Source organism: candidate division KSB1 bacterium, assembly GCA_022566355.1.
GTDB lineage: Bacteria > Zhuqueibacterota > JdFR-76 > JdFR-76 > DREG01 > JADFJB01.
Window position 1 is genome coordinate 1 of record JADFJB010000008.1, and the last position, 57,671, is coordinate 57,671.

Genomic DNA, 57,671 nt, shown 5'->3' on the forward strand with positions numbered 1-57,671 from the left:
TGCACCGCCTAAAGTGGTTGTGAAAAATAAAACCTATATAGACCTTTATGTAAGACCCGAAACACCGATAGCCAAACGGCATGAAATAATGAAAGAGTGGTATCGTGAGGAACTCAAAAGAATAATTCCTGAACTTATTGAAAAATGGGAAAAGCGAATGAATTTAAAGGTCAACGACTGGCAAGTAAAACTCATGAAAACCAAATGGGGTTCATGCAACATTGAAAAGAAAAGAATTTGGCTAAATCTTGAACTGGCAAAGAAACCCATTCATTGCCTGGAATATATCATTGTGCATGAAATGGTGCACTTATTGGAGAGACATCACAACGACAAATTTCTTTACTACATGGCCACCTATTTACCCAATTGGAAACAACTAAAAAAAGAATTGAATAAATTACCGGTAAGTCATGCAGATTGGAGTTATTGAAAACACACATAACAAATCCGATGTAAGAACAACCCAAAAATTGGGGTTGAGCTTCGTATTACAAACCAGCGTAATCAATCGCTTGAGATAATACCTGCAATATCTTGTTTTGTGGTGCCCAAAGCCAGCAGTGATTTTATGAGCAAGTCTATCGAGACAGAGGGGTCGCCGGATTCCATTTTTGCGATGCGGGACTGGTTAGATCTCAGAAGTTTAGCCAGTTCAATTTGAGTCAATTTCTTTTTCAGCCTGCGCTTTTTAAGGTTTTCACCGAGTGTCAACTTCAATTCAATGTAGACATCCTCCAGTTCGCTAAGCCCAAGAAATTCTTTGGCTGAACCGATGCGCCAGCCCTTAGCTTCAAGCCGTTTTCTCTTGGTGGTGTTCATATCAAGTATTCCTTATATTATAATTTAAGCTGAATCGTAAAGTTTAATTCTTTGCTTGCAAATTTCAATGACCTGTTTTGGAGTTTTTATTGGTTTTTTTATCGAATACTAGTAAAATTATGATTGCATCAGAATCTAATCGATAAATAATTCGCCACGTTAAGTTGTTATCGTTGATTCGCAACTCGTGACATCTTGTACCGACAATCGGCATGGGTCGTGAATGTGGCATCGATAGTATTTCTTCAAGTTGAAGTTTTCGCAGTAAAAATCCAGCTTCAAGACGCGCAGATTTCGAAAACGGCGGTGTTTTAATTTCACCGTGTAGCCAAACAACTGGCTTTTCAGGTACATGCATAGTCTATTATATGTCAGATATGGCCTAAAATCAACAGTAAAGTTATCGGCAAATATGGCTAAACGCTTACCTGAAAATTATCGCTTAATACCCTCCAACACTTCCACAATCCTTCAGACATAAATCTTTTCAGCCAGTAATCCCATAGAGTGAACCATTACTGAAATACAACCCGTTCAGCTTGCTTACAAGTCGCTTACTCAACCAATCCTTTTGAAACCAGGTTTGATTTATTCAGTTAAAAACTCTGCTACTTAAAACTGGAATTAATCCAATATATTTTCCAATATTAGGGTTTAATTGCTTATAAAGCACTTCCAGCTTCATGTTTTTAATTCATTTTCGTGAAAACATAATGAAAATCATTCGTAATTATATGAGAAGTTATTTTTTTCTGAGATTTAATGATCCTAGGTAAATTGAAATTCAGTTTAAGATTAAAACTCATCCTTTTAAGCACGATCCTTGTCACAGTTATTATGGCAAGTGTGACTTTTTTCTTCACGATTCGCGAAATAGAATCCAGGCGTGTTGATGTTGAGAACCAGGTGGAACGTATTGCGCGTAATATTGCAACCATGCAGCTTGTAGATCGCCTGGATTGGAGTATTTATCAAAATTATATTACGAAGCTCATCACCGTGGATGAAGACATCATCTATATCGCAATTTATGACGACCGCCTGGATTTACGCGCGCATTCATTAAATTTGAATTTAGTGGAGGTTGATAATAACGGAACCATCTCCAGAAGACGTCAAGAGGAAATTGTCCAACGCCTGGATGAGGGAGCTGTGGCAATCGAAAGTCAAGACGATATGCGAACCCAGACTGTTAATATACAATCTGGCGATCATGTTTTAGGAAGCGTCCATGTAGGGTTCTCGCTGATCGAAATTAATAATCATTTACGTGATGACATCATTCGAAATGTGTCCATGGCTTTGTTCTTCCTGGTGATTTTTGGCACGCTATCGGTTATTTTTAGCAGGCGTTTATCTAAACCTCTTGAACACTTGAGCGCTGCCATGGATGGAGTTAAGGCAGGCGATCTGGACCACAAAGTAAAAATAGTCAATCGTGACGAAATCGGTAAGCTGGCTGCGAATTTCAACGATATGGTGGATGGCTTACGGGAAAGACGAATCATTGAAAAACTTGGACAAGAACTTGGAGCGACATTTCAATTGGATCGCTTAGCCCTTTTGATTCGTGAAAGGTTGAAAGGAGTAATAGGGGCTAAGGGTGCAATTTTATTCTTGCGTGATAGGCAAAATAAAAATCTTTTTTACGAAATTAATCCGGAGCAAAATTCGGATGAGCCCCGCGCTTTAAAACTTGATGATCCGGTTCAAACGATCTTTTTAGAAAATTCCGATGGATTCTTTCTGAAAATGGCGCCAGAGATTGTTCAAAACGCTTTTTCAAATCCATTTCGGGATAACAATGACCTGGTTATTCCAATGAATATTAAGGGTGAACTATTTGGCTTGCTGGTGTTTGAAGGACAAACTGAAGAGAACCAAGTCGATAGAAAGCGACAGCATTTTGCCTCTATCCTCGCCAACCAGGCTGCGCTTGCTTTGGAAAACTCACTTCTTTACGATGACTTACGGGACCAAGAAAGACTGAAGCACGAACTGGAAATAGCTCGTGATGTTCAGAAAAAACTTTTGCCAAGTGAAATGCCGGTACTTCCCGGATTTGAAGTGGACAGCACATGTATACCTGCAAATGAAGTTGGCGGCGATTATTATGACCTCTTCCGTATGGATGAAGACCGCATGGGTATTGTTATTGCTGATGTAAGCGGGAAAGGGGCCTCTGCTGCTTTTTACATGGCAGAAATTAAAGGAATGATGATGTCTCTCGTCCCCATTCATCGATCCCCGAAAAGCTTGCTAGTAGACCTTAATCATAAACTATATCAAACTTTCGAGCGTAACATCTTTACCAGCATGATTTATGGAATCTTAGATTTTAAAAAAAACCAATTTAATTTTGCCAGGGCTGGTCATAATTCACTGCTTCACATCCGGGCTGATGGATTTTGTGATTTAATTACTCCTCCCGGCATCGGGTTAGGGTTAGATTCGGGCAGGCTATTCGAACAACAACTAAAGGAGGTTGAATTAATCTTAAATCCCGGCGATTCATTTTTATTGTTTACAGATGGACTGACAGATGCAATGAATTCTAAAATGGAAGCATACGGCGAAGAGCGCCTCATTGAAACAATATGTAAGAAGCAACATTTGGACGCATCCCATATTTGCAGTTATATTTTGCGGAGTGTGCAAGATCATGTAAATGGCCACGACCAGCACGATGATCTGACTATGGTTCTGGTTAAATGTTTGGCAGAATCCAATAATTGAATTTTCACATAAAATTCAGGCTAAAGTTCTGAAACATAGCAAATGCAAAAACGTAAACATCAAAGATTGTTTAAACCTGACACATTGAAATATTCTCATTTATTTTACCAGGAGATTTAATGTTTAGAAATACTTTATTATCCAGCATAACTGCTCTCATTCTTTTGATCCTTTTAGGATGCAGCAGTAACGAATCTCGTAAAATTAAACTTGCCGACTCAGCTGACGATGAAGCAACGAACGTTCTTACCGCTTCCAGTGTTTTGCAAGTCGAGCCTGAAGATCAGCGAAGTATTGCCATTTTATTCTTCGACAATCAAACCGGTGATGCGAATCTTGATTGGCTGCGACGAGGAATCTCCGAAATGTTAGTCACCGATCTCACTCAATCACCTTATTTAAATGTATTTAATACCCAGAAAATACAAGAGCTTCTGGTACAATCGGGCGAAGAAGTTCCAGAAAATATTGACTTAACCTTAGCAGCGAAAGTTGCACGTAATGCAAAAATAGAAACTTTACTGACAGGAAGAATTTATAATGAATCCGGTGAACTTGTTATTGAAGTTGAACTGCGAGATGCTGAAACAAATAAACTCATCCGCAAGGAAGTAACAAGAAGCCCGGGCATGGAACAGATATTCAGCATGGTTAACGAACTTTCGCAAAAGGTAAGAACGAACCTGCGCGGAGATTTAATTGCCCAGGCTGATCCGGAATATGACCTGTCCGATATGACGAACTCCATTGAAGCCTTCCGCTGCTACACCGAAGCGATAGAAAATCAAGAGAAGTTTCTATATAAAGATGCGGAAAAGTGCCTACTGCTAGCGATTAAAGCCGACACTTCATTTGCGGCTGCTTACCTACGATTGGCGCAAATTAATTTTTCTCAACGAAAGACAGATGAAGGAATTCAAGCTTTGAAAAAAGCTCGACAATTCGCTGATAAACTTTCAAAAACAGATAAGCTCCACTTAGAATTGTATGAATACGAATTTGATGGTGATATAGAAAACCTGATGAAAACCATGGAGAAATTTGTTGCTCACGCGCCCCAGGATGTCGATACCAGGATGCAGTTAGCAACGATGTACAAATATATTGGCTCTAAAAAAGCTCTGAAAGAATTCAAGAAAATTCTGGATATAGACCCTGCGCGAAAACTTGCTTACAATGAAATTGCTTATCTTTACGCTGACCGAGGCGACTTAGTTACTGCCTTAAAATTTTTGGATAAGTATGAAGAACTAGCGGTAAACGAACCAAACCCCCATGATAGTCGCGGCGAAATTCTCATGCGCGCCGGCCAATTAAGTGAAGGTGTGCCCCATTTAAAAAAGGCATTAGAAATCAGGCCCGATTTTGTTTCTTCCGCCGAAAATTTAACTCTTATATTTAGTGAATTGGGAAATCTTGACGAAGCTCTCATTTATTCAAACGAATCGATAAAACATGCAAGAAGCGATCTTACCAAAGCAAATTCTTACGCAAACCAGGCAAGGATTCTATGGCGCTCAGGCAAGATTAAGAAAGCTGAAAAAGCGATTGAAAAAGCGTTTGATACATGGCCAAAGAGTATTTATCCAATCATAATCGCCGGTGAGATGTACCAATCTATTGGTGACACTATGACCGCCAGAAAAATATACCAATCATTTTTTACAAAAAATAAAAGCGCTGTCACGAATAGAGAATGGAATCTTCAAGATATTGCGCAATATTTAACCCTGAGTATGGAAATCGACCTGCCCCAAAAAGAAGTTGTTACAGTCCTTGAAGATCTCATTGAAAGTGAGCCCAGTCCCTTCTTACGAGATCAATTTAAACGAGTACTTGCGACAGCTTACCTGCGAATGGGAGAGACTCAAAAAGCCACTGAAACGATTGCGGAGATTGATACTAAATTTCTCACATACCTGACTAAATTTAAAAATCGAGGCTGGAATTCTGGAGGATGGAAGTATATGAGTGAATGGATTGATCTGGCGCCAGTGACTGACTCAACCGATTATTCCGATTGTGGATATCTGTACGATATCGCAAAAGAAGCCGGCAGGAAAGATATTGAGGTTATGGCAAGATATATCTATGCTCAGTACCTGGGGAAATTTGGCAGAAAGGACGAGTTAGCCAAAGAGTATAAAGCGTTGGGAACACCCCTGGAAGAAAATTGGTCTGTTATCGGGCCTTATCCGAACGATTCCGGATTTAACACAGTTTTTCCACCCGAAGAAAAAATAGGCCAAAAAGAGAGTTATCCAGATTCTGAAGATGAATTGAAATGGCGACCGGCGGTCGATGGCTCGTATGATGGCTATATCAATTTGAAAAAAATATTTGGCAAATCATCCTGGTCTGTGGCTTATGCAGCTCTTTCAATTCATTCACCGGATAAAAGGGTCGTACAAATACGTTTAGGCACGGATGAGGCAGGTAAGTTGTGGTTCAATAATGAATTGGTCTGGCAAGCATACCGCTTGCATGATGAAGCGTTAGACCACGATATCGTCAAGGTGGTTTTGTGGCCAGGTGATAATAATTTGCTGCTCAAAGTAACCAACAGTATTCAAGAATGGGGATTTTATTTACGAATAACAGATAAATACGGAGATGGATTCAGCGATATCCAGCTTCATCCTCCCGGTGAAGAATCAGAGCAAGATATTGCTTTAGAGCATTTCGGTAAGTAATCTAAAATCCGGGGTCGTTGCACTTATCGATTGTCCTCTGTATCTCTCCATTCTACTTTCTTAACTTGCATTTTCATTCCATTTGGTTTATTAAGCTTGATTGATAACTATTTAGTTCTTTATCTTAATAATCCGCCAACTTTTTCATAAAGGAAATAAATTAAGGCTCATCATGAAAATGATTTTGTCGCATTTGAAACTTGAATCCAAGTCTTGTTCATGATGTTAATCCTGTCTTAATACTTTTAAGAAAAAGTACACATTATTATTTTATTATGATGATCCATAATTAATTATGAACTTGATTGATTAAATCCATGAGGATTAGAAATGCTTCTGCCATTTAAAAAAACCAAAGAATTAGAAATGCAGATTGATGAATATTTGGATTGTGTTGTAAAAGGCGGTTTATTGTTTAAGCAGGGACTAAAATTCTACCTTCAGGAAAAATTTGAGGATTTTGAGGACCGGTTAAAATCCCTCGATCAGTGCGAAAGCCAGGCGGATGGTTTGCGTCGTTCAATCGAAAGTCAATTGTACATTCAAACTTTAATACCAGAATCTCGTGGAGATGTATTAGGACTGCTCGAAAGCTCGGATCGAGTTCTAAATTTGACTGCCGAGACTTTGTTGGAATTTTCAGTTGAGACACCGAATATTCTTACAGCCATACGTGGGATGTTATTAGATCTGGCTGAAGCCTCTATCAATTCATTAGATGGAATGGTGCTGGCTATTCGAGCCTATTTTAGAGATTTAACTGCGGTTCGAGATCATATTAGTAAAGCACAATTTTATGAACATGAATCAGATAAGCTAGCTGAAAAAATTAAAAGAACTGTCTTCAAAATGGATATTGAATTGAGTCATAAAAGCCATATTCGCTATTTTGTGCTCAAAATGGAAAACATCGCTGATCGAGCGGAGGACGTTTGTGATCGCATTTCAATTGCGGCAATTAAACGATACATGTGATACCGGAAAGCATTGATAATGATCTGGTTCTTTTTATTAAGTGGATTGTTTTTAGGGTGGTCTTTAGGTGCGAATGATGCGGCCAATGTTTTCGGAACAGCCGTTGGCACACGCATGGTCAGGTTTAAGGTTGCAGCATGTGTTGCCAGTATCTTTGTAGTGATTGGAGCGGTGGTCAGCGGTGGAGGAACTGCTAATACTCTTGGAAAGCTAGGTGCGGTGAATGCCATGGCTGGTTCTTTCACGGTTGCTTTGGCTGCAGCTGCTACAGTCACCTGGATGACTAAATTGAAGCTGCCAGTCTCAACTTCTCAGTCGATCGTTGGAGCAATTATCGGATGGAATCTTTTTACGGGCTCGGCGACAGATTTACAATCACTAACAAAAATAGTTTCGGCCTGGATTATATGTCCGTTATTAGCAGCACTGTTTGCAGTTGTCTTATATAAAATATTTTATCAATTCTTTCGAAAATTTAAGATACATTTATTAGAACAAGACCTCTATAACCGGCTCGGATTACTGCTTATTGGGGCTTTTGGCGCTTACAGCCTCGGCGCTAACAATATTGCTAATGTAGTGGGAGTATTCATCTCCGCATCTCCATTCAAAGATATTGAAATATTGGGATGGGTTATTCCAGGAACTCAGCAGCTTTTCTTGATAGGAGGATTAGCCATCTCTGTAGGTATTATTACTTATTCTCGACGAGTCATGGAAACGGTAGGAAATGAATTGTTTAAACTTACACCTTTAACAGCCCTTATTGTAGTACTCTCACAATCATTGGTTTTATTTATTTTTGCCTCACAAAGTATCGAAAATTTTCTCTTGAGTAATGGATTACCGACAATTCCTTTAGTGCCGGTATCCAGCTCGCAAGCCGTTATTGGCGCAATTCTCGGTGTTGGATTAGCTAAAGGCATATCGAGGATAAAATACGGTGTCCTGGGAAAGATTGCCCTCGGTTGGATAACCACTCCAGTTGTAGCTTGCATCCTTACTTTTATTTTGTTGTTTTTCGTAAAAAATGTATTTGAGTTAAAAGTAGTTCATGGTATCCAATAACAGTTCGCAGTTTTTTTTACATTTCAAATACAAAAAGACTTAGAAAGACTTCATGATGATCCTGCATCCAGATTTCGACCGATTGCAAAAGAGAATAGAAACTTATGGTGATACGGCAATCGAATATCAAACCAGGTTGACAGCTATTCCAGCGATTGGACCCGAGAACGGCGGCGAAGGAGAAGTGAAAAAAGCCGCTGAAATTAGAACGATATTACAAGAATTAAAAGCCGATAAAATTGAAGAAATTCAATGTACTGATAATCGAGTTGCAGATGGTTACCGGCCAAACCTGCTCGGCTATTTTAATGGTAAGAATTCTTCCCGGAAAATTTGGATCATCTCACACATGGATGTAGTTCCTGAAGGTGATCGAAACTTGTGGGATCAGGATCCTTTTACCGTTCGGGTTGATGGAGATAAGATCATCGGCAGAGGCGTAGAAGATGATCAGCAGGGTATCGTATCTAGTTTATTAGCTGCAAAAGCGTTGCGAGAAGAACAGGTTTTACCCAATTACGATGTTGTCCTGGTAATGGTAGCCGACGAAGAAACCGGCAGCAAATATGGCCTCAGCTGCGTTTTGAAACGTAAGTTGGAAGAATTTGGCGAACAGGATTTGATCATCATACCTGACGCCGGGAATGCTGATGGTACCATGATTGAAGTTGCAGAAAAAACAATCCTGTGGCTGAAATTTACGATTACCGGCAAGCAATGTCACGCTTCTCAACCAGAACTGGGCATTAATGCACATCGTGCTGGGGCGCATCTCATCGTGAAATTAAATCGGTTATATGAACAATTCCCCGAGCACGATGAGCTTTTCGATCCGCCGATCTCTACATTCGAGCCAACGAAGAAAGAGGCAAACGTCGATAATGTCAATACGATACCCGGAACGGATATTTTTTATCTGGATTGTCGAATTCTACCAAGCGTCTATTTCAACAAGGTCATTTCTGAAATAAAGCGACAAATCGAAGAAACTGAAACAGAATTTGGCGTTAAGATTTCAGTAGACTTACCCCATAGCGAACCATCGAATCCAGCAACCCCCCATGATGCACCGGTTGTTAAAGCTTTGCAAATTGCTGTTAAGGCAGTTCATGGCCGAAAAGCAAAACCGATGGGAATTGGCGGAGGCACTGTTGCGGCATGTGTTCGGGGGAAAGGATTCAATGCGGCAGTTTGGTGCACCAATAAAGAAACTGCCCATCAACCCAATGAACACTCCCTAATTCCAAACATAATCGGAGACGCCAAAGTGTTTGCCCATGTTTTTTTGCAGGACTTTTAGGTGGTTATGAAAAACCGATTTTTACTTGCAATTAAAGAAAAAAATAGCAAATAAATTTTTAAGAAAAGAACTATGCCTCTCTGTTAGTTTGTCTCTTTGTCTCTTTGTCTCTTTGTCTCTTTGTCCCTTTGTCTCTTTGTCTCTCATATATTTATTCTTGCTGAGGAGGCGGCTGTGGCCGTCGAATTCGTCGTTCGGTGATCCCCTGGTTGGTTAAAACCAACTTACTAACGATTTCCGCCGCTGTACCTAATTTTCCAATCGAATCCGAATTGACCCAAAGAAATAATCCATCTGCTCGCCCTATTCTTAGCTCAATTTTCTCATTCGCTTCAAAAGTTCGGTCTCTTCCCGGTGGGAAAATATATTCAGTTGTATCATATTCATCTCTTACCATCCGGAACCAGGTTGATTCTGCAGCAACAACACGCAATTTTACTTTTTCAGGGATCCTGATGAGTTCAATCTCCGGTTTTTCAGTTTCTGCTTTTTCGAGATTTTGCCGCCTGGCTTCAAAAACAGTGATTTTTTCCACCGGTTCATTTGATGAATTGACATTCTCTTTGCTGATATATTGGATATAGACATAAATGATTCCGGCAAGAATAAGTAAAACCAAAGTTCCAAGTATTAGCTCTCCCTTATGTTCAGAAAACCACGTTAAAGACTTCTTATCTTTAGACTTTGGCGGTTTAGCAACAAGTTTAGAGCTCTTTTCTATTCCTGGCTTTTGACCTTCTTTTTCTTGAACTGTTATTTTGCTTTTGGCAGTTTTTTTCTTAGGCTTTTTTATCTCTTTTGAAACGATTGTTTCATTTGGAACTTTTGACTCTTCTAATTCTTTTATAGCTTCTTTTATTATTTTTGCATTATTTTGCTTATTAATTACAGATTGATCTTTATTCTGATTAGCATTATCAACTACTGTTGGTTTTTCAAATTCAGCGTAGTAAAGCGCTATTAATCCCGACTCATCCACTTCTACAATCAGGGCAATCGATTTAATAAAACCAATAATGACAGGCTTGGGAAAGAAATCAAATTCACCATTTTCCATCTTCTTCAGAAATTCTAGTTGAATTTTGGTTTTATCATTTAATTCAGACAACTTCAAATTTTTATCTAATCTAGCTTTGCGTAATTTCCGGCTTAATGCTTCGAAGCTCAACGAGTTCTCCTTATTACAAGTGGTTTTTTTGCTAAAACGATTACCTATTATATCGGGTTACTTATATAGTTCATTACTAAACTCTAAGCAGAAAGAAATTTCTGTAAATTTAAATAAAAGCAGGTCAATGGGAAACCCATTACATTATAATAACACCCTTCAATCCTATCCACAAATAAAGCGCTGCGATCCTGGATTCCATAGGCACCTGCCTTATCTAAAGGATTATCATTCTCTACATAAATTTCAATTTCATTATTCGTTAATTCTCTGAAAGAAACAACCGTGCTTTCACAATCCGATATTATCTTGTTGTTATCCGAGTCTACTATGGCAATTCCAGAATAAACCACATGCTCTCTGCCACTCAGATTTTGCAGCATTTGGCGTGCAGCAATTTTGTCAATTGGTTTGCCAAGAATTTCCTGATCCAAAACAACAACTGTGTCAGCTCCTATTACAATTCGATTTTCTGTTTTAGCCGCGACATTTTTTGCTTTTTTAATTGCCAGATCCGTTGTAAATTTCTTAGGAGAAGTTGTCTTTGAATTTTCTTCTATATCGCTGGGAATAACTTCAACAGTAAAACCAACCTGGTGCAACAATTGCAATCGTCTTGGGGATTGAGAAGCCAACACCAATGGTTTTGGTAATTTTAAAAATGAATTCATAGAATGTTTAGTTAACCAGTTAAATTTTATATGTTATGTTGTTTTGGTGAACAGATGCTCGATTTTTGATGCTAGTTTACTAGATTCTAGATGCTGGATACTTGACAAAAAAAGTTCAAATAACAAAATATAAATTACGAATTATAATTTAATTTTCAAACGTGGAATACTGCTTTTTGTTAATTGATTTCCGGAATTTAGAAACCAGGATCAAGCATCGCATCAATACTTATTGTTTAAAGCAAAGCTTCCTCAATTTTTACTATCCAAAATAATCGTAACCGGGCCATCATTGGTGAGGCTCACTTTCATATGAGCGCCAAATTCACCTACCAGCACTTTCAAACCGGATTCTTTCAACAGTTTTACAAATTGATTAAACATTGGCAATGCTTGATGAGGTGGTGCAGCCTGGATAAAACTTGGCCGGCGTCCTTTGCGAGTATCTGCATGCAAAGTAAATTGAGAAACAACCAAAATTTCGGCTCTTAAATCATTAACGGAAACATTCATCTTTCCTGCATCATCCTCAAATATTCGCAGGTTTACACACTTTTCTGCCATGTATTTCATATCGGTTTCGCTATCATCATGGGTTATACCAACGAAAAGCAATAACCCTTTCCTGATTTCAGCAATGATTTTGCCATCGATTGAAACATTCGCAGACTGAACTCGCTGTAAAACAACTCGCATTTAGTTGATCATGACTCCACACAAAATGGCAGCCAATCCGACAACCATGTCAGCTTTTAGCATATCACTTAAACGATGTAAATTTTGTGTCGAAGAATCTCTCCACAATGAAAAAATAACAAAAAGTAAAAATAAGTCAACCCCAAAAACTACTACTATTAAATAAACCTTACCAAAAATTCCAAGAATAAAAGGTATAAAAGTGACTGGAATTAGCAACAGAAAAATGGCAGAAATTAGCCATCTAGAAGGATTTATTCCATAGGTTATCGGAAATGTTTTTATTTGATTCTTCCTATCTCCAGGGACGTCTTCAATGTCTTTCAAAATCTCGCGACCAAGATGAAAGAAAAACGCAAAAACAGCAGGAATAAATGCCATCCCTATTTGTTCTACAGCAACACCACCATAAATAAAAGCCAAAGCCGATACCAAACCAACCACCAGGTTACCCGAAAGAATGGTTCGTTTTAACCGGTAACTATAATAGAAAAGCAACAGTGAGGTTGCGCTTGCAATCAAAACCGCAAGTGGATTAATCAATAAACTTAACCCAATCCCCAGCCCAAAAAGTAAGAATGACCAAATCCGAGCATTCTGAGGTGAAACCAATCCTGCAGGCAAAGGCCGGTCTGGTTTGTTAATACGATCTATATCGCCATCAAAAAAATCATTGATTGTATTGGCTGCCCCGGTGATGAAACCACCCGAAAAACATGCTAAAAATAATTTTGAATAGAGGGGGATACTGCCTGCAACCAATGCGCCTATCGCGATACTGCACATCCCGATAAGCACATTGGTCGGCCGAAGTAGGATTAAATATGGTTTAAATGTAAAGGGTATGTTCTTTTGTGATTTTTCTATTGTATTCAGGTTTGAACTCGAATTGGTTTAAATCCCGTAGATTAAATTTAAAATCATGTAAACGATCTTGTAAATGATCCAGTTTTTCTTCTAGCTTATGATGGATTCCCTCTTGAATCAAATGATCCAAATCATAATGAAAGTTAAAATTATCATTAATTTCAAAATTGATTCGATCATGGATTCTATCATTCATTCTTTGTATAATTTTATTTCTGATGATAATACGTGGCTCTCCATCACGAAGCCTGATTATTATATTATTATCCGGGGAGTGCATCCTACTCCTAAAATTAAAAATATGGGGGGCTACATTAAATCCCCCAAAACTATGATTCGATTCACCTAACTCAACAGTAATTTTTTGTTCCTTACCGGATCTAACCACGGTTATTTCGACTTCCTCACCGGAATCGTAATCACCCAAAATTTCCAAAATATCATCCGTAACCTCAACTGATTCACCATCGATTTTTGAAAGAATATCGCCGGGTTTCATTCCTGCTTCTTCCGCCGGGCTATCTTCTTCCACATCCGTGATTAATACGCCGTCCTCAACATCCACATTAAAATATTTCGCTAAATCCTCATTCATGTCTTGCATATGAATACCAAGATATGGGCGATTTAACCCACCGAAAAATACACTAAATGGTGGTTTGCTATACTTGTCTCCAGATTCATCATCATCAAAATTGTAGGAATAGAAAAATTGGTGTTCATCTTCCTTATCTTTGTAGCTTGCCAGTTCAACCTTAATAGTTTTATTCTTGCCATCATGAATCACTTTAAGTGATAATTTATCTCCCGGTTTTTTCTTACGGATTAATCTTGTAAAATGCCGGGGACCTTTCAAGTCCGAACCATCCACAGATAGGATTAAATCTCCTCTTTCAAGATCGACAAAATCTGCCGGTGAATCATCAACTACATAACTGATTTGGATTCCCTCATTCCGCCCTAAGTCATACTCTTTCTTATTTTTCTTTGAAACATCTATTACCGAGACCCCTAACCAGGGCCGGTCTTTGTCCTTGGAATCGATTCGCTTAAATGCAAATCCAAGACTACCAATCGCAAAAACTACAATCACGATCCACATTGGATGGATATATCGTCCTTTCATCTTACCTCCGTAATTATTTTTCATATTTAAGCATATTAATAAGACGATACATCCTCACAAGTTGTTTTAAACTAATTGAAGTTAATTAAAATATTTGAGAATGCCTGACTTTTTTTGCTGTTCTAAAATATGGAATATTACGGTTCCAAAAGCTACCCCGACATTTAAGGAATGCTTAATGCCAAACATCGGAATTTCAATTGCGTAATCTGCTAGTTTTACTACATCCTCACTGATACCTTCAACTTCGTTGCCAATAACAAGGCACAAAGGGGAAGGATAATTTAGGGCGGTATATTCGACACAAGAATCCGTATGCTCCAAAATGATGATGGGAATATTATTTTGCTTTAGTTTATGGACAACCTTAACTGCTTCTTTATGGTATTCCCAGGGTACGGTTTTATCCGCTCCTAATGCTGTCTTGCTAATCTCGTTTCTTGGCGGTTGGCCGCTAAAACCACAAAGGTATAGCTTTGATATTCTTACGGCATCTGAAGTTCGAAAAATGGAACCCACATTGTGCAGGCTACGGATGTTTTCCGCAATCACATAAATAGGGAATCTTCCTTCCCTATCTATCTTTTCTTTATCAAAGCGTTGATCAAATATTTCTTCATATGTTAATTTTCGCATTTCAAAATTCCGGATTTAAATCAATTCACTAGGTTTCAAATGATCTCTTCCCATCGCCAATGGATATCGCGACGCACCCAAAATTCCGGCATTCGCTACCGAAAAGAATGAAAGAAAAGCTGCAGCGGTCATTACCATCCCGCCCAAATTGCCCCCGAAAATTCGAGCGGCATCAGAAACGGGCGTTAAGCTGCCAGCCAGTTGTTCGGCAGGCAGAACTCCGACCATGACAACAGTACCAATACCGTAGATAATTATAGAACTTCCCAACGCCAGGAACATACCTAACGGCAAATTCCTTTCCAGGATTTTTGACTTCTTCCGGCACACTAGTGTTCATTTTAATCTGTTTCAAAAGGCCAACTCAGAAAATTCGATGGATTTAAATTAACTTATCAATCCATAACCAAATTTGTAACTTGTATTTACCATTCAATCTTGTTAAGTTTCAAGTGAAAATTACACAATTTTATTGATAGGCTAAAATTATGATAACAGATCCGATGGCTATTTTTGCAGTTTGTGCAGGAATTTGTGCACTGGTATTTTGGTCAACCGAACAATCCTGGGCCAAAAAATTTTACAAAATCATTCCGTCCATTGCTCTAATCTATTATATCCCAACTTTTGCCACAACATTTGGAATATTGCCATCCTCGTCTCCGGTGTATGTCTGGATGAAAGATTACTTATTGCCATTCAGTTTGTTTATTTTGATGATCACTACCGATTTGCCTACCATTTTAAAAATTGGTCCAAAAGCCCTGGCCATGATGGCAATTGGGACACTAGGCGTAGTAGTCGGGGGACCGGTTGCCCTTTTGATATTCAAACAATGGGTACCTCCGGATACCTGGAAAGGATTGGCGGCATTGTCGGGAAGCTGGATTGGCGGAGGAGCTAATTTCGCTGCAATTAAAGAATCGGTAGGAGCCCCGGATAGCATAATCGGTCCTATTATCATTGTTGATACTGCCGTTGGCTACACCTGGATGGGAGTGTTATTGTTTTTAGCCAACCACCAAAAAGGTATAGATCGTTGGAACAAGGCAGATACCCGAGTATTAGAAGATTTAAACCGCCGGCTAAAAGATTTCCAGAAAAACCAAATGAAACCGATCTCTCTGCCGGATGCTTCCGCAATTATTGCCATTGGCATTCTTGGTGCGGTGGTGTGCCAGTTCCTGGCTGGAATCGTTTATGGTATAACAGACCCGTTCTTAAAAGAATATTTGCCAACTGTTGCAACGATTTTCTCCAAATTTACCTGGACAGTAATCCTGATCTCCACAATTGGCATCCTATTATCATTCACTCCTCTAAAAAAAATTGAAGGTTCCGGCGCTTCCAAATTAGGGTATGCAGCTTTGTATTTGTTCCTCACTTCCATCGGCGCAAAAGCGGACCTGGCCGGTATAGCCGCCGCGCCTATTTTATTGGCGGTTGGAGCTGTTTGGATTATTATTCACGTTTCATTTTTGATTATCGGTGCAAGACTACTCAGGGCGCCTTTGTTTTTGCTGGCAGTGGGAAGCCAGGCAAATATCGGTGGGGCTGCCAGCGCACCGATTGTTGCGGGCGCTTATTACCAGGCCATGGCGCCAGTTGGATTACTCATGGGAATTTTTGGCTATGTTTTAGGTAATTACGCCGGTTTACTGTGTGCTTATTTTCTGCAATTGGTAGGTGGGTGATTTCCGATAAATCTGTTTCTTTGATACAATTTAGCAGCTTTCAGTACCTCAATCGACAATTTACTATCGAATTGTTGAAGTATAAATCCTAAAACCCAACATCGAACCTCTAACTTCTTATATTCAATAGTACTCAGGCTCATTCTTCTTGGTTTATTTCTGATTATACGAATAGACCTGGCAGGTTTCAAACTCAATGTTATAACGAAGGTTGGCTTTCTTAGTAAAAAAACCTGTCAGGACTTTTGATTCAATCCCAAATTTCGTTTATGTACCTCAGCAACATATCATAGTTCTATCTTCGAAAAGCCAAAGCGCTAGATAACTTTAGCTCACTTTAGGCAATTAATGCGCTTTGAGCACTTTTATGCAACCTTACAAAAAATTCACCGTAATAATTACACCATAAGTAATTTTAAACCCTTAACTAAATGAAGGAGGTATTGCTATGAAACGCGTCGTAACATGCCTTGTTATTTTCGCTTTAAGCCTCGTTGTTATCGGGGCAAATCCCGTTTATTCCCAGGAAAATGTCGACTGGGTAAGTTTCAGTAAAAATCTTGCCGCGAATTTAGCTTCGGAAAATACCGGAGTAAAGCAGTCGGCGATGCAGCTCATCATCAAATATAGTGACAAACTGGAACTTGATGATGACTCAATTTTCGAACTTGTCAGAGTCTACCGTTGGGAAAAAGATGTTAAATACCGTCAAATGGCTTTAGTTACTCTACATAGTTTGAAGGACAAGTGGGCCATAGAGTTTATTAAACAAAGCTATAATTTTGAATATGATCCGGTTCTTAAACACACCATAGCGGCGATGGTTTTGGAATATCAATCATCGGGTTCATAAATTCTTTTTCGAATGTGAAAAACTTGTAACCCTCGTCTTCATTCAGGATTCGAGGGTTTTTTATTGAGATAAAAAAAAGCCGCTAAGTTTTTACACCCAGCGGCTTAAGCAATTAGTATTGCTATGAAACGCGTGGCACAATATACAATCTTGATTCTTTATTGTCAAGATAAAAAATGAAAAAATCACAAGCCTTTATTTAACTGTCGACAGAATCCTATCGATTAAGGTTTTATCATCCGGGAGTAAACCGGAATGAGGCAGTCTTGGCGTTAATGTGTACCAGTTTCTATCTTTAGTAAACACTTCTTTAAAAATGGGTAATGCTTTCTCAATTTGCCCGGCACCCACCATCGTTATCGCCTGCCAATACATAACTTCCAGATTATTCGGCAATAATACACCGGCTTTAGCATATTCTTCCAGCGCTTTGGCTGCATCGTCATTGGAAAAGTACTCGTCTCCCTTATTCATGTGCTCAAATGCACGATGGACATTAATCAGGCGCTTTAATTCCTTTATGGGTTCCGGATGATCCTCAATTCGTAAATCTATGATCTTCTCCCGCCAGGGAGCGCCTCCTGATTTACCAGGAACAACCAGAATAGCTGCAGATTGGCGACCCCGGATATCCCCCCCTTCATCCTGTGCGGCTTCCAATGATGCCATTAATTTGTCAACCAAATCTCCTTCGGTTGACTCATAAGCCTTTGACATAGCACTCCATACAGTATTTTTTTCCATCAAATTTGCTTGAACGGAGTATTGGTTACCTTTCAGGTCGCCCGCTTCGATGATACATTTGGCGCCTGTATGAACAGCCACATTGCCATGAACGTCAACCATTGCTACCTGTCTCACATCCGCATTCGGATCGATGCTCAATAAAGCCGATAAAGCTTCAGGCGCAGTTTTCCCGGCACGCATTAGCTCCAATCCCAACGGACCATAGGAAACTTCAATGAATGATTGTGTAGCAACCGCCCCTACTCCGGCTTCTGCCCAGGAAACAAGCGAACCAACCGAAAACCAATGGGACTGAACTGCAACACCAAGATCCCCGGTTATAGAGTCGCGAGCGACAATAGAATAAGTACTAACCGGCCGCCGGGGAACATCCTGGGCCAACGTACACGATACCAAAACTAGAATACTAAATTTGATGAATAAAGCCTTGCGCATAAAACCTCCTCACAGAATTGATGGATTATACTAATTGATTATTTTAACCTACAAATTAAAAATGTGATTTATTAAGCGCAAGGACTATTTAACTAAAAGTCCAAATGAAGTAGTTTTCGCAGGTTAACATTGTTATACTTTGATAAATTGGATTTTGCCAACCTGCAGAGGCGAAGGTGCTTTTTATTTAACGTGAATCCGACATAATTCCATCTCTGGTAAAATATGTATTATTATCAGTCTTCGAATTCGCTCAGGCTGCTTAATTTGCTTTATGGTGACCGGGAGTCGAGCCATGAACCATTATGTCGAACTTACATTATTTATCTAATTTAAATATTACAGGAATTCTCACCCTGACTTTAACAGGTCTACCCTCTTTAGCAGCTGGTTGCCATTTCACTTTTTTTATTGCTTCCGCAGCCGCTTCATCACAGCCATTATCTCCAAGTGAATTCAAAATTTTTGTATCAACCACAGCACCGCTTTCATCAATTAATGCTTGAACTACAACTGTTCCTTCTATTCCTGCTCTTCTGGCAATTTCAGGATAATGCAGATTTTGTTGAATAGCTTGGAAACCACCAATGGGTGCCGGAGCTTGGTCGAATTTCTGAAATTCCTCAGAATTTATTTCCTTTTTTAATACAGCCTCATTTTCCACTAATGGTTGCTGAATCTCTGAGCATCTCACATTCAACATTGAAATACCAAAGGCTAAACAAACAAAAAGGCCAATGAGCATCTTTTCAGTTAAATTCAGTTTCATCATAATTTTCTCCTTTTGATTGATTAAATATTGAAATCTTTGAATAAGGATTTTGTTTGTTTGATGGAAGTAATTAACAGCATGAGAAAACATGCCAGATCTAGATGATTGATCGATAAAAGATATCAAAAGCTTACTGTAAGTCAGAGCAGTATTTTGGGAATTGGCTAGTACAAAATCATCACAAGTTCTCTCGCGAAATTTATTGATTTGACGATTGGTTATCCAAATAACAGGATGAAAGAAAAAAACAATCTGAGCTAGATGTTGAATTAACCCAACTAAAGAATCTTTTCGCTGTATGTGTGCGAGTTCATGTAGTAAAATGGCTTCCAACTGATCGTTCTGCCAAAACATCGCACTGCCTGGCAGATAGATTTTGGGCCGAAAAATTCCGGCTGTAAATGGAATGGGTATAGTTCGATTTAACATTAATTGGATTTTATTTTTTTCGAATTGTTTTTTCAGGTTTGCAGGGATGTATTTTCGATAGAATCTTGTGGAGTCTCCAAGTTTAATATAAAATTTTACATTTTTGAAAACCAGGTAAATGAGAAGGCCAATTGCCACTAAAACCCAGAAAATAAACAAACAACTTTGAAGCGATAACTGAGTATCTTCAACACTGGCATCCAACGCTGTAAGTGTCAAAACAGGGTAAACTATTTCAGGAATCCACTGAGTTTGATTATTAAATGGAAAATTAATTGAAGGAGGCAGCATTATTTTTAGTAAAACCAATGACCATAAGCAAAGCAAAAAAATGGCAGATCGATTATGAAAGAAAAAAGACAAAATCGCAATTAGCATTGCAAAAACTGTCAATTGGAAAGAGGCATTTAACAGAAACTCCAACCAAACCCCTGAAATCTCATTGATCCACATGATTGCTTCTGTATAATTCTTAAACATAGAGTAGTCCCTAAAGAGTATTAGTCACTTCTTTATATTTATTTTGAAATAGCCAATTTATAAAATAGAATCTTTTTTGATTGGATCTTGGGCGAAGAGGTTATTGGAATTTGTCCAAAATTGAACCAGTGTTATCATTAAAATGAAGCTAAATAAACTATTAAGAAATACAAACACAGTTACCTCCTATTGCTGAGACTCTCGCTTTTTTATCAATTCTTTAATTTGATCAATATCCTCTTTTGATAGATTTCTGGAATCCACTAAGTATTGAGCCAGCAAGCCGAATGATCCGTTAAAAGCGCGACTCACAAAACTTTCTGTAGCCTGTTTTATAGCTTTGGTCTCCGAAAGACTGGGTTTATAAAAATTAACCAATCCAATTTTTTCTTTTTTGAGAACCTTCTTTTGGACCAGACGATCCATGTACGTTTGGATTGTTGTGTAGGCCTTCTCTTTGTTCGGATAACCTTCCTGCCAGACTTCTTTTACCGTAGCTGTTTTTCTCTTCCATATGATTTTCAATATTTGCCACTCAGTTTCTGAAAAAAGTTTAGTCTTTTTCATTTAGCTCCTACGTTTATCGTTAATTAACTACTACTGTAGTAGTATATAATAAAAAATATCCAATGTCAATAAAAATATTTAAATTTAAAATAAAAATTGGGATTAAGAATCAGAAACGTTTCACTAATCGAAATTTGAAAGGGATCGTCACCCAATCTTGAACGGGTTTTAAACTTCGAATTGCCGGTTTCCATTTTACCTTTTTCATGGCAGTCAAGGCTGCTTCGTCACAACCCCCAAATCCCAATGATTCCAGAAATTTCCATTTGACAACTTTACCCTCTTCACTAATCAATGCTTTAATTACAACTTGTCCTTCAATTCCTGCACGACGAGCATAATCGGGATATTTCAAATATCTTTTAATTGCGGCTAACCCGCCGATCGGTTCCGGATCAGAATCATATTTTTTGAGTGCCGGTTTAGTAATTGTTGGGGGGGTGGGTGGTTCCGGATATTCTTCATCAAATAATAACTCGGTTTCCTCAATGGTTAAATCATCGGGAATTTCAGGATCATCGGATGGTATTGGTACCTTTGGTCTAACGGGCGGCGCCTGACGTATATCTATTTTTGTGATGGGTATTTCTTCTACGATTATTGATTCTATCTTATTCTCACTTGGATTATTTTCTTTATCAAATTTTTTAAACGCCTGGAAAGACACAATTATGATGATTAGAGTTAATACCAAAGATTTTTTTATTAATTGAAAATAATTCATTTTAAAACTTGAATTTTTATTAAAACTTGGACTCATCATATAAATGAAAACTTTTGAATATTCTTAGTAAATGACATGACTAATAAAACTAATGAAATCCAGAGATTCTTCTCCGCCTACTGGCGGATCAGGATGACATTTCGCCAGTTATGTGTATTCTGTAACAGCCTGTAAAAGCCAAGTGTTAATGACAAAAAAACAATAGGTTATAACCTTTCAACGGTTCCAAAGCAATAACCTTTTTCATTTATCATTTTAAAATCTTGTTCATCTCGTCTTAATACTTTTGAAGAATAAGTACCCATTACTTATGATGATCTAAAATTATTCAAATTTTCTCTCGATTTAAAATTCGATTTGTTATAAACTTGTTTAATTCATGAATTGCTTGCAATGGATTGTGAATAATCCAGGTTAACTTACTTTGATTCTAAGGTAATATTTTAGAAGTTTCAATATTTATTAATTTATTTTTCAATTTTCTAGCTAATTTAAAATTCTCATCTAAATGAAATTAATTTCCTGGAATGTTAATGGAATCCGGGCTGTGATTAAATACGGTTTCTTGGAGTTTTTATCAAATCACGATCCGGATATCATTTGCCTTCAGGAAACTAGGGCTGATTCAGATCAAATTGAATTAAACCTGCTCCAATACCATCAATATTGGAATCCTGCTGAAAAAAAGGGCTATTCCGGTACGGTAATATTTACAAAGATTAAACCAATCCAAGTCAATAACGGAATCGGAATAAAAAAACATGATCAAGAAGGAAGGGTTATCACATTAGAATTCCAGGATTATTTTTTAATCACTGTTTACACACCAAATGCGCAACGAAAACTACTGCGACTAGGTTATCGTACAAAGGAATGGGATGTTGATTTTTAAGCCTATCTAAAAAAACTAGAAAGGGAAAAACCCGTTATCTTTTGCGGTGATCTTAATGTCGCTCATAAAGAAATTGATTTAGAAAATCCGAAGACCAATAAAAACAATGCGGGATTTACAAAAGAAGAAAGGACCGGTTTCGAGAATTTGATCAATGCAGAATTTATTGACACATTCCGAGAATTTGAAAAAAAGGGCGGGCATTATACCTGGTGGAGTAATTTTAGTAACGCACGCCAGAGGAATATAGGCTGGCGCATTGATTATTTCTGTATATCATCATTGCTACGCAACCGCCTAATAAAATCATACATTCTTCCTCAAGTGATGGGATCGGACCATTGTCCGATTGTAATGGTTTTAGAATAAAGAAATAAATTAATTATTCAGGTTAATGAATGGCCGCCCAGGAACATCACATTCGCATCTCAAAAACTGCTAGGTATTATGTTTTAGGTAACCAGGATTCATCGGTACAGGAGGTTTGGTTTGTCTGTCATGGTTATGGTCAGCTAGCTTCATTTTTCATTAAGCATTTTGAAGTTTTGGAAAATAGTCAGCGATTAATCGTGGCGCCGGAGGCTCTTTCTCGTTTCTATTTGGAAACTCCGGATCGAAGAGTTGCAGCAACCTGGATGACAAAAGAAGATAGAATAAACGAAATCAAAGATTATGTAAATTATCTAGACACCCTTGCCAAAGAAATATTATCCAAAACACAAAATATTTCTGTAAAAGTTACAATATTTGGTTTTTCCCAGGCAACAGCTACTGTATGCCGTTGGGTTGCCCAGGGAGATATACAACCTGACCACCTTATTTTATGGGCCGGTCGAATCCCCCCGGAACTTAAACTGAGAAATAATAAACATATTTTCAAGAATGCCAAATTGACATTTGTGATTGGAGATAAAGATGAGTACGCAACTCCGGATATTATTAATGAAGAAAAATTGCAGCTAGAAGAAAGTGGAATCCTCTTTCAGTTTGTTTCTTTTACTGGTGGCCATCAAATAAATACGGAAGTCCTAAAAAGTATTTCAGGAATTTGAAGCTGAGACAATCAATTCACACTTTCATGAATAGATTTTTTATCCATCGAAAAATCCCCACACTGCTCCCTTGATCCGACATAAATTCGCTGCGATCTTCACCACGACAAAAACGAAAAAATTCCATTTTTAGAGCGTCAGGATATTCAGGTTGGTGAGATTTCATTGTGTCAAGAATTTCGAAAAAGAACCATCGCTCTTCAATTGGCAAACGCTGGGCAATATCATCGAAAGCATTATACAACATTTCTGTCTCTTGGATTTCCTCTTTAACTGAATGAGGTCCATCCAGGAACTTAATTGATTCAAATCGATGAAGATAATATCGATCTATATCGCTATCAGGAGTTATTGTACCAAGTGGTTTACTTCCTTTAGTTAAAACTTTTTTTTGATACCGAACAAATTCAATCGCACAAAACTTTGATTTGGATTCTTTAAGAACATCGGCCCTAAGGACACGACCGGAATAAATAACCGGTTTTTTGTTTGGTTTCTGAATGATTATTTTGGGAATGAAAAATTCCTTTTCTACTGAGGTTTCATCCACATTTATGTAACATAACAAGCCCCCCGGACTTAAATTCACAACTGTCAAATCGACTTTTCTTCCATTAAATTCAAGGTGAGCTTTAGGCTCTTTTTCTTCCCTCGGTTGAAGTCGATAATATCTTCTATGTTCTTGCGAGGGTGTAGATGAAGACTGAATATTGTCCACTTATAGATCCTAATACTTATTTTTTAAAAAAAATTACAACTTATTTTTCACTATTTTAACAAATTTTTTACTTCAACGCAAGAAGAATAATTATAAATCATTAAATTTATATTTGCGTATGCACTATTTTTTATTAATATGTATAGTGTTTTTTTGTATTACAAGTGGAAAATGATCTATGTATGATGTTTTAATTTTGTTGATATTGCAATTTAGCTCGAAATAAAAGTCTTATTGATTTTACTATGGTACTAGCAAAGACGCTTTATTTTTATAGTTCATCGTTGCCATACATTAAACGTCTTATTTTTTAAATATTTTAAAAACAATAAGTTATAAAAACTTACTTTCACTACATTTAAGAAAATTCTTGGTACAATAATTGGTGTATGCAAATAATCAAAGAAATTAAATTACTCATGAGGTAGAGACAATATAATTTAATTGTAATATTTACAAGGATCTTCTGACTTCTTCGGCAAGCTTTCTATCAGTTTCCAAATAAATTATTACCATTTCAGAAAAATCAATAATGCAAATATCAAAAGCTAATAATTAATTATGTCATTAAAAATAGGAAAATAACCACGAAAGCCAATTCTGTTAAAATATTCTTTATATTCATATTTTCTCTTTTTTTTACTAAAGATAGTAAAACCTACATGCAGCTTTCTGGGCAATCTTTAGAAAAATCATTGTATGTAATCGAATATAAAGGAAGAGACGGGATTGCAATAAAATCTTATTCAAATGAAAAACTTGAATTAAACAGAGTATTCAAAAATGGTGACAAAGCAAGATGGTACTTAACCCTAGATGAATTAAAATCCATAACCTATTCGATAAAGGATTACGAAAAGCAAAAATGGTTCGAATTACTTAAAACTAAAACTGGAAATACCTGGATAACTCTTTCACTCAAACCTACTTTCCGCTTTGATAAAATTAACTTTTCCAGCTCAATTGTACCAATGAGCTTTACAATTTCGTCAAATGATACAAAATTTCTAGAATATGATGGTCAGGATTTACCATCGTACCCACCTAGTGGTAAATGGACAAACACACAAAAAATAACTTCCGATCAGCAAGTATTAATCCTTACCAAGAAAGATAAAAACAATTTTTTTGATTTGAAGATTGAACTCCCATGGGGATTTGAATCGGATTCGGGAGAGAAATCCTGGATTATGAATATATCGACTGAACCGAACAAAGTAAATCAAATTTCCCTTGCTGTTAGTCGTCTCCCAATTATCCCTCTCATATATATTAATTATTCGGAGCAATTGCAATCGCACTCAATTCGCAAAATACACCAGGCATTAAAACAATTTGATGGGAAATTATTTATAAGCCTTGGGCATGATGGACAAATTAGCTATTACGATGAGATTTTTTCATCAAAACCGGAGAACTGGAACAGGTTGAACCACTATCTAAACAGAAATCCGACCATTGGCTACGCCTCAATCCCGAGAACCGAAATCAATCATTTTGTTAAGCGTATAAACAATATCGAATTTAATTTCTGGGAAAATCATATTGCGTTGCCTATATTGATATTTCCTGTTCAGAATTTTCTAAAACAAAGTAGCGGTGAAATATCTCATTGGATAAAATCGATTGATATTTTAGCAAAAAACAAACTAATAAAACAAGAATTTGTAATCATACTCATCCTAGATGATTTGAATTCTCTAGAATCGCAAAGATACATGCAAATCCAGGATTATTCGATCCATAAATTAAGTTGGAGATCTGATGAACTAAACCAGAGATTTGTTCAACTGTTAAAAAATCTAGAAAAGGGGAAAATATTATGATTCTAAAAAACAATAAATGCACGATATATGCAATTTTCATAATCGTATTTTTTTCAATTGCTTTAATAACCCAAATTCAAGGTCAAACCATTGAAGTGGAAGGCGCTAGTTTACAAACACCCTTGGAAATTCCATACCAATTTTCAAAGGGAGAAAACATTTGTAGAAATGAGATTCCTGCATCAAGAAGAGTTACTGGATCTGTTTGGGAAATCTTTCCACTGAAAAATGACGTCGCCCTTTATTCTGCTCCAAATGGGGCTCAACAAATTAACACGGCATCAACTGGGGATCATTTTGTTGTATTTGCCGAGAGGAAAGGTTATTTGCTGCTTGCAGCTGGACCTACCTGGGGCGAGCAAATTATTGACATGAATTTCAAAGGCTGGGGTAAAAAGAGTGATTTTATTCTTCACCGTATGGCAATAAGAAAAAAGGGCATATGGCGAAAAGCAATGGTGGTTAATTTCATCCCATCAGAACAGCAAACACAACTTGTAGATCAGGATTTCCAAATAGCGTCTATTTATAATAACCCGGAATGTCAAGGCGAGCCTATAGAGAAAATCAGGGTATTTCGATTTTTATTCGTTTTTGAAACCAACCCACGTTGCTCAGATCAGCCAAAATCAGTTTTAGTTGGAAATAAACCTGTACTAAGTAGTAAAGAGGATTTATTGGGTTGGATTCCAATACACCGAATTACGCTCTGGGATACGAGGGAAGCACTCGAAATTAATTTCGATCAAAATGCACAAGCGAGTAGAGAATCCTTAGCTTTACCGGCTTCCGTGTTTGAAAACTTACAAACCGCTTATTTATATGCCGCTTCAAAAGGACAACATAATAATGAAGTAATTAGAAAAAATAGGATAAGTACAGAAAATTTCTCCATAAAATACTGGCCACCTGGAATAATCCGATACCCGATTTTAAGACGAATTGACATGAGAAATTTAAAGAATGACGAAAAGGATGATATTTATGAAATCGGGTTTATTGGTAATACGATTAAACTTGGTAACAACGATGAAGCATTTAAGGGAGAGATATCCCGTGAAAGAGCGGCTCAACAACAGCAAGCTCTTGAACTAACTATTAAAGACTTCTCTAAACTGGATATTTTATTTGTCGTTGATGCCACCAGCAGTATGGGGCCATACCTTAAAGCAACGGCTAATGCAATTGAGAACGCTTTGCAATCCATTTCAGAACAATATTCTGACGACTGGGATATTCGTTTTTCGGGAGCAATATTTCGAGATTACGAAGACGAAAAAAACAACAATTTATTCAATCATCAAGACTTAACTGCTAATCGAGAAGCTGTAACCAAGTTCTTTCGAAATGCAAAAGATAAAAGTGCAGATATGGATTATCCTGAGGCGGTATTTTACGGTTTAAGAAATGCCATCATTGCAACGCATTTTCGGCCTCGATCCATGCGTTATGTGGTTCTCATCAGCGATGCAGGCAATCATGAGCCGGATAAACGTGGTTTAAGTTCCGATCGCGTAGCAAAATCTCTGTACGATTATCAATGCCATTTTCTATGTATTCGTGTTGCGCCCAATTCCAATTCCGGGAGAGAAGCCGGACCTTTGCTAAAAGCCCAAGTACGCGAATGGATGATTAATAATTCACAACGTGCCCAGAACGAAATTCAGCAACAAAATGTAAATACCCGGGATCAATTTTCCGGTTACTTATCTTCTCCCCAATTAAGGGATATGGGTGATTTGATGTTCATGGTCGGTTCACATGTACTTGGAGCATACGTTGTAGCAGATAATTCGGATGAAACTCAGTCCTTTATTGAAAATTACCTGGCGAAGGCTGTTGATATCCACGATTTATTTCGTGATGTAACAAGGCTATTAGCAACAGGCGCAAGCATAAGTGAAGCCTTTAATGTTTTACAAAGCAGTGAAACTTCTACAGAAAATGATCCCAATTCTCCAAATACTGCAACTCAAGCTCTTATCAAAGAGAATGGAATCGGTGCAATGCAATACGACCAGGTTTGGTTACACCATATTCTCAGCCGAATACCAAATGCTGATGATTTATTGCAAAGACGTGTAACAATCTACAAACGGGCATTTGTGAACATGTACAATGAAGACTTAAAGGATCCTTTATTCAAGCCCGTTGTCTTAATGACTGCTTCGAGTTTAATATCGTTGATTAATTTAATTGAAGATTTGGTTGCCAGCGCAGATACCGAAAGGCTATCCGAATCCTGGCGAAAAATTCTTGACGCACTTAGTGGTGAAGAAGGAATTCTTAAATCTGTCTCTGAGTATGCACAACAACAGCTTAGCTTACCTGTAAATTCAGAACTCTTAAAACTTACCCTTCAAGAAATTGATGAGCTGAGTATTGTTAAAACAAGGCAGATGGTTGCCGATATAAATAAAAAGAAGAACATGTTAGAGCAGATTCTCTACGATGATTCTTCTAATAAAAAAAGATGGTTTTTAATGAGTGAATTAAAATACTACTGGATTCGAGTAGAAGAATTACCTTAATTTATAGCTATTCTATGGAATTTGGTATTACAATTGCAAAACTTCAAAAGTCTTACTGGAACAGATCAAACAATATTTGGAATTCTATAACTGCTTTAGATCTTGAAGACGTCTTTATTCCATTTGGTAAGACAACAGTTATCCTGGGCAGGTCGGGAAGCGGGAAATCTACCCTATTAAGTATTTTAGGACTTCTAGAACCACCCGATGACTTAAACCAAAACGGCCATACAGACCTAAAATCCCCCATTACTTTCAATTTTCCATTTAACTTAGATTCATACGACAAATCAAAATTTGCGATTGAAGAATTTTGGCAAAATCAAGAACTTAAAGATCTAATTCTTAGAAAGCATTTTGGATTTGTTTTTCAGGATTCATTTTTATTCCCTGGATTATCGGTTAAACAAAACATTCATTTGCCCACTTTATTAAATGGACTTTCACAGGAAAAATTTGATGATCTTTGGCAGAAAAGCCTGGATTCCGGCCTATTTGAAGAATTTAAGAATGGCGGTGGTCCTAAACCTATTCCGATAAATGGAAATTCTAATAAACTTTCATTTATTGAGAGAATTAAAAGCTCAATTAAACATCACCGGGGAGAAGCCACACCTGATAAATATTCCGGCGGACAACTGCAGAGATTCTCACTTATTCGGTCAATTCTACATGATCCTTCAATCATTTTTGCCGATGAACCAACGGGTAACCTTGACCCTAATTCTGCCGATAAAGTTTTTCTCTTTTTAAAAGGATGGCAAAATAATCTTAAAGAAAAAACATTAGTCTTGGTGACTCATGACGTTGAACTTGCCAGGCGTTATGCAGATCGTATCCTGATTATTGATAATCATCATGGTATTAAAAATACTGATGTGTTTGATGCAAAGTTGAGTAACAAAGCAAATCATACGGTAAAAAAATGGGATGTCTCGTTAGATCAAATGACAAACTTGATGAGCGAAAACGGCACGGTAGATTCTAAGGGAGAGAAAAAACTTCACAAAGTTTTTTCGAGCAATCAAAATGAATATGATGGCTTTAAAAAAAGTGACCTGGCAAAAATAATTAAATTCGCATGGTCTTTTAGCCGATGGGATTTTTGGCCGAAAACTCCGAATCTAAAATGGACAAGTATAGTCGGGTTGTTTATAACTTCATTATTAGCGTTAACATCATTTCTCATCTTAGGATTTTATCTGGGTTCAAGTAAATACTTGGAACTTATTCAATCAAATCCTTTTATCCACAGTCTAAATATATCACGACCTTTAACCGACCCTGCTATCGATAAATCTACATTATCCCAAATTGCAAACATCACCGCTACAACAGAAGATCCGGAGTCTTTTTCCCTCGGGAACTCTGGCAACCAACAGAACATCATTTTATCCTATGCAAGTGGTTTTAACAGAAGATCCTTATGGGGTACTTTAATTGATCCTGACTTGAAAGAACTTGATCCGGTTCGATTAACCGGGCGCACAATAGATCCGAGTGATCCAGTTATGCAAATTATAGAAGATAATTTACTTTTCGGAAGATCGTTTCAGTCTAATAATGATCTTGGTTTGATTGTCTCCAAAGATGCAATGAATAAATTAGGACTCTCGAAGATATCTAAAAACGATTCTCCTCGAATTCTCTATTCAAAATATGGTTCCGGGATCGATGCCAGGGTAAGAAAGTTTCCAATTCTTGGGATTTCTGAAAGGCTTCCCGAACCCGGGGGTGATTTTATTATGTCTAATTATTTCTATGCACAATTGGTCAATCATTATTTTACCCCCACAAGCCTTTCTTCTTTTGAAGTCGGATTTTTACCCTCAATGCAAGCGGCAGATGATCTATTGTTAAATTTAGAACCAGCAATGAATGAACTGGGTTTACGCGGAGATAGCTTTATACGCGACAATCAATTTGTTCTTAAATTCTCTTACATCAATGGAAGGGCAAGGCACGAAGATCTCATTAAAAATCATTTTCATGAATTATTTAAATTAAATCCCGATTTTGAGGGGAACAATTCGTTTACCCTGTTACCCTTCTTTAGACCAGAAAGATCGATTAGTGAACAAGATACAACAATATTTACTTATGGATCTTTATTCATCAAGGAATTTAAGTATGCCCGCGGGTTACGAACTTTTCTGCAAATGAATTTTAAGGCAGATATGAATCTTGGTATGATTGAATCTTTGGGGACTATTCACACAATGAGGAAAATCATCTCCGGGATTGTCATTGGCATGCTTTTATGTCTTGGTTTTACCGGACTATTCGTTGTCTATTCGGTATTCAGCCAGTTTGTCTCAAGAAGCGCTAAACAATTTGGTGTCTTAAAAACCATGGGAGTTGATTGGAAAAATTTCGCGTTGATTCACTTTTTCGAAGTACTCATTCTTTTCAGTTGTTCAATCTTTATTGGAATATTGGGATCCTTATTCCTTGGTCGTTTATTAGACTCGCAACTGGCTAGTTTCTTTACCGCTTTCCAAGTCAATTATCAGTTTTTTGAAATATCATTATTGCATATTTTTATTCTAACGATAATGATGTTTATCACTTATGCAATTGCAGCCGGTTTGGCGGTTAAAAATATATATTTGAAGAGTGCTATGGAGTTAATCAAGGATCAAAGGAACTTGAGCCCGCAACAAAAAGTAAACTTATTTAACTGGAAACAAAATTAGTTAGATTGCTACTAAGAAATTAATCCTGCGGAATCGCAGAAAAACTTTTAACTTGAAATGATTCTCTAAGTCCTATAAACAATCTTGCGGCAGAACCGTAGTTTTCGACACCTAATGCATAAATACTTCCTGAAAAAATATCAGAATTATTTGGCCGCAAAATCGTTTCCAGATATTGCCCATCCAGATCGCAACGATAGATTCCATTTCTATCAGCTATAAATAAATATGGATTTCTAGAAACGATTTCCGTTTCTCCAATCTCATTCGTAAAACTAACGCCAGTAGCGTCTTCTTCAATATTAATTCTTGTTGGGTACATCAACCGTATTTTATCCCCCTCCTCGCGATTCTCATTGTCGCCAAATTTCCCAAAATGATATCTATATTTACCTGTGCTGTCAAAGGAAACAACACGGTTAGCACCAAAATCTGTTAAATAAAAATTTCCTTGATTATCTAAACAAATACCTTCCGGTTCCTGTAAAGAGGTCATGTCATAATTACTGAAATCAAATCTAAATACCTCATCAGACACAAACCGGCCACCGGATTCGTCATACATTTTTATTCCATTTTTAAGACTGGACTCCACCACATAAAATCTGTTATGAATAGCCGAAAAGGCAACATCTCTAAAATTTATCTTTCTCGAAAAATCTAACATCAACTCCGAGTTTACCGGAATTTTTTTAATTTCATTACGTATGACTATATTTTTATCCAACCTGTGTTCGAATTCAGCATAGTTCGTCGGTTTCCCTGGTTGAGCCATAAGCTGAAATTTGACTTTTTTCGTCATTGGTATGGATATGATTTGCTTTCCAGGTTTTACAACATCAAACACTTTTTTATACATGTAAGAACCTTGCTGGCGAACAATTAGTTCAACAGTTTCTCCTAACTCCAGAACATCCGATTTAAATTTATTTTCTCCGATGCGAAGCAGTTCTACATCATTCAATGTTGCGCGAATTGGGGAATCCGTTCCTTCTCCGGATAGTACAAAAAGTTCCAAGAAAGATGTTTCTTTTCTTAAAATCTCATTCAGTACGGATGGTAAAGATGTAAGGCTGCCCTTTTTGAAAATAGAAGTATTGGGTGCTTGGGCAAAAGCATAAAGAGATTTCTTTGGTAAGGAAAATTTCTTCAATAGATCCAAGCTCTGTTGCAACCGTTGAAAACGAAGGAATTTTGGATCTGCGAGTTGTTCATACGAATTTTCTTGCCCACTTAAAAGATTGTCAGGGAATTCCACATTTCGATAGTTTAACCCTGAAAGTTCCGAACTACCGTCTGCTCGATTTACACAAAGTCTAATGGCGGCTTCGGCATTTTCAAACCAAAATCTTCCATCCTGGTTGGTCCTGGTTTTATCTTTGATCACATCAAAGCATAACTTGGCTGCATCTCCGAATCCCTTCGCTCGAAGTATTTCGGCAAAATAAAATAGAGAACGTAAACTTCTTTTTTCGTTAATTACTCCTTTCAAAACATTTTTTGCCGCATCATATTTTTCCGCAAAAAATAAACTCCTGCCACGGATATAATTTGCTTCATCTACATATGTGCCCCTCACTTTTGTTAAAATATCAGCTGATTTGGAAAAAAGATTCTTTTTATCATCTTCATCCCCTTGAATTTCTGCTTCTAGAGAATTTGCAATACCTTCAAAAAAATTGGTTTCATTGGTCATCTCAGCCTGGGTAATGGCAAAAATTCGTTGAAGTTGTTTTAAGTAATTCAAACGATTTATGCCAGTAACCGAAGCAGCTTTGGGAAGTAAGAATTGGATCATCTCTACCGCTTTTTCCACACCCCTGCTACGCAGGATTTCACTTCTAATATCTTCCCCAAGTTCAAGTTGGGTCAAATTTAAAAGAAGATCTTTTTGTTGCGATATCTCAGAATTTTTCGGGTCGAAGTTCTCGAGTGATAATTTTAATTCTCTTAAGCTTGCCTTGTTACCGCGGTTTGCATCGAGATATAGTATACTGCGCCAATATTGTGCTTGATCTAAAAGAGCAGAAATCCTTGGTTCAGTTCTTTCGATTGATCTTAGGATAAACGATTGAAAATTGTTAATTCCCGTATTTCTATTAGCTATAAACTGAACGGCTCCTAGCCAAAAATAAGATTCGGAATAATCGGAAAGACTACTGGAAGGTAATGCCTGGAAATAAAAACTTTGCCGGTCATTTTGAGAAAGACTGAAAAAATTATCATTGTCACCAGGTTGCGTAGTGGTATGATCCAAGTTACCTTGTCTGAATTTCAATTCAAGCCCAAATTCATTAGAAGATACTTGATTGTAATTGTCAATGGCATCCAATCTGTTTTGCGGATTAAAAGTCATTAAAAACTGATTTAAATTCACCATTCCCTGAGTATAAAATAGAAACTCTAGAAAAGCATTTCGCTGGCTACTTTTAAACTTGCTAAGGATCGAAGGATAATTGATTGCAGATGCAAGATTCAAAGCGGTTTCCCTGCTTGAATTTCCTTTACCGTCGTCCACAATTTGCGAAAACATGGGTTCCGGAACTGATTGATAAACCTTCAATAATTCATATTTTACATCAGTTATTCTAATTTCCGTTACAAGTTTCATTAAGTCATCAGAATCTAGCTGCAACACTTTTTTATAATAGGTGTTTGCCTCTCGTAGGTTGTCTATAGTTTTATTAATTTTATCCGTAGATATCTCAGGCCAAAAAGCATCAAACCTTCTTAAAATTGCTTCCCGAAAACGGGACTCACCAGCCAGAAAATTTGCCTGCAAAATTAAGGAGTCCGGAGCATTCGAATCAATTCTTATGAAGCTATTGAATGCCACATTCAACAGATCAGCGGGTCTTTCACCCGTTTCTGCACGACGAAAGAAACACCATCCGGATTTTAATTGAGAACCAAAATAAACTTTTGGGTAATTTTTCTTTACATCAGAAACACCTAACACTTCCTGAAAGTATTGATTAGCTTTACGAAAATAATCCCGTACTAATCTAACCTGGGTTTCCCGCATCGCAAGATTGTAATAAGATTCTCCTAAATAATACTTAGCCAATTCAGGCTCTTTGGCCTTGGTTAACAGCCAATTTTTAATTACTACTATTGATGAATCATAGTCACCCCTGTTAAACAACATCAATCCCCTGGATTTAATAAATTCTTGAGATTGAATACTACTCGTAATGAGTAAAGTAAAAAGGATAAAAGATAAACAAATAACTTTGTTTTTAGTATTCATAATAAATTCACTTATTTGAATTTAAATAACTTGGAAAAAACTACTACCAGCTTTTTATTCTAACTTCACTGCTTTTTAAACTGCCTTTTACCAGGTAAAGCTTTCCGTTTTTAAGTGGAATGTCTGGGTCCACTCCTTCTCGTCTTTGTAATTGCGAAACATCTACAGTCATCTTTTTTCCCACAGCGCCCACATTAAAACGTATGATTAGGATTCCGGTCTTAAAGGGTGTATATTTCCAACTTTTTAAAACATTGCTTACCATCTCTCCTGCTTTTGCGTGTCCGGGACAGTAGACATCGTCAATCGGATCGAACTCCAAAGAACCATCCGCCTCAACTCTTGCAGTCACCCGAACATCTGCCGTGAAATCCACATTAATTAGTTCATCCCAATCCAAACTTTTAATACCAGGTGTTCTCATATTCACCGCAAAAACCAAAGGCTTAATGAGAGGACCTGTTAAAACCAAACTTTTCGTTCCCGGGCGCTCCGGCAAAATAATTTCGACTACTTCAGTACCAAGATCGGCGTCTTCAACTGGAATTTTACTCAGCGCAATTGCACGATAAACATAAAGCCCCAAACTAACAATTAAAACAAAAGTTGCTGAATATGTAAGTATTTTCTTTAGCATAATTATTTCTTATGTCATAAATCGATGACTACATTTTTTCGTAGCTGACCTTCTTCCCGGACAGTGAACATTTCAATTCTACTGCTGTTGCGTATATCATCGATAGTCCCCCCAACACAGCCGTATTGAATATTTTGATATGTTGAATTTGCAAGTACTTGTATAACATCGATCACCTTGCTATAAGGCAGATTTCCAGGACAACGAATGATTACAAAATATTCTTCTTCCGGATGGGTATTAGCATGGTCTACTAATTTAGCCAATTTATCAAACAAATTATTTTGTGGATCATCCATTTTAAATTTGCATCGCCGCATTAGAAGGTTCTTTTTGGCAGCTAGTTTTGCGGAAGTGCTCAACCCGCCACGATCTATTGCAGTGATGTCGTTAACCAAACTTTCGGTCATCAGTGGGTCGATGTAAAAGTAAGATTCATCATCTATCAGCTGGATTAGAACCTGGGCAGATCCGGCTTCATTTTTTGGTGTTGGAATAAATAATTTTCTTTCTTCGTTCGGCAACGAAGCAAAAAATACTGAAACCAAAAAGAATATCAGAAGGATGAAAACTACATCCATCAAAGAAATTAAATTTAGTTTTCTTTTGTCATCACCTGAAGTACGCGATTTCACAATTTATTCCCTTTTAAATTTGGTTCTAAAAACTAAGCTCGGTATCAAATCATCATAAGAACTGCATTTTTCCATTACAGCATTGATTACTCTAAATTGAACTTCCTGGTCAGCTCGAATATCAATTCGGTTTGAAGGTCGTGGAACTCTAAATTTACTTGCTACATATCGATCAATCTGATCATTTAATAACTGGATAGCAGGAAGTCTTGAAAATTCCCTATCACTCAATTTTGAAACATCGAGAGGTAAATCTGCCTGCCGTTGATATTGAATCGCATAACTTTTAGCATCCCTATAAGTTAATCTACCTCTTTGAGATGCATAGTTTTCAAATGGTAGCAAAACAGAAACCCTAAAACCTATCATTTTCTCTTCTTCCTTTAACGGTAATATTTCGATCAGAATCGTTTCCAAGAGTTCATCGGATTCAACTTGGCCAGCGCCCTCGGCGACAGGAAGATTCAACTCCAATTCAGCTTCACCAACTTTTGGTGCAACAGGAGAAAAGGAAACGATAAAAAAGATCAAGAGAAGAAAAACAATATCAATAAAAGTAGGAAGCTCAATCTCCTTTTGAGTGCTTGATTTTCGAAAAGTCATATTATAAACTTATTAAGTTTTACAATTTTTCGGAGACATCCACATAAATCTCCTCCCATTTTCCGTAAATCCAATCCATTTTATTTTTGTAAACATAGTATAAAATGACTAAAAAGATGCCGGCACTTAATCCAAAAATAGTGGTCCAGAGTGCCTCATTAATGCCACCAGCTAATTGAGCTATCTTATCGCTGGAATCAGTTCCTCCCTTTTGGGTCTGCATTGCAAGATTTTGGAATGAAACCGAAATACCGGTTACTGTGCCGAACAATCCAATCAACGGTGCGGTTGCTCCCAGGTTCCAGAGCCATTCCAGTTTTGCTTGACCTTTCAATTTTTCGATTTCCATAACCGCACGGTTTTCTATGGCTCGATCTACTTCCTGGGAAGACTCCATAAATTTGTAGCCATTGATTTCATGATTCGCCAATCCCGCACGAATGATACGGGCCGTTGGATATTTCTTACAATATGGATTTATATCTTCCAGTAATTCCTTGATTTTTCCCCGGCCAGTATCCCGCCACCAGGTTGCAGAAGTGATCTTTAACCGATCAAAATCCAAATGCTCACCTTTAATTAAAGAAGCTTTATCTAACAAATCACCCGTTGAATCTATAATTTTTTTCCAACGATCAATAATTCCATCTTCACCAAAAAAAATAGCTTCCTTGCGATTTTCAAAAATGGCCTCATATTGGATTGATGGTTTAAATTTACTTTTTTGGAAAGGGAATATTTTTGCTAATTTGGAATATCGCATACAATCCACCCATATATAAATTCCAATTAAGAAAAACCACCAGATTACCCAAAATGCCAGTCTTCCAAGAAAAGTTGCTTTGTCATACACCGCCGCGTTTCCCAGTAGTATAAGTGGAAATTTGCCATTTAGTGGAAAATAAGAAAACCAGGTTTGTTCAACCTGTTCTTCCCCACCACCAGCAATCTCACTTTTTTTTCCAGCCTGCATCCATACAACTGCGGATTGGAATAATTGATTGTTGCTCCCAATTGCTTGAACTCGAAAATAGTATCTATCTCCAATATCCAAATCCGGAATTGTGACAGTATTTACTTGACCCGGCCGTAAAGTACTCGCACTGGCAAAAGTGCTGTCATTAGGGGCATATAATACTTCATAGTTATTTAATCTGCTAATCGGGGCTTCTACAAGCCCGCTGCCTGTATTTTCCATTATTCTCCAATTGAGAGTAAAATCGGCGCCTTTTGGAATCCCGAGAAAATTCTTTTTCACAACATTATCAACAGTCACCTGAATTTCAAAATTCTGCTGACTAGTAGCCAATTTGACTTGAAGCACATAAAGAAAAATAATCAAGAATACACATTTACGAAACATAGCAAACCCTTTCTTGAAAGTCATATCCTCGTCTCCTATCTAGAATTCTGCAATTAAAGATGCAACAGAAACACTGCCTTTTTTAATTGCGTTAAGATATTGTTGAAAAATTCCATCTAAAACATTTCTTCCATTGTTATAAGTCATATCGATTAACGATTGAAAGCGATTATCATCCTGTAGAAATTTATTCATATCAGATAATGGATAATAACGCTGAATTTGAGCTAATTCAACTAATTGTCGTGCATCCAATACACCCTCTTGACTGAAGAACTTAAATCCGGCATAGGCATACAGAAATTGCGCATCATCCAATACAAGGTTGTCTTTAAAAGGATGGACATAAATCTGGTCCGGTATATGATAATCCGCTTTATTCGTAATATTAGCAAATATATTCCTTGCTTCTTCATATTTTTGTTGATTTAAATAAATCAAACCCAATAAAAATTCACAGAGAACAGCACCTTTAGATTCTTGCGCCGAATAAATGGCATTGTCAAAATCATCAATAAAAAAACTCGCCCATGCTGTTAAACTGAGAACATCAGGGTCAGATTGGAATCTTTCCGGTTGATCTTGCCAGGATGTTTCACTAGTTGTAAGATTAACGACTTGACTGTATTTTTTATCATGAATTAAGCTTTGCAAATAGTAATTTGCAGACTTGTAATTAAATTCTACATCTGTTGCAATTTGCGGCCGGTCTTGGCTAAAACCTTTTCGATAGAATGGAAGGGCTGATTTGAGTCCTGCCAGTTTGTCTCTTGACACAAATACCTCAATATCGCCTAACCTTAAGGCTGAAGAAGCCGGATAACCGGTTAATCCCGGGTTTTTAGCTTCAATAGACCGTCGAAAATCTTCTTTGGCATCCTGGTATTTATTATCTAAGAACTTCTGCAAACCTCGACTATACCATCTTTGGCTTGTATATGGCGTATAGCTAAAATCTACTGAAAATCTTTCTGCAAGTCCACCTAACGATGTTTGGTCATTAGTAAGATAGGCCCAGTCTAATTTTGGAAGGACTTGATTTGATTTTAAGAAAGTGCTGTTGGGCAAATCCAAATTTATACCAAATGAAAAGTTTTCGCGGGAATTTATTCCAAATCTAAGCTTAATAGGTACGGTATTATACAGTTGTGCTAAATCATATTCAGCCCCTAAATACCAATCATGATCTTTTTTACCTGGAGTAATCACAACAATATCAGTCGATATAAGCAACGCTTTAAATATACTTTTATCAGTATTTGGTCTAAAAGCAAATCCAAATCTTACAGAAGGATTAATAATATCCTCACCTCTACCAGTGAAAGCAAAATCCGGTTTATTCATATTTTGCAATACCGCCCCAAACTCAATCCAGGAAAACTCCGGTTGAAATTTCAAACCCAGATCAATTGCAGGAACATTTGATTGCAGATCAAATAATTTATGTGTAAGCAATTTGTAATTTGCGCCAATACCAAACCTGTGGCCCTTATAGGCAAAAGATCGAGTTAGTGAAAAATAAATGGCTGATTGTTGGTCTGAGAAAATTTTTCCGGTTCTTTGATTGTTTTGATCCCTGCCTTCAAAATCATCACTGGTTAAGGATAAATAGCCAAAACCAAGGTTCCATTTTTTTAGTTCACCTGCAATACCGGATTCACTTTCAGAAGAAACAATCAATTCGAGAGGAATCGCCAATGCTGCAAAGTTGTAAGAAGTGGATTCATAAAGCTTGGAAAACATAAACGAAAAACTAAATCCATCTCGAATAATGTCAAATAATCCCCCAGGATTCCAATACACGGAATTCGCATTGTCCGACACAGCTGTAAATGCCTGCCCCATCGCCAAAGCACGCGCATTTACTCCGTAACGAAGAAATTCACCGGGTTGACCTGCATCCCCATCTTGGGCGAAATTGTCGTTTACAAAAAAAACAAAAGATGTGCTAAAGATTAGCAATATAATGAATAAAAATCGAAAAATAAAATTGTTAGACTGCCGAGATTTCATTTCATAACCGCAATTTTACGCATACGAACTTCTTTTCCAACTTTTACTACACAAATATATCCGCCATTGGCAACCATCTCACCTTTACCATTTCGACCGTCCCATACAATTTGGTTGTAAGCTATTCCTGTAGGAGCATTTAATTCTCTAACCAAATTACCAAACAGATCATAAATTTTCAATTCGATCTCAGTAGCTCCGTCAGATTTAATCACCAAAGTAGTCACTTCAGAATTTGGGTTGAATGGATTTGGATAATTAGAAATAAGACCTAATGGGTCCAGATCGACAATAATTTCATCTGAAGAAATCAAACTTACATTTTCCGCTTGATCCAATACCCGGACAAATATTCTTTTGATACCATTTCCCCCGGTTAAATCGAACTGAACACTGGCATTATAATCACCAGTATTCAATGACGAGACATCATATCTTTCAAAAGTAGAAAATGTTGAATCCTGGGTTATTTGGATTTCCTTTACAAGGCCCAAATCTGTAGCCTGAATGTTAACAGTCACATCCTCTCTATTTGTAAACGAGGTTGCTCCTTCCGGAACGTTCGCTTTGATTTCAATGCTAATTAATTGCGGTATAAGCTTATCAATTATAATTGACGTAGAATCTAGCTTGAACTGGCCTGCTGAATTTCTCGCAGCTACATATAATTTACCTTCGAAGAAGGATTCTGCTGATATAAATTCATATTGAGTAATAAATATTTCTCCTGTTTGAACAGGAGTCCAATTTGTTAAACCTGCAACAGATTCTGAAAAAGCAACTTCTTGAAAGATACCACTGGTTTCATTTATTTGTAAAGTAATTGTGTTAGATGAGGAAAATAAAGAATCGGTTGGGTCATCCACATCAAATAATACACTATGGATTCTTAAAGGCGCTGAAAAAAGTATCACATCATTCAAAACAGCGCTGAAATTTCGAGCGCTGTCTTCTACGACAATCCAACAATTAATTCTATTGCCCGTAATAAACTGCTCCTGGGTTTCATAAGGAAAACTAAATTGTCCGTTCGAATGATCAATTCGGTCCATAAAAAAATTGAATGATTGACTATTATTTGTGAAGGCATCGTTTTGAGCACGCCCAGATGTAGATGGCTGGTCACCACCCGGAAGAGTTTTCCGGGAAGTATGTCGTTTGTTGAAAATGTCACCTCAATTGTCAAGTCATCGGTAAGTGTGGAATCCCCTGTCCCAATAGTCGAAACATCAGATAAAATAAACCTGGAAATTCCAGGAGGAGATGTATCCAAAATGATCGAATCGCTATATTCAACGCTCCAATTTCCGGATGAATCACGAACAGAAGCAAAAACTGCTTTAACTTCATTTAATGCGGTATTGAACGTATAATTTGTAATGGTTTGAAAAGTCGAATAAAAAATTGCCTCACTACCCTGCTCTCTTAATAATGCAGCTGAAATTGGTTCTGATTGGTTATCAAATCGAATTTGAACTGTTGTGTCATTTACAAATTCATAAATCGTATCGCTTACAGTGATGGCTTGAAAGAGGATCACTTGATCTAAAGTAGGTTTCTCTTTATCTACGAATATGGATGCATTGATTACATTACTTGTATCTGAAATATTTGGACCAATCAGTTTTACGTATAAATTCGTTTCCCCATTTGCATTATTAAAAGCGAAAACAAAGGAAACAGTGGAATCGTTTATCGTTGTCCAATCATCAAATTCCATCTTGTCTACAGAAAAATCGAGATCACTTCCAGTTACTATCCTCTTTAAAACCCCATCAAAAGTCAAAACAGCCCTAATCGTGTCATTGTCGCTCCAGCCTGGATGTGCGGCATTTTGCATATCGGTTTGAGGAGTTATATCCTCTAAAACCAAATTGGTCGGTTGAACGATTTCAATAACTGTGATCTGAGCGTTAAGAACATTACCCCAATTACCCGCTTTATCACGTACTTGAGCAAAGACAGTATGTTCACCTAAATTTGGCAAGAGATCAATTTGAAAACTATCCGTAATTTCAGTTACTTCTGGCAGCATAAATACCTGCACATTTTCTGCTGGGAATTGAATATCCTCACTAAATCGAATTCGATCCAGGAAAACGACCTTTGATATAGTTGTATCATCTGCTGCATTAAAATTAATGTTAACTTGAAATTCAGATGAAAATGGGCTGTCAAAAGAAAGTGAATTTAGAAATGGCAATTGTCGATCCAGGAAAACATCCATATTTTGAGGCAAACTCCAATTTCCAGCTTTATCCCGAATCCTGCCATTTAATTCAATCTGGCCATCAGTTGTGGTTTTTAAAAAATAAGTCGTGTCATTTGAAAACGTATTGTATAAGACGCTATCCAAACCGGATTCCCATATTTGAGCTTTGGCAATTCCACTTTCTGGAGTATTCAAGAGAACATTAATATCTCGGGAATTTGTATAAAGAAATGTACTATCTCCATCTGAAAGCACTCGATAAAATGAAATATCATCCAAGATCGGTCTAACTTTATCTATTTCAATGGAAGCAGTAATAACCTTACTTGTGTCAATTTCATTAGGACCAATTAGTTTTACATATAAATCAGTTAAGCCGGATTCATCCCCAAAATCATATAGAATTGAAACAGTTGAATCATCAATCACAGTCCAAGCATCGTAATCCTGTTTACCATCTAAAAATTCAGAATCTTTCGCTGCTACAATTCTTTCCAAAACACCTTTATGGGTTAGAATTGCACGTACCGTATCACTATTACTCCAACCTTGTTGGGCAGCATCTTGGATATTCGTTTGGGTGGTGACATCCACAAGGACTAAGTTGTCGGGTTGAACTATATCTACCACTATTATGGAAGTGTTGAGGATATTACCCCAATTACCGGCACGATCTCTAACTTGTGCAAAAACCGTATGTTCTCCAAGAACTTGAGATAGATCAATCTGAAAACTGTCTGCATTCTTCACCAAATTTGGAAGATCAAATACCTGCACATTGTTAGCAGGAAATTGATTGTCTTCGCTAAAACGAATTCGATCCAGAAGACCAACTCCGGAAAATGCGGTGTCATCTTCTGCATCATAATTGATGTTTACTTGAAATTCAGATGAAAATGGGCTGTCAAAAGAAAGTACATTTAGTTTGGGTAAACGACGATCGAAAAAAGCATCGGTATTTTGAATAACACTCCAATTACCTGCTTGATCACGAATACTTGCATTTAATTCTATTTGTCCATCGTCTAAAATTTGTAAAGAATATGTAGTATCCGTTGCAAAGCCTTCGTAAAGAACAGAATCCAGACCGGTTTCCCAAAATACCATTTTCACAATTTCAGTTTCCGGGGTGTTTAATCGCACTCGAATGTTGCGAGAATTGGAATAAGAATATGTTGTATCACCCGGACTCAAAACACGGTAAACCGAAATTTGGTTCAAGACCGGCTCAACCGTATCGATTATAATCGAATCTATTACAACATTGCTGGTATCCGTATCTTGTGGACCAATACCACGAATAAATAAAGTCTTTAGGCCATCATCTCCTGAAAAATTATATTCAAACTGAATTGTTGTATCGGTCCCTGCAACCGAAATTACATTCCAAGGCGCGACAAGTTGGGAAAAAGAGGAGAAGGATGCATCGTTAGCCAAGTGTAATTTCCTTAGAGTACTTGTGTAGGTCAATTCTACACTTACAACCATACTATCTGAAAAGCCAGTTAAAGCTCCTAAATAATCATCATCCGGATCTGTTAAATCTGATATATCCATTTGTAGCAGGTTTACGACATTCACAAGCTTAACAGAATCCGTAATAGCATTGCTTAAATTTCCAGCTTTGTCCCTAACTTGTGCTCTGAATTGATGGACGCCTAATTGGTTAGGTATTTCCAAATTAAGCGGTGATATGAACTGGTTATCTTCAGGCAGGGCTGTCCGGATGATCAAAGTATCATTTCGCCAAATATAGAGGGTGTCTAAAGTGAAATCATCGCTTGCCTCAATATTCGCATCAATATTCGTCACCGCTGTGAGGAAAAGCGGAATATCAAATTGTATTAGTAAAGGAGGATTCGGGTCGAATAGTATTGAATCGGATTTTGGGAAACTTGAATTTGCAGCGCTATCTGTAACGCTTACAAATACTTCCTTCGATCCAATCGGATTTGATAATTCATAAAGGCCCGAAAGCGCCCCGGTCTCGAAGGAAAAACTTGAATCATTCACAATAAAACCCGAATCTTCGGCTAATCTTATGGTTTCAAGACCAGATTGATAACCATCCTTAGAAACATCTCCAGCGCCAAATATTTGGTATGATACCGTAGTCTTTTTTGTCCATCCCGGTTTTGCAACTGTTTTCGGATCACCGGGATCAGACATTTCGCTGATTGCAATACTATCTACTTCGGGTAAGGATGTATCTATTTTTACAAAGGGTAAATTTGTTTGCTTCGGTAATCCATCGTTTTCCACATTTTGAGCCGTATCCGAGACTATAGTATAAAATTCATAAAATCCGTCTTGACCAGCTACAAAATTAAATGCCCCATCTAATTCCAAAGGAAGGGTAGGAAGTTGAACTGTTTGAAAGAGCGAATCTTTGTAAGTATACGATCCATTTGGAGTTACTTTATAGTTCACAAGTAAACGTATTTTATTTGCCCCACTACCCTGGTAGTCATCGTGTCCCACAAAAATGTCATCCACATGATACTGAATTTGGACAGATACACTTTTGAAAAATTGATTAAGCGAAGATGTTATCTGGGAGGACGGTTTAAAAGTATCCACAAACAATTGTTTAAGCGCAGGTGTTGCTGCACTAACTGTTATCATATTACCCTCTTCCCCTGCGAAGGGTTGATCCGGTCGATGGTCCCGAGCCCAAGCCGTATCCTGGGCAATAATTAGAAACTCATATTCCCCGTCACCGAGAGAATCAGGAACTAGAAAAGTAAAACTATCGGAAAATGGATTTCCAGGGGAAGCTACGACTGGTGGCGAATATTCCGTAGAATCTATTAGACGCCAATCTTCATTACTATTGTGTAATGGTCTATAATAAAATACTGTTTTTTTAATACTTTGAGAAACAGAATCAACCACTGAAAATGGAATTGCAAAACTTGAACTATTAGCAAAATTGCCATCAAAAAGTATGGTTACGATTGGAGTTGTATTGTCCTGGGTTGAAAAGACGATATTTGAGAGACCCTCAAATAATACCTGGTATTGATAGGTCTTACCGTCAGCTAGCCCACCAATGGTTGCCGAGAATTGTCCAGGGTCGCCGGTAGATGCTAATGTATCATAATCCGAAGCAGCAAACTCTTTAAAAAGAAATGTTTTAGCTCCGGAATCCGGTGTGGTAAACACAATATTAGATGTCCCCATTGTTACAAGTGGTTCGGGGATCATCTGTAGCGCTTGAGTCTTTAAGATTGTTGGCGTTTGGGAAAACGCCGGAAATATTTGGCTAACCGATATCAGGATTGCATTTAGAATTACTATGCGCCATTTCATTCATTAGCCTAACTATTTAAGAAATAGACACTTTTTAACCTTTTGAAATTCAGAAGTAGTAATTTTATACAAATAAACTCCCGATGCAACTAAATTATTTGAATCGTTTCTGCCATCCCAAATAATCCTGTAATTACCTGCATCTTGGTGGTGGTCGATTAACGTTTTTATTTTCTTACCTGCAAGGTTATAAATTGATATTTCCACTTGCGTTGATCTTGGCAAATCATATTCAATCGTTGTTTCCGGATTGAATGGATTCGGATAATTTTGTCGTAATGCAAACGTGGACGGAATTCCTACAATTTCTTCAACATCTGTTGTTGTGTTATTACCGCCGCCAACCTGATTAGATGGCAATAATTCAAAAAAGTTTGACCAACCGGATTCGAAAATATCTCCTTTAATTGCAAACATTCGGAAAAACACAGTTGTATCCGGGTTGAAAATACGTTCTATTTTTTTAGTAATTATATCAGGATCGTTTGGATTTGCTGTTATTATTTCTCTATTACCTGGATTATCACGTAAATCAAAAAGGAAAAAAGATTTTTGATTAGCGAAAACCAAAAAATATTTATCCGCAGCTTGAACTTTGGACCAGGTGACACTCACATTATTTGTAATACTGTCCCGCTCAACCGATATCAGCTCCGGCGGGCTAAAAAATGTGAATGGTTTAATTTCACCTGAATCGTTGATATTATCTGCAAAATCCCTTGGAACAATTCTAAAAAATAACGGCTGAGTAAAAAACTCATCTAAAATTTCAAATTCTTTTAGTAAGGCCGTCGAATCTCCTCCAGGAATATTTGTTATTTTCGCAACTATAGACTCGTTAACATCGTTCGATTGGGATTGGTTACCATTAGTCATTCCGGATTGGTTACCATTAATCATTTTAAAAATTTGGATTTCATTATCTCGCAACCCAGCAAGGTCATCAGTGGATTTCGACCATGAAAAATTAATATCTACTAAAGTTATTGCGGTTGATGTATCATTTGATGAAGTTATCGTAAAATCTAAGCTTGTGGGCGACGGCAGTGTGTTGTCCAGTATCAATTCATCCACACCATCTAATTCCGCTGAAGATGGATAATCTGGGCTATTACCAAACCGATCAAATCCCATTATTTTAGCAAATACAGATTTTCCTTCAAAAACATTAAATCTATTCGGGTTAGTAAGATCATTCGTAGAAGTGTTATAAAATTGATCGATATTTGTCAACAAATTTCTTCTTAGTTCAATGATTTCAGTGAATTGCTTAAAATCCGGACGATTTGTAAAATCCGGATTGTTGGATAAAAATACTTGTACTGATTCAGCTCCTCGCGTGTCTCCAAACTCCGCTATCCGCTCTGTACCATTTTCTTCGAAAAGCCATAACCATTCAACACGAAGAGAATCTTTTGTATTTATATTAAAATATTTTTTCCCTGTTGCTGGATTGGCAACATGCAAACCATTGAATTTTGGAATAAATACTCTGTCTGTGAAATTTTTAACGTTACTTTTAGCGTTAGCAGTATCTGCTCCGGCATTTCCAGCAGGCACAAATCGTGGTGGATCATTTACTTTCTTTTCAAACGGAATTACCTGGTAAACATAATCGGCATTGGGCGTTAAACCTGTTCGATCCATATACATTAAATTTTCATAAGCGGGGTCTCCCGGAAAAAAATCCTGTTCAAAGGTCTCTGACGAGTTATTAATTTGTACTCGAATTACCCTAAAAAATCCTACTAGCTCTCGTGAATTATTATCCCAAAAATTATTATCAAAATAGAACTCCCAAGAAACGAAAATCCCGGTAGTATCTGTTGGTTGGGCTTGGGTAAGCAATATATCATTAGTTGGAATTATGCTTTTACCCGTATCAGTACATCTTTGATTTGACAAAGCTGATGAGTCTAGATTTGAGGATTGTAGTTCCACAGCTCGAACGATTGAACAATATTCAGGTCCAGGATCTACTTGAAATATAACCATTTTTTTGCCTATAACAAATTCCTCTCTGAAAAGTGTGCCATCTCGAAAAAGCTTTATATCAAAGCGCGTTAAATCTAGTGGAACAAAGCTGGAATCCGAGAATTCCGGGAATGACCAGATGATTTTGATGTCATCCGAATTAAATGACATACTTGTAATTTGTGGAGCAATATTGCAATAATCCTCATCTGTTGCCGCACTTGCTTCGGTTTTGTTTCCTAGTAAATCTGAGGGTTCAACTTTGTATTCGTAGTGTTGAAAAGCGATTAGGAAACTTCCATCTGCGTTAATGTATGGATCGGTAAACGATGTGTCTGATGTAACACCCAATGATATAAACGTTGCAATTTTTGAAGTTTTGGAAAGACTATTTCCGTTTGGATTAACTTCCTGTCGAAAAATCTCATACTCTACCGGCAGCAAATCATCTGCATTTGTCCAATTTAAAAACATGTTTCCGTTTGGAGATGGATCATTATTAACACTTAAGGATATAGATCCGGGTGCAGTACTATCTTTTATAATTTCGAGAGTGTTTGAATTTGGACTTATAATTCCATTGGCAAATTGAACATTTGCAAATATTTGATTAGGTCCTTCTGCTAATTGAACTACCGCCTCTAAAGCTTTCGGGTCTACTACGATTGTTTGCCCATTAACTGTTAACGTCATTCCTTCAACGTCTTTGGTATCAAAGTCAGTCCAATTAACAATAACAGCGTTTTTGGTTGTGTATAGATCATTGTTGAATAACGTAAATCCATTAGCAAATGCGATTTCAGGCGCAAGTGGTGCACGGGCACAAACTTCCCTTAAAGAATCATTGAAATCATTCTTATTCCCCACATTGTCTTCTGCACTAATTCTATAGCAAACTGTAGTGCTAGTATTTATATTAGCAAAGGTATCGGGGTAAGATTGTACTAAACCATCCGTTGAATTTACTATTGCAATTGGTTTAAATTCTCCATCCTCTCCAATTTTTCGATGGATCGTGTAAGCTTTGACACCACTCACTGAATCCCCTGCTGCTTCCCAATCCAATCGAATAAAACCTCCTCCTGGTACACTTGAATCTAGCTTTACGAAAATATTTAAATTGGAAATATCACCAGGAGGAAATACATCCTGAAACGCCCCAATAAACCTTTCCTCTGAGCTAGACCTTGAAAATTCAGATCGATTTCCGGCCTTGTCTCTGAATTGGGCTCGATACTTAAAAAAGTGGCCATGAATAAACGAATCATCATTTGTGCCGCTATTCGTAAAATCAAAATTAAAGAATAGGAGTCCACCATTAAATTGATCTACCGGAATCCACGGTGATATCCAGGTATCAAAAAATTGAACTCCGGGTTGCCATTCCGCATCAAAAAATCTGGATTTATCCCTTACAGCTTGAAAACGCACAAAATCTACACTGGCCAAATCTTCGAACCCAGGTTTACCTTTAGGATTGACTAAATAGACCGTATTTGATGTTCCCTTTTTGGACCAGGGTTTTTCATTTGAACTTTGAGCCGGAAATGGTGCATGGGGTTCCGGTGGAACAAAATCAAAACCAAATCCTTGCTCCCAGAAAAATGTTGGAGGAGGTGAAGTAGTTGCATCTGGCACAAATGGTCCAAGCTCATTTCCATCACCAACATTAAAGCCCGCGTCAAAAGCAGCAACTTTATAAAAGAAGGTTTCCCCTTCAATCAATCCCCAGTCACGCTCATCCTGGAAATGAAAGTCGTCTTCCGGGGCATCTTGCGAGACAAAAACCGAATCAATAGCAACAAAGCTTCCCATACCCATTCGTCGAAAAATAACAAATCCTCTCACAAAGCTGGTTGCATCTTCGACTATCTGCCAAAACAAGTCGACTGTAGCGTTAGGTCCTTCCATTCCGGAAGAACTGCCTAAAAAGTCAGGAGGTATTGCATCTTGAATACTAATAACTGTAGTAGAATTTACAGAAGTACTATCTTCTTTGAAGCCTTTAATGAAATATCCATATTCAACTTCATGTTGAAGATTTTCAAAGGTGGTTTGTACTACACCTGCATTTGATGATTTTCTAAGACTAGTAAACTGTTTTCTAACGTTTCCTGAATTGGTAGGATCAATCAAAGATACATATTGGTCAAATAGATTTTTATTCTCAATCCACGAGATTGTATTTGATGTCCCCCCTGAAAATTTTGGTTCATTAACAATGCAAGGTGCAACTCTTAAATCTACTATGAAAGTATCTGAATATACTTTTCCATTTGCCTGAATACATCCTGCAATTAACTTAAATATATATTGAGCTCCATCATCAATCTGAGGTTTAAAGAGAATTGAACCAGAAATTTGGTTAGCAGGTCCGGCAATTCTCTGATCTTGCCAGCGTGTAAAAAATTCCGGTTTATCCGGTATTATTAAAAACAATGAGTCACAATCTTCACTAAAATCAACCTCAATCTTAATCAATTCTTCTTCTTCTACGTTCATTGTTAAAGGTACTATATATCTAAGAAGAACCTTAAAGCTATTTCCAAATCCACCAGTGGTAGTAAAATCAATGTTAACCTGCGCAATGACTGAATTACTTACAAAGATGGTCATTAATACCAAAAGATATTTTAAATGTGATGAGGTTTTAAAAATAGATTCCCAAAATTTGGTGATCATCACAACCCTCCATAGTTAGTTATAAAAATCAATAATTAGACATTTTGCAGTCTAATCGAGTATTTAGCCAAATTAACACCAGCTAGGTATACTTTACCCAACTTATTTTGTCTCATCATGAGACAGTATGTTCATCCGTGAAACTAAATGAGCCAATAGGCAGGCTTTAATTGGCCTTTTATTTACTGATGAACAATATGTGCAATTTTCGTTCCACATTTTGATATTTTTAATCTCAATAAAATAATTATAGCAGTAAATAATTTATGCTAATTCTTCAAGTACAAATTTCTCTTGACATTTTTAAACACTTGCAATAAGTTATATGCGACTATTTTAATCGGGTTTGTAGTATCTTATTAGAAAACAATGAATTATTATTAAATGGATACTAGTAAATTGGGTAATAAATGCCGAAAGTTATTAAGGTTTGTGAAATTCAAGAATTAACACCAGGGCAGGTTCAATCATTTCAAGTCGAGGATAAGGAAATTTCAATTTGCCGGGTAAATGGCAATTATTATGCTTTTGATGATGTTTGTACGCACCAATATGGTTCATTGTCAGATGGTTGGCTAGAAGAATATACAATCGAATGTCCGCTTCATGGAGCGCAATTTGACATTCGTAGTGGTGAAGTTCTTTGTCTACCTGCAGTTGAGAATATTAATACTTATAAAGTAGTTATAGATGAAAGTAATGTTTTTATTGAATTAATATGATGTTTATTTTTATGATTCTTCAAATTCTTCAAATGAGGTATAGATGAGCACTGAACAAGAGACCATTGAACAAATAACAAAAAGCGAATATAAATACGGATTTACTACTGATATTGAGACCGAATTAGCGCCAAAAGGATTAAATGAAGATATTGTCCGTTTTATTTCCAAGAAGAAAGATGAACCGGAATTTTTACTGGAATGGCGCTTAAAGGCTTATAGATACTGGCTTGAACAAAAAGAACCCAAATGGCCAAACGTGAAATACCCACCAATTGATTTTCAGGATGCTTATTATTATGCTGCACCCAAACCCCAAAAACAGCTCGATAGCTTAGATGAAGTCGATCCTAAATTACTAGAGACGTTTGACAAACTTGGCATCTCCTTAGGTGAGCAGAAGAGGTTAACCGGGGTTGCCGTAGACGCAATTATGGATAGCGTATCGGTAGCTACAACTTTTCACAAAGAACTGGAAGAACTTGGTATTATTTTCTGCTCTTTTTCCGAGGCTGTACAAAATCATCCCGAATTGGTCAGAAAATATTTAGGTTCAGTTGTTCCTTATACTGACAATTTCTATGCAACCCTGAACTCTGCGGTTTTCAGCGATGGCTCCTTCTGTTATATTCCGAAAGGTGTTCGCTGTCCAATGGAATTGTCAACTTATTTTAGAATAAATACCGCAAATACTGGACAATTCGAAAGAACTTTGATCATTGCCGAAGAAGGTTCATATGTTAGTTACTTGGAAGGTTGCACCGCTCCCATGCGAGATGAAAATCAATTGCATGCTGCAGTTGTAGAGTTGTTTGCGCACAAGGACGCTCAAATAAAATACTCAACCGTGCAGAATTGGTATCCTGGGGATAAAAACGGAAAAGGTGGAATTTATAATTTTGTCACAAAACGAGGAATTTGTCTGGGAGAAAACGCGAAAATATCCTGGACTCAAGTTGAAACCGGCTCGGCGATAACCTGGAAATACCCCAGTGTTATTCTGAAAGGTGACAATTCCACCGGTGAGTTTTACTCAGTTGCAGTGACCAATAATTATCAACAAGCAGATACCGGCACAAAAATGACACATATTGGGAAAAACACAAAAAGCACAATTGTATCTAAAGGAATAGCTGCCGGAAAAAGCAACAATTCCTATCGAGGGTTGGTGAAGGTTACCAAAAATGCGAGCAACGCTCGTAATTTCTCCCAGTGTGATTCCTTGCTTATTGGTGATCGCTGTGGCGCACATACATTTCCGTATCTTGAAATTAACAATTCAACAGCTAAAGTAGAACATGAAGCGACCACATCAAAAATAGGTGATGATCAAATTTTCTATTGCAATCAGCGTGGGATCAACACAGAAGATGCTATTGCTTTAATTGTCAATGGGTATTGCAAAGAAGTATTCCAGGAATTGCCTATGGAGTTTGCTGTGGAAGCACAAAAGCTTTTAGCAATAAGTCTTGAAGGAAGTGTTGGATAACTAAAAGCTCTATCGAAATAACAGAATTTTGCGAAGAAAAAAGGAAGAAAATAAATGTTAGTCATTAGGAACCTGGAAGTCTCAGTTGAAAACACAAAGATTCTTCGTGGGATTAATTTGGAAGTAAATGCCGGTGAAATACATGCAATCATGGGGCCAAATGGATCGGGGAAAAGTACATTAGCTAATGTGCTCGCCGGCCGTGAAGAATATAAAGTAGATGCTGGCGAAATCATATTTAAAGGGAAAAACCTGTTGGATATGAAACCCGATGAACGGGCAAAAGAGGGTTTATTTATGGCATTTCAATATCCGGTGGAAATTCCAGGTGTGAATACAACTAGTTTTCTAAAAACTGCTTTAAATGAAATTAGGGAACATCAAGGGTTGGAAAAATTGGATGCAATGGAATTTCTTGACTTGATTAAAGAAAAAATGAAGCTTATTCATATGGATCAAAAGTTTTTAAAACGTTCTGTTAATGAAGGCTTTTCGGGTGGAGAGAAAAAGAGAAATGAGATTTTTCAAATGGCCGTGTTAAACCCCAAATTATCAATTTTGGACGAAACTGATTCGGGCCTGGATATTGATGCACTAAAAATAGTTGCGAATGGCATCAATACATTAAAAAGAGAAGACAATGCATCAATAGTGGTTACTCATTACCAACGGCTGTTGAACTATGTAATTCCGGATAGAGTGCATGTGCTCTTTGACGGTAGGATTGTTAAATCCGGTGATAAAGATTTAGCCTTAAAGCTGGAAGAGCGTGGTTACGACTGGGTAAGAGAAATAGCAGAAGAAACTGTAGTTTAATTAGCACATTAATTCTAATTTTTTTCGAAAACAGAAACAAATTAATATGGAAAATTTGAAGCATAACAATATGGATAGTAAAGAGTGGCATCTCTTAAATTTTGAGATTCTTGAAAAAACATTGAATAGTAAACAGAACATGCCTTTTCACACAATCCGAAAAGATGCCTTGCATAAATTTTCGGAACTCGGCTTCCCAACCGTTCGCGACGAGACCTGGAAATATACCAGCATAAAACAAATATTGAAGCACAACTTTAGATGGTCTTCTCAATCAGCTGTTATTTCTGAAATTAACATCAAAAAATTTAAATTCAAAAATATTGATCAGAACGTGTTGGTATTCGTTAATGGAAATTTCAACAAAGAATTATCACAAATAGATTCTGTAAATAACGGAATCGTTATCACAAATCTCGCAGATGCATTCCATAACTACGGCGATCTTGTTAACAAGTACCTCTCCAAAACTGCAAAATATGATTCCGAAGCATTTACAGCATTAAATACAGCCTATGTGCATGATGGTGCTTTTATTCATATCCCGGATGGGGAAATTATCAAAAATCCCATTCACCTTCTGTACATATCTGATTCCGGCAGTGATATCTTTCATTTTCATCCGAGAAATTTAATTATTGCCGGAAAGAATAGTCAATGCCACATTATTGAAAGCTATAATCATACCTCAGACAATAAATATTTATGTAATTTAGTAACTGAACTTCTGGTCCAAGAAAACGCCAATGTTGAGCATATAAAAATACAGGATGAAAGCGAAACCGCATATCATATCTCTTCTTCTTACATTACTCAAGGGAAAAACAGTGTTTATACATCTATCAACATCGATCTTGGCGGGGCATTGGTACGAAACAATATCAATATTTTATTGAATGGTGAATATTGTGAATGCAATTTATTTGGTTTCAATCTGGCTCATAATAAGCAGCACATTGACAACCATACGTTAATCGATCATGCAGTCGCCAATTGCAATAGCAATGAATCTTTTAAGGCGATTATAGACGATAAAGCCAAAGGCGTTTTCAATGGCAAAGTTTTGGTTCGACAGGATGCACAGAAAACCAATGCTTTCCAATCAAATAAAACACTTTTATTAACTGATCATGCTACTATGAATTCAAAACCTGAACTGGAAATATTTGCAGATGACGTAAAATGTAGTCACGGTGCGACCATTGGACAGTTAGACGAAGAAGCTTTGTTTTATTTACGAACGCGCGGAATCAGCAAAGAAATGGCAAATTCTATGCTGCAATTTGCATTTGCAGAAGACATCCTTGAAAACATAAAAATTGATTCTGTTCGGAAGAAATTAAATAACCTTATCCATGATAAATTCATCTCATAAAATGGAACAAACCTTCGAAAAACTCACATTAGATCCGCCTGAGTCTAACGTCACCCAGGGTATCGATGTTGAACGAATTCGCGAGGACTTCCCCATTCTTAAACAAACAGTTTATGGTAAAACTTTAAAGTATTTAGATAATGCCGCAACGACACAAAAGCCCAAAGCTGTTATTGATACCATTACAAAATATTACACAACCCAAAATGCCAATATTCATCGCGGGGTGTACCACTTAAGTGAAGTCTCAACACAGGCATATGAAGGTGTTAGAGTAGACGTCAAAAACCACATCAATGCCAATTCGACAAAGGAAATTATATTTGTTCGCGGCACAACAGAGGGCATTAATTTGGTAGCAGCGACTTATGGAAGGCAAAATATCAAACCAGGTGATGAGATCATCATTTCCGAAATGGAGCACCATTCCAATATCGTTCCCTGGCAGCTTCTTTGTGAAGAAAAAGACGCGAAATTGCGGATCATTCCCATGAATGATGACGGAGAATTACTCGTTGATGAGTATGCAAAACAAATTAATGAAAAAACAAAACTGGTGGCTCTTGTTTATATTTCCAATTCACTCGGAACCATTAACCCGGTTACTGATTTTATACGACTTGCCCACGAAAACAACATCCCGGTATTGCTGGATGGTGCGCAAGCATTGCCACACATAAAAGTCGACATGCAAGAGCTGGATTGCGATTTTTTCCTGTTTTCCGGACATAAGGTCTTTGGCCCGACTGGTATTGGCGTACTCTATGCCAAAGAATCTTTCCTTGAACAAATGAATCCTTATCAAGGCGGAGGCGATATGATCCGTTCCGTAAAATTTGAAAAAACCACTTATAATGATCTGCCGCACAAATTTGAAGCAGGAACGCCCAATATTGCCGGAGTAATTGGTCTTGGAACAGCATTAAAGTATGTTGCTAAAATCGGATATGAAAATATCGAGAAATATGAAAAAGAGTTGCTCTGTTATGCGACAAACGCAATATCAAGCCTTACCTCGGTAAAAATTATCGGTACAGCAAAAAAAAAGGCCAGTGTAATTTCATTTACAATAGACAACGTTCATCCTCACGATGCTGGAACAATTTTGGATCGGGAAGGGATAGCCATCCGGACAGGACATCATTGTACTCAACCTGTAATGGATCGATTTAAAGTGCCTGCAACATCCAGGGCTTCTATGGCATTCTATAACACCAAAGAAGAAATTGACGCACTGGTTGCAGGAATTGAAAAAGTAATAAAGCTATTTGCATAATGGATGATTTAAGAGAGTTATATCAGGAAGTGATCCTGGATCACAACAAAAATCCAAAGAATTATCATGAGCTGGATTCGCCATCTCACACTGCAGAAGGTTATAATCCGCTTTGCGGCGACCGGATCAATCTCTATTTGATCGTTGAGAATGATATAATAACAGACATCAGTTTCCAAGGATCAGGTTGTGCGATTTCCAAGTCTTCCGCATCGTTAATGACAACAGAATTAAAAGGTAAAACCATAACCGAAGCCAGAGATTTGTTTCATTCCTTTCAAAAGATGATAACAAATAAATCTGATTTTGAAGAAGATTTTAATACCATAGGGAAATTAGCAGTTTTTGCCGGGATAAGAGAATATCCGGTTAGAATTAAATGTGCTGGCTTAGCCTGGCATACAGTCTTTTCAGCTTTGGAAAACGGGGATGTCGTTTCTACAGAATAGTTAATGAATATTAAACAAAATCATTGAGTAAACTATGGAAGAAAAAAACCAGAATAAGCAATTAGAAGAAGCAGTTATCAAAACTCTTAAAACGGTCTACGATCCTGAAATCCCAATCGATATTTATGAACTGGGGTTAATTTACAATGTCGAAATCAAAGAAGACAAAAAAGTGCAAATAACAATGACCCTTACTTCCCCCGCTTGCCCGGTTGCAGGTACTTTACCCGGAGAAGTTGAAGCAAAAGTAAAAGAAGTAGATGGTGTTGCTGATGCTGTGGTAGATATCGTTTGGGAGCCGCCCTGGGGTAAGCACATGATGAGTGAAGCCGCTCAACTTGAGCTTGGGTTATTTTAAGTAGAAATTAATAATAAAATAAATTAAATAGATCATTAAACAAAGGAGTAAAAATGACTCAATTTCCTATTCTTCAACCAACTTATGATCAAGATGCAGTCCAGCCAATGCGGGACGAATTGATCGCCGTTGGTTTTAAGGAATTATTAACCACCGAAGATGTGGACGCTAATATTGGTTCCGAATCAGATGAGACGCGTTTATTGATAGTCAATTCTGTATGCGGGTGTGCGGCCGGTGGTGCGCGACCCGGCGTTAATTTAGCTTTGCAGCATAACATTATTCCTGATAAATGTTATACAGCTTTTGCAGGTCAAGAAAAGATGGCTGTTGAGCATATCCGACAAAATTATTTGAGCGATTTTCCTCCATCCTCTCCGGCGATTACTTTATTCCAAGGATCAAAAGCAGTATTTATGATGGAAAGACAAGATATTGTTGGAAAATCACCTGAAGAAATTGCAGATATTATTAAGAATGTTTTTGATAAATATTGCTCAAAAGAAGGCCCTTCTATAAATCCGGAAGATTTTGCGAAGGTCGCTCATGCAGTTGCATGTGGATCTAAGATCCCGTTATATGATCAATCATAATAAATAAACAATACTTGAGGAGGTAGGAAAAATGTCATATGAATGGACAGCAAAACCAAGACCTTATTCAGATGATGAAGCAAAAGAGCTATTAAAGGATGTCGTATCACCAGAAACGACAGATTGGCACTACAATAAACATCATAAAGGATATGTAGCCGCTTTAAATACGATTGAAAAAGGATTAGAAACAGCTGACCGGGCAGCAGCAAACGGAAACTATAGTACTGTCGGTGAGCTGAAAAGACGGTTCACCTGGAATCATTCTGGAGCGTTATTACACGGCGTCTATTGGGAAGTACTGGGCGGTAATGGTGACGCAAATGATGGTCCGGATATAAAAGCTGCAATCGAATCCGAGTTTGGATCAGTCGATAACTGGAAAACTGATTTTAAAGCAACTTCTTTTTCAGCCAAGTTGAGTGGTTGGGGATTACTGGTCTATGATGCTTTATACTCCAAAAGACTATTGAATGTACTTGTTGATGAACACCAATACGGTGCTATTTGGGGCGGTGTACCCCTTATTTCCTGCGATGTCTTCGAGCATGCCTATTATCATAAAGATGGTCCGGGTCGGGCAGTTTATATCGATCACTTTCTTGAAAATCTACATTGGGGAAGAATTAACGATCGATACAAAAAATATGGTCGTTAGCCGGTAACAGATTAGAGTTAACAAAAATCTCTCGATTCATGCAACGAAGTTCAATGAGATAACATTCATTGAACTTTGTT

Annotated in this window: 43 protein-coding genes and 2 pseudogenes; 22 read left to right on the forward strand and 23 right to left on the reverse strand. The window is 37.3% G+C overall.

Going from position 1 to position 57,671, the window contains the following annotated elements; all coding sequences use genetic code 11:
* Nucleotides 1-433 (forward strand): M48 family metallopeptidase (locus IIC38_02745; GenBank protein MCH8124866.1); only part of this gene is annotated, 433 nt, incomplete at its 5' end.
* 74 nt (nucleotides 434-507) lie between these two features.
* Here the strand turns inward: IIC38_02745 and IIC38_02750 are convergent.
* Nucleotides 508-822, reverse strand: a complete 315-nt coding sequence (locus tag IIC38_02750; protein MCH8124867.1) for a helix-turn-helix domain-containing protein — start codon at nucleotides 820-822, stop codon at nucleotides 508-510.
* A gap of 24 nt (nucleotides 823-846) precedes the next feature.
* Nucleotides 847-1,180 (reverse strand): annotated as a pseudogene (locus IIC38_02755) (type II toxin-antitoxin system RelE/ParE family toxin).
* Nucleotides 1,181-1,584: 404 nt separating this feature from the next.
* On the opposite strand from IIC38_02755, the gene IIC38_02760 reads away from it, so the two are divergent.
* From IIC38_02760 to IIC38_02780, 5 genes are all read left to right on the forward strand, one after another.
* Nucleotides 1,585-3,558 (forward strand): SpoIIE family protein phosphatase, encoded by a 1,974-nt coding sequence (locus IIC38_02760; protein ID MCH8124868.1) that lies wholly within the window; start codon nucleotides 1,585-1,587, stop codon nucleotides 3,556-3,558.
* Between the two features lie 119 nt (nucleotides 3,559-3,677).
* Entirely contained in the window at nucleotides 3,678-6,251 is a 2,574-nt protein-coding gene (locus IIC38_02765; GenBank protein ID MCH8124869.1) for a hypothetical protein, read from the forward strand.
* 330 nt (nucleotides 6,252-6,581) lie between these two features.
* Nucleotides 6,582-7,226 carry a DUF47 family protein gene (locus IIC38_02770; protein MCH8124870.1) on the forward strand — a complete coding sequence of 215 codons (645 nt, stop codon included), beginning with the start codon at nucleotides 6,582-6,584 and terminating at the stop codon, nucleotides 7,224-7,226.
* A gap of 18 nt (nucleotides 7,227-7,244) precedes the next feature.
* Nucleotides 7,245-8,294, forward strand: a complete 1,050-nt coding sequence (locus tag IIC38_02775; protein MCH8124871.1) for an inorganic phosphate transporter — start codon at nucleotides 7,245-7,247, stop codon at nucleotides 8,292-8,294.
* A gap of 55 nt (nucleotides 8,295-8,349) precedes the next feature.
* Nucleotides 8,350-9,594 (forward strand): M20 family metallo-hydrolase, encoded by a 1,245-nt coding sequence (locus IIC38_02780; GenBank protein MCH8124872.1) that lies wholly within the window; start codon nucleotides 8,350-8,352, stop codon nucleotides 9,592-9,594.
* A gap of 151 nt (nucleotides 9,595-9,745) precedes the next feature.
* Here the strand turns inward: IIC38_02780 and IIC38_02785 are convergent, their stop codons facing one another.
* From IIC38_02785 to IIC38_02815, 7 genes are all read right to left on the reverse strand, one after another.
* Nucleotides 9,746-10,762 (reverse strand): helix-turn-helix domain-containing protein, encoded by a 1,017-nt coding sequence (locus IIC38_02785; protein MCH8124873.1) that lies wholly within the window; start codon nucleotides 10,760-10,762, stop codon nucleotides 9,746-9,748.
* A gap of 83 nt (nucleotides 10,763-10,845) precedes the next feature.
* Entirely contained in the window at nucleotides 10,846-11,433 is a 588-nt protein-coding gene (maf, locus tag IIC38_02790; protein MCH8124874.1) for a septum formation inhibitor Maf, read from the reverse strand.
* 252 nt (nucleotides 11,434-11,685) lie between these two features.
* Nucleotides 11,686-12,129: a D-tyrosyl-tRNA(Tyr) deacylase gene (locus tag IIC38_02795; GenBank protein MCH8124875.1), complete on the reverse strand. Its 444-nt coding sequence runs from the start codon at nucleotides 12,127-12,129 to the stop codon at nucleotides 11,686-11,688.
* The gene (locus IIC38_02800) at nucleotides 12,130-12,915 is read right to left on the reverse strand and encodes a geranylgeranylglycerol-phosphate geranylgeranyltransferase (protein ID MCH8124876.1); all 786 of its coding nucleotides are present in this window, start codon (nucleotides 12,913-12,915) and stop codon (nucleotides 12,130-12,132) included.
* A 43-nt stretch (nucleotides 12,916-12,958) separates the two neighbouring features.
* On the reverse strand, nucleotides 12,959-14,122 hold the full coding sequence (locus tag IIC38_02805) for a PDZ domain-containing protein (protein ID MCH8124877.1): 1,164 nt from the start codon (nucleotides 14,120-14,122) through the stop codon (nucleotides 12,959-12,961).
* Between the two features lie 81 nt (nucleotides 14,123-14,203).
* Nucleotides 14,204-14,758, reverse strand: a complete 555-nt coding sequence (locus IIC38_02810) for an RNA methyltransferase (GenBank protein ID MCH8124878.1) — start codon at nucleotides 14,756-14,758, stop codon at nucleotides 14,204-14,206.
* A gap of 15 nt (nucleotides 14,759-14,773) precedes the next feature.
* Nucleotides 14,774-15,040 carry an amino acid permease gene (locus tag IIC38_02815; protein ID MCH8124879.1) on the reverse strand — a complete coding sequence of 89 codons (267 nt, stop codon included), beginning with the start codon at nucleotides 15,038-15,040 and terminating at the stop codon, nucleotides 14,774-14,776.
* 206 nt (nucleotides 15,041-15,246) lie between these two features.
* Between IIC38_02815 and IIC38_02820 the strand changes: the two genes are divergently transcribed.
* Nucleotides 15,247-16,452 (forward strand): DUF819 family protein, encoded by a 1,206-nt coding sequence (locus tag IIC38_02820; protein ID MCH8124880.1) that lies wholly within the window; start codon nucleotides 15,247-15,249, stop codon nucleotides 16,450-16,452.
* A gap of 448 nt (nucleotides 16,453-16,900) precedes the next feature.
* Nucleotides 16,901-17,305 (forward strand): hypothetical protein, encoded by a 405-nt coding sequence (locus IIC38_02825; GenBank protein ID MCH8124881.1) that lies wholly within the window; start codon nucleotides 16,901-16,903, stop codon nucleotides 17,303-17,305.
* Between the two features lie 195 nt (nucleotides 17,306-17,500).
* Here IIC38_02825 and IIC38_02830 read toward each other — a convergent pair whose 3' ends face one another.
* From IIC38_02830 to IIC38_02845, 4 genes are all read right to left on the reverse strand, one after another.
* Nucleotides 17,501-18,487, reverse strand: a complete 987-nt coding sequence (locus tag IIC38_02830; protein ID MCH8124882.1) for a DUF1028 domain-containing protein — start codon at nucleotides 18,485-18,487, stop codon at nucleotides 17,501-17,503.
* 319 nt (nucleotides 18,488-18,806) lie between these two features.
* Nucleotides 18,807-20,168, reverse strand: a complete 1,362-nt coding sequence (locus IIC38_02835) for a M56 family metallopeptidase (protein ID MCH8124883.1) — start codon at nucleotides 20,166-20,168, stop codon at nucleotides 18,807-18,809.
* Nucleotides 20,169-20,354: 186 nt separating this feature from the next.
* On the reverse strand, nucleotides 20,355-20,735 hold the full coding sequence (locus IIC38_02840; protein MCH8124884.1) for a BlaI/MecI/CopY family transcriptional regulator: 381 nt from the start codon (nucleotides 20,733-20,735) through the stop codon (nucleotides 20,355-20,357).
* Nucleotides 20,736-20,844: 109 nt separating this feature from the next.
* Nucleotides 20,845-21,459 (reverse strand): energy transducer TonB, encoded by a 615-nt coding sequence (locus tag IIC38_02845; protein MCH8124885.1) that lies wholly within the window; start codon nucleotides 21,457-21,459, stop codon nucleotides 20,845-20,847.
* 508 nt (nucleotides 21,460-21,967) lie between these two features.
* Here IIC38_02845 and xth point away from each other — a divergent pair.
* Together xth and IIC38_02855 are read left to right on the forward strand one after the other, a co-directional pair.
* A pseudogene (xth, locus tag IIC38_02850) lies at nucleotides 21,968-22,720 on the forward strand (exodeoxyribonuclease III).
* 29 nt (nucleotides 22,721-22,749) lie between these two features.
* Nucleotides 22,750-23,403 carry a phospholipase gene (locus IIC38_02855; GenBank protein MCH8124886.1) on the forward strand — a complete coding sequence of 218 codons (654 nt, stop codon included), beginning with the start codon at nucleotides 22,750-22,752 and terminating at the stop codon, nucleotides 23,401-23,403.
* Nucleotides 23,404-23,419: 16 nt separating this feature from the next.
* Here the strand turns inward: IIC38_02855 and IIC38_02860 are convergent, their stop codons facing one another.
* Nucleotides 23,420-24,121: a hypothetical protein gene (locus IIC38_02860; GenBank protein ID MCH8124887.1), complete on the reverse strand. Its 702-nt coding sequence runs from the start codon at nucleotides 24,119-24,121 to the stop codon at nucleotides 23,420-23,422.
* Between the two features lie 662 nt (nucleotides 24,122-24,783).
* On the opposite strand from IIC38_02860, the gene IIC38_02865 reads away from it, so the two are divergent.
* The 3 genes from IIC38_02865 to IIC38_02875 are packed head-to-tail and all read left to right on the forward strand — an operon-like array spanning nucleotide 24,784 to nucleotide 31,174.
* Complete coding sequence (locus IIC38_02865) at nucleotides 24,784-25,947, forward strand: hypothetical protein (GenBank protein MCH8124888.1); 1,164 nt, start codon at nucleotides 24,784-24,786, stop codon at nucleotides 25,945-25,947.
* Entirely contained in the window at nucleotides 25,944-28,478 is a 2,535-nt protein-coding gene (locus IIC38_02870) for a hypothetical protein (GenBank protein ID MCH8124889.1), read from the forward strand. Before IIC38_02865 ends, IIC38_02870 begins: the two co-directional genes overlap by 4 nt.
* A gap of 14 nt (nucleotides 28,479-28,492) precedes the next feature.
* On the forward strand, nucleotides 28,493-31,174 hold the full coding sequence (locus tag IIC38_02875; protein ID MCH8124890.1) for an ATP-binding cassette domain-containing protein: 2,682 nt from the start codon (nucleotides 28,493-28,495) through the stop codon (nucleotides 31,172-31,174).
* A gap of 19 nt (nucleotides 31,175-31,193) precedes the next feature.
* Here IIC38_02875 and IIC38_02880 read toward each other — a convergent pair whose 3' ends face one another.
* The 9 genes from IIC38_02880 to IIC38_02920 all read right to left on the reverse strand — a co-directional run bounded on the left by IIC38_02880 (nucleotide 31,194) and on the right by IIC38_02920 (nucleotide 49,855).
* The gene (locus tag IIC38_02880) at nucleotides 31,194-34,424 is read right to left on the reverse strand and encodes a hypothetical protein (protein ID MCH8124891.1); all 3,231 of its coding nucleotides are present in this window, start codon (nucleotides 34,422-34,424) and stop codon (nucleotides 31,194-31,196) included.
* Between the two features lie 43 nt (nucleotides 34,425-34,467).
* On the reverse strand, nucleotides 34,468-35,061 hold the full coding sequence (locus IIC38_02885; GenBank protein ID MCH8124892.1) for a hypothetical protein: 594 nt from the start codon (nucleotides 35,059-35,061) through the stop codon (nucleotides 34,468-34,470).
* A gap of 14 nt (nucleotides 35,062-35,075) precedes the next feature.
* A complete protein-coding gene (locus IIC38_02890; protein MCH8124893.1) occupies nucleotides 35,076-35,696 on the reverse strand; it encodes a biopolymer transporter ExbD in 621 nt (206 codons plus the stop codon).
* A 3-nt stretch (nucleotides 35,697-35,699) separates the two neighbouring features.
* Complete coding sequence (locus tag IIC38_02895) at nucleotides 35,700-36,299, reverse strand: biopolymer transporter ExbD (protein ID MCH8124894.1); 600 nt, start codon at nucleotides 36,297-36,299, stop codon at nucleotides 35,700-35,702.
* A gap of 19 nt (nucleotides 36,300-36,318) precedes the next feature.
* Nucleotides 36,319-37,062 (reverse strand): MotA/TolQ/ExbB proton channel family protein, encoded by a 744-nt coding sequence (locus IIC38_02900; protein MCH8124895.1) that lies wholly within the window; start codon nucleotides 37,060-37,062, stop codon nucleotides 36,319-36,321.
* A gap of 639 nt (nucleotides 37,063-37,701) precedes the next feature.
* Complete coding sequence (locus IIC38_02905) at nucleotides 37,702-39,675, reverse strand: hypothetical protein (protein MCH8124896.1); 1,974 nt, start codon at nucleotides 39,673-39,675, stop codon at nucleotides 37,702-37,704.
* The gene (locus IIC38_02910) at nucleotides 39,672-40,727 is read right to left on the reverse strand and encodes a T9SS type A sorting domain-containing protein (GenBank protein ID MCH8124897.1); all 1,056 of its coding nucleotides are present in this window, start codon (nucleotides 40,725-40,727) and stop codon (nucleotides 39,672-39,674) included. The genes IIC38_02905 and IIC38_02910 overlap by 4 nt, the downstream gene beginning before the upstream one ends.
* Nucleotides 40,628-45,199 carry a hypothetical protein gene (locus IIC38_02915; GenBank protein MCH8124898.1) on the reverse strand — a complete coding sequence of 1,524 codons (4,572 nt, stop codon included), beginning with the start codon at nucleotides 45,197-45,199 and terminating at the stop codon, nucleotides 40,628-40,630. Before IIC38_02915 ends, IIC38_02910 begins: the two co-directional genes overlap by 100 nt.
* Nucleotides 45,200-45,211: 12 nt before the next feature.
* Nucleotides 45,212-49,855 carry a T9SS type A sorting domain-containing protein gene (locus IIC38_02920; GenBank protein MCH8124899.1) on the reverse strand — a complete coding sequence of 1,548 codons (4,644 nt, stop codon included), beginning with the start codon at nucleotides 49,853-49,855 and terminating at the stop codon, nucleotides 45,212-45,214.
* Between the two features lie 410 nt (nucleotides 49,856-50,265).
* On the opposite strand from IIC38_02920, the gene IIC38_02925 reads away from it, so the two are divergent.
* From IIC38_02925 to IIC38_02965, 9 genes are all read left to right on the forward strand, one after another.
* On the forward strand, nucleotides 50,266-50,577 hold the full coding sequence (locus IIC38_02925) for a non-heme iron oxygenase ferredoxin subunit (GenBank protein MCH8124900.1): 312 nt from the start codon (nucleotides 50,266-50,268) through the stop codon (nucleotides 50,575-50,577).
* Nucleotides 50,578-50,620: 43 nt separating this feature from the next.
* On the forward strand, nucleotides 50,621-52,066 hold the full coding sequence (sufB, locus tag IIC38_02930) for a Fe-S cluster assembly protein SufB (protein ID MCH8124901.1): 1,446 nt from the start codon (nucleotides 50,621-50,623) through the stop codon (nucleotides 52,064-52,066).
* Between the two features lie 54 nt (nucleotides 52,067-52,120).
* Entirely contained in the window at nucleotides 52,121-52,882 is a 762-nt protein-coding gene (sufC, locus tag IIC38_02935) for a Fe-S cluster assembly ATPase SufC (GenBank protein MCH8124902.1), read from the forward strand.
* 70 nt (nucleotides 52,883-52,952) lie between these two features.
* Nucleotides 52,953-54,257 (forward strand): Fe-S cluster assembly protein SufD, encoded by a 1,305-nt coding sequence (gene sufD / locus IIC38_02940; protein MCH8124903.1) that lies wholly within the window; start codon nucleotides 52,953-52,955, stop codon nucleotides 54,255-54,257.
* A gap of 61 nt (nucleotides 54,258-54,318) precedes the next feature.
* Nucleotides 54,319-55,533 (forward strand): cysteine desulfurase, encoded by a 1,215-nt coding sequence (locus IIC38_02945; protein MCH8124904.1) that lies wholly within the window; start codon nucleotides 54,319-54,321, stop codon nucleotides 55,531-55,533.
* Nucleotides 55,530-55,982, forward strand: coding sequence for an SUF system NifU family Fe-S cluster assembly protein (locus IIC38_02950; protein MCH8124905.1), 453 nt, complete (start codon nucleotides 55,530-55,532; stop codon nucleotides 55,980-55,982). Before IIC38_02945 ends, IIC38_02950 begins: the two co-directional genes overlap by 4 nt.
* Nucleotides 55,983-56,016: 34 nt before the next feature.
* Nucleotides 56,017-56,340, forward strand: coding sequence for an SUF system Fe-S cluster assembly protein (locus IIC38_02955; protein MCH8124906.1), 324 nt, complete (start codon nucleotides 56,017-56,019; stop codon nucleotides 56,338-56,340).
* Between the two features lie 53 nt (nucleotides 56,341-56,393).
* A complete protein-coding gene (locus IIC38_02960; protein MCH8124907.1) occupies nucleotides 56,394-56,933 on the forward strand; it encodes a BrxA/BrxB family bacilliredoxin in 540 nt (179 codons plus the stop codon).
* 31 nt (nucleotides 56,934-56,964) lie between these two features.
* Nucleotides 56,965-57,591 carry a superoxide dismutase gene (locus IIC38_02965; GenBank protein MCH8124908.1) on the forward strand — a complete coding sequence of 209 codons (627 nt, stop codon included), beginning with the start codon at nucleotides 56,965-56,967 and terminating at the stop codon, nucleotides 57,589-57,591.
* Nucleotides 57,592-57,671 lie beyond the last annotated feature (80 nt).

Excerpts from the sequence above, each read along its gene's own strand:
- IIC38_02750 (MCH8124867.1), bottom strand. The coding sequence starts at position 822 with ATGAACACCACCAAGAGAAAACGGCTTGAAGCTAAGGGCTGGCGCATC.
- IIC38_02760 (MCH8124868.1), top strand. The coding sequence starts at position 1,585 with ATGATCCTAGGTAAATTGAAATTCAGTTTAAGATTAAAACTCATCCTT.
- IIC38_02765 (MCH8124869.1), top strand. The coding sequence starts at position 3,678 with ATGTTTAGAAATACTTTATTATCCAGCATAACTGCTCTCATTCTTTTG.
- IIC38_02770 (MCH8124870.1), top strand. The coding sequence starts at position 6,582 with ATGCTTCTGCCATTTAAAAAAACCAAAGAATTAGAAATGCAGATTGAT.
- IIC38_02775 (MCH8124871.1), top strand. The coding sequence starts at position 7,245 with ATGATCTGGTTCTTTTTATTAAGTGGATTGTTTTTAGGGTGGTCTTTA.
- IIC38_02780 (MCH8124872.1), top strand. The coding sequence starts at position 8,350 with ATGATCCTGCATCCAGATTTCGACCGATTGCAAAAGAGAATAGAAACT.
- maf (MCH8124874.1), bottom strand. The coding sequence starts at position 11,433 with ATGAATTCATTTTTAAAATTACCAAAACCATTGGTGTTGGCTTCTCAA.
- IIC38_02795 (MCH8124875.1), bottom strand. The coding sequence starts at position 12,129 with ATGCGAGTTGTTTTACAGCGAGTTCAGTCTGCGAATGTTTCAATCGAT.
- IIC38_02800 (MCH8124876.1), bottom strand. The coding sequence starts at position 12,915 with ATGTGCAGTATCGCGATAGGCGCATTGGTTGCAGGCAGTATCCCCCTC.
- IIC38_02805 (MCH8124877.1), bottom strand. The coding sequence starts at position 14,122 with ATGAAAGGACGATATATCCATCCAATGTGGATCGTGATTGTAGTTTTT.
- IIC38_02810 (MCH8124878.1), bottom strand. The coding sequence starts at position 14,758 with ATGCGAAAATTAACATATGAAGAAATATTTGATCAACGCTTTGATAAA.
- IIC38_02815 (MCH8124879.1), bottom strand. The coding sequence starts at position 15,040 with ATGTTCCTGGCGTTGGGAAGTTCTATAATTATCTACGGTATTGGTACT.
- IIC38_02820 (MCH8124880.1), top strand. The coding sequence starts at position 15,247 with ATGATAACAGATCCGATGGCTATTTTTGCAGTTTGTGCAGGAATTTGT.
- IIC38_02825 (MCH8124881.1), top strand. The coding sequence starts at position 16,901 with ATGAAACGCGTCGTAACATGCCTTGTTATTTTCGCTTTAAGCCTCGTT.
- IIC38_02830 (MCH8124882.1), bottom strand. The coding sequence starts at position 18,487 with ATGCGCAAGGCTTTATTCATCAAATTTAGTATTCTAGTTTTGGTATCG.
- IIC38_02835 (MCH8124883.1), bottom strand. The coding sequence starts at position 20,168 with ATGTTTAAGAATTATACAGAAGCAATCATGTGGATCAATGAGATTTCA.
- IIC38_02840 (MCH8124884.1), bottom strand. The coding sequence starts at position 20,735 with ATGAAAAAGACTAAACTTTTTTCAGAAACTGAGTGGCAAATATTGAAA.
- IIC38_02845 (MCH8124885.1), bottom strand. The coding sequence starts at position 21,459 with ATGAATTATTTTCAATTAATAAAAAAATCTTTGGTATTAACTCTAATC.
- IIC38_02855 (MCH8124886.1), top strand. The coding sequence starts at position 22,750 with ATGGCCGCCCAGGAACATCACATTCGCATCTCAAAAACTGCTAGGTAT.
- IIC38_02865 (MCH8124888.1), top strand. The coding sequence starts at position 24,784 with ATGCAGCTTTCTGGGCAATCTTTAGAAAAATCATTGTATGTAATCGAA.
- IIC38_02870 (MCH8124889.1), top strand. The coding sequence starts at position 25,944 with ATGATTCTAAAAAACAATAAATGCACGATATATGCAATTTTCATAATC.
- IIC38_02875 (MCH8124890.1), top strand. The coding sequence starts at position 28,493 with ATGGAATTTGGTATTACAATTGCAAAACTTCAAAAGTCTTACTGGAAC.
- IIC38_02880 (MCH8124891.1), bottom strand. The coding sequence starts at position 34,424 with ATGAATACTAAAAACAAAGTTATTTGTTTATCTTTTATCCTTTTTACT.
- IIC38_02885 (MCH8124892.1), bottom strand. The coding sequence starts at position 35,061 with ATGCTAAAGAAAATACTTACATATTCAGCAACTTTTGTTTTAATTGTT.
- IIC38_02895 (MCH8124894.1), bottom strand. The coding sequence starts at position 36,299 with ATGACTTTTCGAAAATCAAGCACTCAAAAGGAGATTGAGCTTCCTACT.
- IIC38_02900 (MCH8124895.1), bottom strand. The coding sequence starts at position 37,062 with ATGCGATATTCCAAATTAGCAAAAATATTCCCTTTCCAAAAAAGTAAA.
- IIC38_02905 (MCH8124896.1), bottom strand. The coding sequence starts at position 39,675 with ATGAAATCTCGGCAGTCTAACAATTTTATTTTTCGATTTTTATTCATT.
- IIC38_02910 (MCH8124897.1), bottom strand. The coding sequence starts at position 40,727 with ATGGACCGAATTGATCATTCGAACGGACAATTTAGTTTTCCTTATGAA.
- IIC38_02915 (MCH8124898.1), bottom strand. The coding sequence starts at position 45,199 with ATGAAATGGCGCATAGTAATTCTAAATGCAATCCTGATATCGGTTAGC.
- IIC38_02920 (MCH8124899.1), bottom strand. The coding sequence starts at position 49,855 with ATGATCACCAAATTTTGGGAATCTATTTTTAAAACCTCATCACATTTA.
- IIC38_02925 (MCH8124900.1), top strand. The coding sequence starts at position 50,266 with ATGCCGAAAGTTATTAAGGTTTGTGAAATTCAAGAATTAACACCAGGG.
- sufB (MCH8124901.1), top strand. The coding sequence starts at position 50,621 with ATGAGCACTGAACAAGAGACCATTGAACAAATAACAAAAAGCGAATAT.
- sufC (MCH8124902.1), top strand. The coding sequence starts at position 52,121 with ATGTTAGTCATTAGGAACCTGGAAGTCTCAGTTGAAAACACAAAGATT.
- sufD (MCH8124903.1), top strand. The coding sequence starts at position 52,953 with ATGGATAGTAAAGAGTGGCATCTCTTAAATTTTGAGATTCTTGAAAAA.
- IIC38_02955 (MCH8124906.1), top strand. The coding sequence starts at position 56,017 with ATGGAAGAAAAAAACCAGAATAAGCAATTAGAAGAAGCAGTTATCAAA.
- IIC38_02960 (MCH8124907.1), top strand. The coding sequence starts at position 56,394 with ATGACTCAATTTCCTATTCTTCAACCAACTTATGATCAAGATGCAGTC.
- IIC38_02965 (MCH8124908.1), top strand. The coding sequence starts at position 56,965 with ATGTCATATGAATGGACAGCAAAACCAAGACCTTATTCAGATGATGAA.